Source organism: Streptomyces sp. NPDC005004 (assembly GCF_053600675.1).
This window is the reverse complement of sequence record NZ_JBSGAH010000031.1, coordinates 1-49500: the sequence shown is the minus strand read 5'-3', so window position 1 is coordinate 49500 and position 49500 is coordinate 1. Positions and strand designations below refer to the sequence as shown.

Genomic DNA, 49500 nt, shown 5'->3' with positions numbered 1-49500 from the left:
CGATTTCACCCGCAGACGCCATTTCTCCGTCACCTACAACAACACCCACCACACCGCGCAGAACCCCACGCCCTGAAGATCGGGCCCGCCGGACACATTCACTCGACTGAGCAACGACATTCACTCAAGAGGACCTGAACCGCTCCGTGCCGCCCTCTGTCCGCCCATTTCCGAGCGGGACGCGGACACCGGGCATGAGCGCGAGGTCGGCGCCTCCGGACGTCGGTGGACGCACGCGGAGATGCGCGCCGCCCTGCCCACACTCCACGGCGGCGCCGAGCACAGCGCCCCGTCACCGCAGAGCACTTCGAGGGGTCGTGGAGTGAGCCCACCCCTTCCGCCAGTACTGCCCCGTCGACCGCTCCGGCACGTCGAACCCGCGTCGCGCGAAGTACCCGCCGCGGGTCAGCATGAGGAGTCCTCGGGCTTCCATCCCCAAGCCGTCAGCAGGCCGGCCGACACGGCTGCGCAGTCGTCGGAGCCCAGGTACCGGAGCGCCTCGTCGATGGCGTCGTCGTCGACCTGTCCAGTCGCGGTCGTCGGCTTTCTGCTGCGTTCCCATGTGTCCGCCCAGAAGCGGCTGATGGGGCTGCCGGGCAGCAGCGGCGGGACGTAGATCTCGGCGGCGACGGGCGCCAGGCCCGCCTCGCGCAACAGGCTCGGGTACGACGGCACCCAGGAGACGTCGGTGCCGATGGCGGCCCGCAGACCCTGCCACATCGCCCGCATCACCACGGTGTACGGCGTGAGAGGCGCGCGGTCGCTCGTCAGGTCCACCGCGTCGCCGAGCACCAGCACCCCGCCGGGTGCGACGAGTTCGGCCAGCCTGGCGATCAGCCGTTCATGCTCGGGCAGGTGCATCAGCACGAAGCGCGCATGCACGAGCCGGAAGCGGCCGGGATCGAAATCCGGGGCGGTGACGTCGGCCTCCAGCACTTCGAGGCCCGGCACCAGCCGTTCGCCGAGGAAGCGAACGTCTCGGTCGACGGCGAGCACGCTCGCCACCCCTGCCTCGTCCAGCAGCCGACGGGAGACGGTGCCCGTGCCCGCGCCCACGTCCAGGCAGCGCCACCCGGGTCCGGCTCCCAGCGCCCGCAACCGCGCCATGGTGAACTCGTCGTAGGCGAGGGCTCCGTAGTCGATGCGCTCACCCTCGCCCGCCGCCTCCGGACCGAAGACGGCCTCTCCGTAGCGTCCTCCACCCGGTGCCCCGCCCGGCTCGGCGATCACGCCGCCGCTCCCCGGGAAGTGCCCGTGCGGTCGAGGGCGAACGATGTGACGTCGAGCGGTCTCATGGCCGAACCTCTTCACACAGTCGAACGATGCGAGGCAGTGCGGTGCGGGCGTCGCGCCCCGCTTCACTGATCCTCCACCGGCCTCCGCCCGTACGGCCGAGGCGCGCCGGGGGACCGATCGACCCGGCCCTGTTGCGGGGCTCGTCGGCGCGGCTGGCAGCGGCCGGCCGGTGAACCCCCGCCCGCCGGTCCCGGCAGAATTGGAGAGCGGCATTCTGCTCCCCGCACGTGCGGGGGTGTTCCGGCACCCGTCGGGCCTTGCGTTCGGCCGTGCGGCGAGGTGGCGTGCCCGGGGGCACCTCACGGCCGGAGGCCGGGGGAGTCGGAGGCCCGCGAAGGCCGAAGAGACGACCCCCAGGGTGGGATCAGGCGCTGGTGACCGCATCCGGCTGCGGGTCGGGGCTGTCGGTGGCTCGGCCCGGCGTGCGGGCGGCGTGTCGAGCGGGCGCGAGGGACGCGGCGAGTGCGGCGCCGATGAGAAACAGGGTCAGCACCGAGAAGCCGTGGGTGTAGCCGGAGACGTAGGGCAGGCCGGTGTGCGCGAGGTGGCTGGTGACGAGCAGGCTCATGATGGCGGTTCCGATGGCACCGCCGATGGAGCGGAGGTTGGCGTTCGTGCCGGTCGCGGCGCCGGCCTGCTCGGCGGGCACGCTGCTGACGATGAGGTTGGCCATGGACGCGAAAGCCAGGCCGACGCCGAGGCCGAAGACGCCCGCCGCGACGGCGATCTGCCACGGCTCGTCATGCATCAGGGCGAGGATGGCACAGGCGAGTGCGGCGAGGCCCGAACCGGCGATCAGCAGGTGCTTGGCGCCGAGCCGTGGCTCCAGGCGGCCGCTGAGGACACCGGCGACGAACATGGCGATCAGCATGGGCAGCATGAGCAGCCCGGATGCGGTGACGCTCGCACCGAAGCCGTATCCGGCCGAACTCGGCGTCTGTACGAAGCCCGGCAGGAAGGCCCAGACCGAGGAGAGGCCGGCGCCGAACAGCAGAGCAGCCGTGTTCGTGGTCCACACCGTCCGCGTGCGCAGGACGCGCAGATCGATCAGCGGGCTCGGGCTGCGTGACTCGGTGCGCAGCCACAGGCCGAAGAGGACGACGGCCGCGGCGAACAGCGAGATCACGGAGGCGGAGTTCCAGCCCCACCGGCTGCCCCGGCTGACCGGCAGGAGCAGTGCCACCAGCCAGCCGGACAGCAGCAGCGCGGCGAGCCAGCTGACGTGTCCCTGCGCACGGTGAGGCGATTCGGGGACGCGGCGCGCGGTGACGAGCGCGGTGACGGCGACGATGCCGACGGGGATCCAGAACAGCCAGCGGTAGTCGAGCGCGGCCACGATGGGCCCGGCGGCCACCATGCCGACGCCGCCGCCCGCGGCGATGACGGCGGACAGGTTGCTGATGCCGCCGCTGACCTGGCCGGCCTCGAACTGGTCGCGGATGATGCCGAACGAGAGCGGGAACACCGCTCCGCCGACGCCCTGGACGACGCGGGCGACGATCAGGACGCCGATGGTGGGCGCCAGCGCCGCGAGCAGGCACCCTACGAGCACTGCCACCAGGACGGCGACGAGCGTGCGCGTCTTGCCGAGCAGATCACCGACGCGGCCGAGAATCGGGGTGAACACCGAGGCGGACAGCAGATAGGCGGTCATCACCCACGTGGTGGTGGACTGAGAGGTGTGCAGCGCATGTTGGATCGTCGGCAGCGCCGGCGCGATGAGCGACTGCAGCATCGAGAACACGCCCGCACCACTGGCGAGGACCGCGAAGGTGAGGCGGGGCGACTTGCTGGGCATGGAATGACTCTCCGGGGAACGGAAGGATGGCGAAGGGCGCCGGGAGCAGTCGCACGCCGTGATGCGGACGGCCGCGATGCGTGGGGCCCGGCCGGATTCGTGCGGGCCGGCATCTCATGGGCGGGACCGAAGGTCTGTGGCCGGTGTGCGACGCGGTCGGCCGGACGGGGGCGGGACGAGCCTGGCCGTGCCGCGTGCGGGCCCGTGTCGTCGGTGGGCGGTTTCGCGGGCGGATCCGTCCGGCGCGCGGGGGCGCCGGACGCAGGGGCTGTGGCCGCGCGGTGCTTGTGTCGCAGGGTGTGCGACTACCGGTCGCGGGTGATCGTCTTGTGCTCGACGTAGCCGGTCAGGCCGACCTTGCCGTATTCACGGCCGATGCCGCTCGCCTTGTAGCCGCCGAACGGACCGTCGAAGCTCATCGGGGAGCCGTTCAGGGTGACCGTGCCGGTGCGCAGTCGGCGGGCGACGGCGAGGGCCCGCTCAGGGTCGACGGTCCAGATGCCGCCGGACAGGCCGTAGGCGGAGTCGTTGGCGATGCGGACGGCGTCGTCCTCGTCGTCGTAGGCGATGACGGACAGGACCGGGCCGAAGATCTCCTCCCGCGCGATGCGCATGGAGTTGTCGACGTCGGCGAACACGGTCGGGGTGACGTAGTTGCCCTTCTCCAGGCCGTCGGGGATCTGCGGTCCGCCGGTGACCAGCCGGGCGCCCTCCGCCATGCCGACGTGGATGTAGTCGATGACGCGCTGCTGCTGGTCGGGGCGGATCATCGGGCCGATGAAGGTGTCCGGAGCGGACGGGTCGCCCACCTTCAGCGATTCGACCATGCCCTTGACCGCGGCGACGACCTCCTCGTAGCGGCTGCGCGGGGCCAGGATGCGGGTCTGGAGGATGCAGGCCTCGCCGTTGTTCGCCAAGGAGCCGAACCGCAGCCCCTGAACGGCGGCGTCCAGGTCGGCATCGTCGAGGATGAGGGCGGCGGACTTGCCGCCCAGCTCCAGGCTGACCCGCTTGAGGTGCTCACCCGCGATGGAGGCGATGCGCCGGCCGGCGCGGGTGGAGCCGGTGAAGGCGATCTTGTCGACGTCGGGGTGAGAGACGAGGTACTCGCTGGTCTCGCGGTCGGCGGGAAGGACGCTGAGCACGCCCGCGGGAAGCCCGGCCTCGTGCCACAGGTCCGCCAGCAGCATCATGCTGAGAGAGTTCTCCGGGCAGACCTTCAGAACGACGGTGTTTCCGGCCAGCAGGGCCGGGACCAGCTTGGCGGTGGCTGCCGAGAACGGCGAGTTCCACGGGATGACGGCGGCGACCACGCCGATCGCCTCCCGTCGGACGATGGTGTCGAAGGACACCGACGGGTCGGACGGCTCGACGATCTCCTCCCAGCCGAACTCCTCGGCCGCCTTCAGGTACGCCTTCACCTGGCGGGTCAGAAAGGGCTGGCCGGCCTTGGTGAACCAGCCGGCCGAGCCGTTCTCGACGGAGATGGCCCGAGCGACCTCGTCGGCGTGGGCAGCGCGCAGGGCGTCGTAGCGCCGGACGATCTCCTGTCGCTCCTCGGGGCTGGTGCCTGGCCAGAGCCCGTCGTCGAAGGCCGCGCGGGCCGCGGCGACGGCGGCGTCGACGTCGGCGGGCGCGGCCTGCGCGGCGCTGCCCAGCAGGGACTGGTCGTGCGGGGAAAGGATGTCGATCCGCAGATTCGGGTCGCTGGGGGCGACCCATGCGCCGCCGATGTAGAGCTTGTCGCGAACAGTCATGTCTTCACGGTTCCGTGGGGAGGGGCGGGAGGGTGGTGGGGTTGAGGGAGCGGGGGCGAGTCGGCAAGCCGACGGGCGCGGGCGGTGCCACCTCGTGGGGGATCCGAGCGAGGCCGTTCTGCGGTCACGCCGAAAGGACGGGCAGGCGCTCCGACCGGGTCGGCTGAGCCGGCCTTCGGGGGTCGCGTCGGCGTACGGTCGTCGGTCAGCCGCGCGCTCCGCGTGGTGCCCGAGCGTGCGGGCACATCACCGCAACGAGGTGGTCAGGCGGTGGGGTAGTCCGTGGAGCGGCTGACCTCGGCCCACTCGCGGGCCTCGGCGAGGCGCGCCTCCTCGGCGCCGATGGCGATCTCCAGGGCATCGCTGCCGAGGAGCAGCCGACGCGGGGGCTTCGCCGCCTCCACCGCGTCGACGACCGCGCGAGCCATGCGGTGGGGATCCCCCGGCTCGTTGCCGGCGTACTCGGCGAACCTCGCGAGCCACGCGCCGACCGTCTCCTCGTAGTCGGAGGTCACGGGACCGGACGGCTCCGCCGCGCCGGCGGCCCAGCCGGTGCGGATGCCGCCGGGCTCGACGATGGTGACCTTGACACCGAACGGGGCCACCTCGTTCGCCAGCACCTCGGAGAACCCTTCGACGGCGAATTTCGCGGTCTGATAGGCACTGAGGCCGGGCGTGCCGCCCACGCGTCCGCCGATGGACGATATCTGCACGATGTGCCCGGACCGCCGGCCCCGCATCACGGGCAGCACCGCCCGGGTCAGGTTGACCACGCCGTACAGGTTCGCCTCGACCTGCGCGCGGAACTCGTCCTCCGGAAAGTCCTCGATCGAGCCGCTGGTGGCGTAACCGGCGTTGTTCACGAGCACATCGATCGAACCGAACCGCTCCACCGCCGTCGCCACCACGTCCCGGGCGTCGGACGGGGAAGTGACGTCCAGTGCCACCGCCATCAGTCGCTCAGGGTGCTCGGCCCGCAAGGAGGCCAGCGTCTCCGGCTTCCGAGAAGTCACCACGACCCTGTCACCGGCGCTCAGCGCCGCGAGAGTCAGAGCCTTGCCCAGCCCCTGCGAGCCGCCGGTGATCAGCCAAGTCCGTGACATAGCGCATTCCTCTTCTCGTGCGTCGTTTCGTCGCTCTCCCAGCGCTCCAGCGCGGGCTTGCCACTCGATAGTAGAGGAATTTCCCGTTACTGCAACATGGGAGTTGCAGTTTCTGTCGAGGATGCGACTCATGTGTCGGATGCTGCGCCCAAAGTGACCGTAGGACGTAGAATCTCCAGATCATGAGAGCTGACGCCGCACGCAATCTCACCGCTGTGCTCCAGGCCGGGGCCCATCTGCTGGCCGAGGACCCGGGCACCTCGATGGCGGCCATCGCCGCCGCCGCGGGAGTGGACCGCACCACCGTCCACCGCCGCTTCGCCAGCCGCGAGGCGCTGCTCAGTGCCGTCTTCCAGGCCAAACTCGACTCCGCCGAACAGGTCCTGGACGAGGCACGCCTCACCGAGGCCCCTGTTCCGGTCGCCCTCCACCGCTACCTGGAGGGGATCATCCCCGTCAGCCGTCAATGGCCTGTCGACACGCGCCGCATGATGCAGAAGGACCCCGAGGCCGGCGTTCGCCGCCAGGAGCAGAGCGCCCGACTCGACGCCTTCGTCCGCCGCACCATCGACGAGGGCTACCTGCGTGCCGGCACCGACGCGGCCTGGGCGCGGGCGGTCCTCGACGGACTCGTCGACACGGCCGCCCACAAGTTCCCCGCCATCGATCCCCCGCAAGCCGCCGACCTCGTCGCCAACACTTTCCTCAGCGGCCTCGGCGCCACCTGACGACCGAGCGGCCCGACCGCGATGGCCCGAGGCGACCTCTGACAACTCGCCCATCGACGGTTCGGACTCTCAGCCGTGCGGATCGACCTGCGGACGCGACAACGCGCTTGGGCGCGTACGAACGCCCCGGACCGTGAGCGGTCCGAGGCGCGTCCGCACATCCGGATTCGGGCGCCGGACATTCCGCGGCGGGATCCCTCTGGCCGGGATGTCCCCATGCGACGAGGGCGGCCCGACGGTCAGATCTGGTTGAGCCCGCCGTCGACGAAGAGTTCGCTGCCAGTGATGAAGCTGCTCTGGTCGGAGGCCAGGAAGAGAGCTGCCGCGGCGGCTTCCTCAGGGCGCCCCATACGACCGAGGGGCACCTGGCTCGCGAAGGCTGACTGGAGTTCCGCTGCCTGCTCCGCATCGGGGGCCAGGCCCGTGATGCCAGGCGTGTCGATGGGGCCAGGCACCAGGGTGTTCACCCTGACCTGGCGACCCCTGAGTTCGTTGGCCCAGGTGCGAGCGAACGAACGGATGGCGGCCTTGGACGCGGCGTAGACTCCAAAGGCCTCTGTCCCCGTGGTGGCGGCCGTGGAGCCGGTGAGGATCACCGAGGCGCCGTCGTTGAGCAGCGGAAGTGCTTTTTGTACGGTGAACAGCGTCCCCCTGACGTTGGTCCCGAAGGTCATGTCGATGTGCTGCTCGGTGACTTGTCCGAGCGTGGCGAACTCCCCACCACCGGCATTGGCGAACAACACGTCGATCCCGCCGCCCCGGTCAGCGACGGCGGCGTAGAGACGGTCCAGGTCGGCCGGGGCGGCGACATCGCTGCGGATGCCGACGGCGTTCTCGCCGATCGCCGCCACGGCGTCGTCGAGCACTTCCGGGCGGCGGCCGGTGATGAATACGAACGCGCCCTCGGCAGCGAAACGCCGGGCGGCGGCCAGCCCGATACCGGTGGTTCCGCCGGTGATCACCGCGGTTCTGCCTTCCAGCTGACCCATCGTTGTCTCCTCGTGCTCTTCGGCCATCTCCAGCGCGGACACTCTCCGTCCGTGCTCTGTTTCCTTGAGGGTCCTTTACCGACGGAGCCGGCATCGTGAGGCGCAACCCGGGAGGTCGGACGAGGGTGTTCCGTGATCCTGAACCGGTGCCATGGGCCGGTTCACGGACGTCCCTTCGGCCGCACTGTGAGCGAGGGCGCAAGGGACGCGGAGCCGGCTACGCGCTCATCGCCTCGAAGGGCTACAGCGTCCACCACGCCACGGCGCGCTCACAGGTCCAGAACAACCTCCCCGGCCGGTTTGGAGCAGCAGATCAGGATGTTGCCCTCGCCCGGGGGCTCGACCGGCTCGGGTGCGTAGTCGACGGCCCCGGACATCAGGGCGAGTTCGCAGGTGTGGCACACCCCGGTGCGACAGGACCACTGGACGGGAACGTCGCAGGCCTCGGCGAGTTCGAGCAGGGAGTCCTTGGTGTCGTCCCAGGGGACGTTGAGGCCGCTGCGGGCGAAGGACACCTGCGGGCCGGTGCCTGCCGGACCCGGAGGCTGGTGTGGTGCAGGCGCCGCCGCGGCGCCTTTGATGCCGGGTGTGATGGCAGCGCCGGAGCCGAAGATCTCGGTGTGGACGCGGGCGGCGTCGAGGCCGTGGTCCACCAGCGCGGCGGTGACCGCGTTCATGAAGGCGGCCGGCCCGCACAGATACGCGTCGGCGTCGGTCGGCAGGCCCAGACCGCGGACGAGTTCGGGCGACAGGTGACCGGCAGCGGCGTAGTCGACGCCCAGCCGGTCGGCACTGGTGGGCTTGCTGTAGTAGACGGCCGATCGGGCATCGGGCAGCGACGCGATCAGGTCGCGGCTTTCCTGGGCGAAGGGGTGCTCCGTGCCGTCGCGGGCACCGTGCAGCCACCACACCTGGCGGGCGGAGCGATCGCGGGCGAGGGCGTGCAGCATGGCCAGGACCGGAGTGGCACCGACCCCGGCGGACAGCAGGACCACCGGATTGTCACCGTCGGCCAGGCAGAAGGTGCCGCGGGGCGCCGCGGCCTCCAGCCGGTCGCCGGGGCGGACGTGGGCTCTCAACTCGTTACTGGCGGCACCGTGGGGTTCGGCCTTCACGCTGATCCTGTAGGTGGCCGTCCCCGGCTCCCCGGACAACGAGTAGCTGCGAATAAGGGGCGGAACGTCTCCGTCGGGACGGACCTTGACGGTGATGAACTGGCCCGGCCGTGCGGCCGGGAGCGGGGATCCGTCGGCGGCGGCCAGCCGCAGCGAGAAGACGCTGCGGCTCTCGGGCCGTACGTCCGTGACGGTGAGGGGCCGGAATCCGGGCCAGGCGGGCGGGGGTGCCGTGGCTGCGACGCTGAGCCCCGCGCTGCCGGAGGAATCACCGGCTGCCCGGTGGTCCTCCTGTTCCAGGAGGGTCGTCATGGAGCTCTGCCAGCCGGGGCTGAGGGCGGGTATCCGAAGAGCCCTTTCCACCTGCTCGCGGGTGTGTCCGGACAGGTAGAGCACGCCGTCGAGCTCCGCGACCGTCATGGTCTCCGGGCCAGTGGACTCCTTGACGATGTCCTGCCCGGCCTCCACCTCGCCCTCCTCGATGACACGCAGGTAGAAGCCGGGCCGGTGGCGGGCCACGAGGAGGGCCGCCATCCGGGGTTCCCCCATGCGCAGACCCACCCGGTAGCACGTGACCCGGGGCTGGGTGACCTCGAACAGCGCCGCGCCGATGCGGTAGCGGTCACCGATGCACACCTCGTCGTCGGGCAGTCCCTCGACCGTGAAGTTCTCCCCGAACACGCCGGGAGTGAGGTCATCGCGCCCCAACTCCTCCTGCCAGAAACGATAGGAGTCGAGCTGATAGACCAGCACCGCCCGCTGCTCGCCACCGTGCCCGCCGAGGTCTCCCTGACCGTCCCCGTCGATGTTCAGCCGCCGCACCATCCGCGGTCCGGCCACCGTCTGCTTGTAGACGCCGGTGTGCACCGTCCTGCCGTGCCAGCGGACGTCCGCGGGCATCCCCACGTTCACTGCTCTCAGTGTGGCCACCACGCCACCCTTCCCGGGGTGCGCGCCTCCCGGAATGAACCTCGGCCTCGGGCAGGTCACGGGAGAACGCCCGCGCGCCGTCAAGGTCCGACCGGTGATGACACGAGTGAGTGAGCGGTCACCGCACAGGCTCGCGTGCGTTCCGCGTTTTCAAGGCTAGACCCGACTCCGGGACGCTACAACGCGGCGGCACCGACCCGGATGTCCTTCAGCCGGCCTGCTCCACATTCGGTTCACCGTCCGTTGCCGCTCCGCACGTCGTCCAGGGTGTGCCCCGGGAAAGTGCCCAAGGAAGCGGTCGCCGTGGGATGGCCCGACTCCGGTCCGGGCGTTCAACGCGGCGGTGCTGCATCGGAGTTCAGCGACGACAAAGCTGCGGCAGATCGACCGTCCGCGGGACCGACTCTTCAGTCCTGCCGGTGCCGACGCCGGGGGCGGGGATACAGCAGGGGATCGTCCGGAGGGATGGGTTCGTCGTCGGGCGGCGAGAAGTCGTCGCCGGTGACGTGGGCGGCCGCCTCCTCGGCGCTGGCCGCTCCACCGTCGATGCCCATGTCGTAGGCGACTTCGTCCTTCTCGGTGTCGGGATGCGCGCCCTCGTCCGGGGCCATCAGGCGGCCGGCGCGCGCCTCACCTGCCTCCGGGTCGATGAGTTCGCCGTCACCGCCGGGCAGGTCGCCCACCCCGTCACCCTCCGGCTCCCGTACGTCCGGCTCTTCCTGGACCAACCGCTGGTCGAGGCTCTCGCCCGCTCGCTGCTCGGCCGCGGTGGTGCCGTACTTGGTGACGCCGAGTGGTTTCTCCGGCGGGGAGTACCCCTCGTCGAGAAGCTCGTCATAGCTCGGTTCCTCGACCGCGTCCTCGAGGTCGTCCAACCGCGCGGCGTCCTCTTCGCGCACGTCGTTGTACGTCGGTTGGTAGACGTCGTCGGCCATCGGATCGTTGTCCACGGGTGGCCTCCCTCCATGGAGTGGCTCTCAGGAACGTCGACATCCGCGTTTCCGTGTATGGCCGTCCCAATCAAACTGCCCGGCCGGAAACCGCGTTGCACTCCGGAAAGTGAGCGGATGATTACCCTCCGCTCAAGCTTGCGGGGTCACTCCGCACACCCACACAGGGCGTGACCGGTCTCGATGTCACAGCGAAGAAAGCCGACCACGTCTCACCGCCTTGATGGAAGCTGACGAGTACCTGGCACGCCGCCCACCGAGGTGAGCGGCACCGCCGGCTACCTCACTATGAAAGGGGACGCCTGTGCGTGGACCAGGGTGGAGGTGTGGCTGCGATGTCGAGGGGTGCCCTGCTCATGCGCATTGCGGACGACGGGCGGATCGTCGAGTGGTCCGCCCGGGCCGCGGATCTGCTCGGCCGGTCCAAGGAGCGGGCCGAGGGCCGCACTGTGACCGAGTTGGTGGGCGGGGACGACGGTGTCACGGGACACGGCGCCCTGCTGACGGCTCTCGGCGCGGTGTCAGTGCGGCCAGTGGTGTCCGGCGGCTCGCTGATCTGGGAGGTACGCGACGGGGAGTGGGACGAGACCACCGCCCGCGACCGGGCCGTCTTGCAGACCCTGTTCGTCAGCTCACCGATCGAACTGGTCGTCGTTGACGGCGACCTGCGCGTCGTCCAGCCCCGGAGCGGCAGGCTCGAAGCGGCGCCGAGCGCGGACGGCGTCCCGGCCGGCCAGGACTTTCCTGAAGCCCTGGGCCTTGAGGATCCCGAGAAAGAGCGCGCGGTGGCATGCCGGGTCCTGAGGACCGGGGAGCCGGCGCTACGACGCCATGTACGGGCCACACCGAAGGCGGGCACGCGCCGTCCTGTGGACTATTCCCTGTCGTACATGCGCCTCGAAGGGGCGGACGGCGAGGTGCTGGGCCTCGTCGTCTCGGCGCTCGACGTGACCGAGCAGAAGCGGGCACTGCGGCGGCTGAAGCTCCTGGAGCACGTACGGGCCACCGTGGGCGAGCGGCTCGAAGTGGTGGCTGTGTGCCAAGAGTTGGTGGACGCGGTCGCCCCGCTGTTCACGGGCGTCGTGGTCGTCGAGGTCATTGAGGACGTCATCCGGGGCGAGGAGCCCCCTCTGGCTCCCGTGGACCACGACGTGCCGCTGCGGCGGGCCGCCTTCAAGGGGACCGTGTCGGCTCACACGGTGGGGGACGTGCGTCGGCTGCCGGATGGCACGCCCTTCGCCCGTGTCCTGAACGACCTGCGGCCCAGGCTCGTCACCGTGACGAAGGACAGCCCTTGGCTGTCGGCGGACCCGGCACGGGCCGACGCCATCGACCGGTCGGAGGCGCACTCACTGATTGTCACGCCGCTCACCGTGCGCGGCCAGGCGCTGGGGGTGGTCAGCTTCTACCGGCACCGGGACGAGGAGCCCTTCGACGAGGACGACATCGCGCTGACCTCCGACCTCTGTGCCCACGCGGCCCTGTGTATCGACAACGCCCGCCGTTTCACCCGCGAGCGGACGATCGCCGCGACCGTGAAGCGCAGGCTCCTGCCCCAGCGGACGTCGGAACCGTCCACGATCGCCGTGGCATCCATGCACATCCCGGGGCCGGGCGGCGGAGGCGCGTGGTTCGACGCGATCCACTTGGCCGGCGGCCGCACCGCGCTGGTCCTCGGCGACGTGGTCGGCCGGGGTGTCGCCACCGCGACCACGATGGGACAGCTCAGAACGGTCATTCATGCGCTGGCCGCACTGGACCTGGAGCCCAACGAACTCATGGCACGGCTCAGCGACACCGCGGTGCAGCTGGCTTCCGAGCGGGCGGCGCTGCCCGCCGGCGACCCGCTGCACCGTGAGCCCCTGACCGCCGGCTGCCTGATCGCCGTGTACGACTCGGTCGAGAACACCTGCACCATCGTCCGCGCCGGCCTGTCCGAGCCGTACCTGGTACGCCCCGAAGGCGCTGCGGAGACCATGTGCGTGCCGGGTGGCCCGGTGCTGGCCGGGACCGACCGCGCCCCCTTTCCCGCGACCGAGTTCCCGATGCCGCCCGGCAGCGTCCTCGCCGTCGGCAACGAGGACCTGCTGCTGAATGAACCCGCGTTGTGTGCCGTACTGCGTGAGGGAGGGGAGCTGCCACTGGACGAGTTGAGCGACAGACTCGCCTACACGCTGCGGGACCGCCACGAGACCGAGAAACTGCTGCTCCTGGCGCGCGCGAAAGGGCTGCCCCCCGACCAGGTGCTGACGGTGCCGTTGGCCGAGGATCTGGCAGCAGTCCCGGAGGCCCGGGCGGTGGTGCACCGACAACTCGACGAGTGGGGCATCGGCGCTGACGACGCGTTCACGACGGAACTCGTCGTCAGCGAGCTCGTTGCCAACGCGCTGCGCTACGGCGCCCCGCCCTACCGGTTGCGTCTCGTCCTCGATGAGCGTCTGACCTGCGAAGTCCGCGACGTCGACGACAGCGTCCCCCATCTGAAGCACGCCCGCGCGGTCGACGAGGGCGGCCGCGGCCTCTTCATCGTCGCAAGCCTCGCCGAAGAATGGGGCGTCCGATACCACGGGGAGGGCAAGACGGTGTGGGCGCAGCAGAGCACGGGTACGGCGAGGTAGTCGCGGTCGTCGCGCACGATGTTCGCTGGGTCGAGGCGTCCTCCGCCGGCCGGGGGCGGTCGCGAACCGGACTCGGGGCGCAAACGGTGTCGGCGGCCGCCTTCAGGAACGGCCGGCGGAGCCGTGCCGGCGGGCACCGAGGGGTGCGCAGGCGACGGCAAGCGCGCACAGCATCAGGACGACGGGCGGGAGGGCGGCCCACGCGCGTGCTTCCTTCAGCAGGGCGGCGGAGACGCCGGCCCCCGCGACCAGTCCGGCGAACCGCAGAGGCACCCAGACGCCCTGGCGTCCGCCGTGGACACCCTTCACGATGTAGGTGGCCAACGTGCCGGTCAGATAGGTGGTGGGCGCCGCGGTGTGCCCGGCGGCCACCATGGCGGCGGACTGTGCCCCCATGGCGAGCCCCGCTCCGACCTGCATGACGTACCGGGTGGTCTCACCTGGTCTGCCGCCGGTGAGCCCCCAGACCAGGGCGCCCACGGCCAGGAGGACCGCCTCGGCGGCGAGGACGACCACGACGCACCGGGGCCAGCGCGTGGCCGCGGTGGCGCTTCCGCGTGTGTGCCAGGCGCCGATCAGCACGCCCAGACCGAATCCGGCCAGGGCCAGAACGGCCGCCGTCACACCGACGGACTCGCCCCGGCCGACGGCCATGCCGAGCAGGGCGAGGTTGCTCGTCATCACCCCCGCGAAGACCCGCTCGAGGCCGAGGAAGGAGACGGACTCCAGGGCACCGGAAGCCGCCACCAGCAACATCACGGCGATACGCAGGGACCGTTCCGAGCCGGACTTCGATCCGATGTGCTGCTCCACCGTTCCCCCGGGGGCTCAAGGCGTCACTTGGGGCGACCCATCGTAACCCTGTGTCAGGGACGGGCGCGGCAACGGAAGGAGGTGCCCCTTCGGCGTGCGAGTTGCCGGCCGTCACATGGCGGCGGCGCCCGGCCGGGTCCTTCCGGCCGGGCGCTCGGTGGCCGCGGCCCTGCTGGGGCAGCCGACAAAGGCGATGGGCATCGTCACGGGCGGACCCTGCACGACGCGCACGGCGTCGTCGGCCTGCGCCAGAGGCCGACTCGCTTGCGGGGCCCACAAGTCCCGCGCGCGCTGATCTGCCTGCCGCAGATCAGTCGGCCTTGGCGGCTTCCGTGATGATCGCGGGCGTGGCCCCGAGCCACCAGGTCGGGTTGGCGGTGCCGTCGGTGGTGCCGCCGTCACGGTGCACGTAGAACCGCTCGTCGCGGCCGGGCTCCGACAACTCGCCGTTCAGCACGCGCTCGACCCACTCGGCGCCGAAGCGGAAGACCTCCGCGGCGACGCCGCCCAGCGGGTGGAACTCGTTCTCGTAGACGCGCATCTCCTTGGGAGCCCGAATCCGCTCGTAGGTGGCGAGCGCCTGCTCCAGCTGGGTCAGTTCGTCGAACTCGCCGATACCGAAGAGCACCGGACAGGTGATGTCGCCCACCAGGTCACCCAGCGGCATCTGCGAGGCGAGTTCCCGGTCGAAGCTCTCCTCGTCGCTGTAGTCGGCCATGTACATGTAGTTGCTCTTGAACGTCGGCTGGGCACGCTCGAAGATCGTGTGGAAGTCGCCGGAAACGGCTTCGAACGCCGCGAGGGCCTTCAGGCGGGGGTCGGTCGCGGCGGCGCGGCAACCCCAGTAACCGCTCATGCTGATGCCGAACATGCCGATCTTCTCGGCGTCCACCTCGGGCAGCTCCGCCAGGAAGTCGATGTACCGGGAGAGGGCACGCTCGTAGTTCGTCAGATCGACCGCGAGGCCGTTGGCACGGGTCTCACCCTGGCCCGGACCCTCGATGGACAGGGCCACGATGCCGCGCGAGGTGTAGTAGCGCTCGGCCGCGTAGATGTAGTCCTCCTTGATCATGTCCATCCCCGGCCCCAGGATCACGGCCGGGGCGCCCTCGACCCGGCCGGCCGGGAGGTGCAGCAGCGCGAAGATCTGCTGGCCCTCGAAGTCCAGGACGACCCGGCGCACGCGGTCGTCGCGCAGGGCGCCGAGACGCTCGACGCAGTGGTTGGCGCGCGTGCGGAATGCGGCCTTGCGCGGGTCGGCGGCGTCGAAGACGGAGTACTGGGCGCGACCCCACATCACGGCCGCCCGCAGGTAGAGGTCGGCGGCGGTCTGCCTGAAGCCCTGGCGCTCGTGGTGCGCGGCGCGCTCCTCGGCCTGGCCCGCCACCGTCGCCCACGCCTTCGGCATCATCGCGCCGGAGGAGACGAGGTCGAAGACCTTGTCGAAATCGGTGTGGTCGTGTCCGAGCTGCTCCAGCGTGCCCTTCGCCCCCGGGTGCAACGCGTCGAATCCTCCCTGCGCCAGCGCGATGTCCAGCGCCCAGCTCTGCCCGGTCGAGCGAACAGTCATGATCTTTCTCCTAGCTCTCTTCCCGTTTCACGCCATAGGTGACATTTCAGTACTTAATTGTGGCTGCGAGTGGCTTCGGATACCCGGAGGCTCCGACAGTCGTGGTCCTCGGCGTGAGACGACCCCTGTCGACCCGCCAATAACTAAGTACTTAATCTAGTAACCCGTGAACTACCGTTCTTGTCAAACCGGGCGCGAGACGCTTCGGAGAACTACGCGGAGAAGAAGGTCATGACCAGCACCGATGAGCCGGAGCGCCGCGAGGCGATGAGCGAGCTGTCCCGCGCCGCCTACAGCCTCAGCGCCGCCGACGCCCGGCTGCGCGGCCGGGCCACACGCAGCCCCGGCGCCCTGTCCCTCACCCATGCCCGCGCCCTGCGCGTCCTGGCCGAGCGCGGGCCGCTGTCCATCACCGAACTCGCCGAAGGGGTCGAGACCACGGGGCCGGCGGCCACCCAGCTCGTCAACGGCCTCACCAAGGTCGGATACGTGGAGCGCGAACCCGATCCGGCGAACCGCCGTGCCGTGATAGTGGAACTCACCGCGAAGGGGCGTCGGCGGCACGAGGAGCGCGAGCAGGTCCTGGCCGAAGCCCTGGACCGGTCCCTGTCGCACCTCGATGCCCGGGACCTGGCCACTGTCGCCGACACCCTCAGGCGCCTGGGGAAGATCTACGACGAACTGTAGGCTCGCCGAAGCGTCCTGGCCGCGGTCCGGGCCCCGCGAGGGACCATCCCGGCGACTCGCCGACTGCGACAGGTTCCTCGACGCTCCCGCCGGCAAGAAGGCGCTCCCGCGGGCCCGCTCGGCGTCGCCGTCGTGATGCGGGCCGGCCGGTAATGGCGCGCAGCCGCGCATCGTCTTCGACGCGGGTCCGGGCCGGTTCGAAGGCGCCCTGCGTCGGCGACCGGGGTGGAGCCCGCCGCCCGTCGGCAGGGCGGGACGCGCCTGCCCCATAGGCGGCAATGTCCGGACTGTTGCTCAATAATGCAGACCGCAAGGGTAAGACCGTAGCCAGTGACTACTCTGGGTGAGGGACGATTGCCGTGCTCACTGTCAGTGATGCCTTCTACCGGGTCCTTCGCCGTCACGGCGTGACGGCCGTCTTCGGGAATCCCGGCTCCAACGAGCTGTCGTTCCTGACCGGCCTGCCGGACGACATTCCGTACTACCTCGTCCTCCAGGAGGGCGCCGCGATCGCGATCGCCGACGGCTACGCGCAGGCATCCGGCACGATCGGTTTCCTGAACCTGCACGCCGCCTCGGGCACCGGCAACTCGATGGGATGCATGACCAACACCGCCGACTGCCATACACCGATGGTCATCATGGCCGGGCAGCAGGCGCGCCGCTACGTGCCGGTCGGGGCGATGCTCACCAACGTCGACCCGGTCAAGCTCGGCGACCCGCTGGTGAAGTGGTCGGGCGAGCCGCTGCGGCCGCAGGACGGCCCCGCACTGGTCTCCAAGGGGCTGATGCTCGCGAACTCGGCACCCCGCGGCGTGGTGTACCTGTCCGTCCCCCTGGACGACTGGACCCAGCCGGCCGAGGACGGCGCCCTCGAACTGCTCGCCCAGCGTGAGGTCATAGGGGACCCGGTGTTGTCGCAGAACACGGTGGACACCCTGGTCGAAGCGCTGAACGGCGCCTCGGCGCCGGCTCTCGTACTGGGCCCCGGCGCCGACACGGAGGAGGGGTTTTCCGCCGCGGTCGCGCTGGCCGAGCGCGCCCGGCTTCCCGTCTGGATCGCGCCCAGCCCGCCCCGCTCGCCCTTCCCGACCCGGCACCGCTGCTACCAAGGGCAACTCCCCTCGTCCGCAGGAGCGGTCGCGGACATCCTGGGGCGGTACGACACGGTGGTCTGCTTCGGAGCGCCCGTCTTCCGCTACCACGCACCGAGCGACGACGACTTCCTGCGGCCCGGTGTGAGCGTGCACGCGGTCACCGACGACCCCGACGAGGCGGCACGTGCGCCGTTCGGCCGCATCGCGATCGGTGACCCCTCGGACGCGCTCGTGCGGGTCGCCGCGGCGGTCGCCGAGAGCGGCCGTGCCTGGCCGCCGGCCCGCACCCTGCCCGAAGCCGACACCAGCGGCCCGCACTTCACCGCGGAGGCCATCCTCGACGCGATCGACCGCGGCAAGACCGACGACACCGTCATCGCCCTGGAATGGACCTCCTCCGACCGACTGCGCGACCGCCTCACCATCACCCGCGCCAAGTCGCTGTTCTACTGCGCCGCCGGAGGTCTGGGCTGGGGGCTGCCCGCGGCCATCGGACTGCGCCTCGGCCGCCCCGACCGTCCCGTGGTCGCGCTGATCGGCGACGGTGCCATGCAGTACACCCCCGCGGCGCTGTGGACCGCGGCCCGCCACCAGGTGGCCGTGACCTACGTCGTCTGCACCAACACCAAGTACCGGGCCCTGGAGGAGTTCTCCGAACTGCTGCACGTCCCCAAGGGCGAGTACCTCGACATCTCCGGACTCAACGTGCTGGACATCGCCCGCGGCTACGGCCTGGAGACGCACCGAGCCGAATCCCTGGACGACCTCACCGACTACATCCGGCAAGGGACGACCGCGAAGGGCCCCCGCATGGTGGAGATCCTCCAGCGCTGAACACGGATCCCGGTGCCGACGAGCCGGATCAGTACTGCGCCATTAGTGTTGATCCGGGGCTTAATGCCGCGAACCTGCTGGTCGGAAAGCCTGTCAGAGGTCCTGGCCCGCTTCAGTGGCGCTGCGGCTGAGCCCAATCCCCCCAAGGGGCGCGTTGGAAGCATGCATTGCCAGCGGATCGAGAAGGACACCGGACATGCCATACGCACAGGCGAAGGACGGCACGCAGATCTTCTTCAAGGACTGGGGCAGTGGCCAGCCCATCGTGTTCTCCCACGGGTGGCCCCTGACCGCGGACGCCTGGGACCCGCAGATGAAGTGGATGGCCGACCACGGGTTCCGGGTCGTGGCCCACGACCGTCGTGGCGGAGGGCGCTCGGGGCAGCCCTGGGAAGGAAACGACCTCGACACCTACGCCGACGACCTGGCTGCCGTCCTCGAGGAACTCGACCTGCACGACGTGGTCCTGGTCGGACACTCGACCGGAGGCGGTGAGGTCACCCGGTACATCGGCCGCCACGGTACGGGCAGGGTCGCCAAAGCAGTGCTGGTGGGAGCCATTCCTCCGTTGATGCTGAAGACGGAGGCCAACCCCGAGGGCCTGCCGATCGAGGTCTTCGACGAGATCCGTGAGGGCGTCGCCAAGGACAGGTCGCAGTTCTACAAGGACCTCAGCGGCCCGTTCTACGGTGCGAACCGTGATGACTCCACGGTTTCCCAAGGCACCCGTGACCAGTTCTGGCTGTGGAGCATGACGGTGGGCATCAAGGGCGCCTACGACTGCGTCAAGGCGTTCTCCGAGACCGACACCACCGAGGATCTCAAGAAGATCGACGTCCCCACGCTGATCGTGCACGGCGACGACGACCAGATCGTGCCCATCGTGGCTGCGGGCGACAAGAGCTCCAAACTCGTCAAGGGAGCGGTGTACAAGGTGTACGAAGGGGCCCCGCACGGTCTCGCGATGGTGCCCAGGTTCGCCGAGCGGTTCAACGCCGACCTGCTGGAATTCGTGCGCAGCTGAGGCGGTCGAAGGCAGCCCCGCCGTGAGCATGGCGGGGCTGCCTCATGCCTTGGCCGCGATCGCGACCGGTGGCAGCCGCCCGATGTGGTGTGACTGCTCCAGCTCCGCGCACGGCGGCTCGGGCCCGGCTCTTCACCGAAGCGATCCGTGTTCCCGGTTGCGACGCTCGTAGCGCCGTAGCCATGCTGGTGGGTGAGGCACAAGCTCGCTGTCGGACGGCTGGCAAGGGCGTGATCACTATGGCGGTCGTTTCGCGTGGCTTCCGCGGGCGCAGGTCGGGACGCGCCGATCGCCTGCCGCCCGGACAGTACGAGACCTTCGACTTCCCGGTGCTGTCGACTGGTCCGACCCCGCATGTGTCCCTCGACGACTGGGAGTTGGAGGTCGTCTCGGAGGACGGTCGCCGACGGGTCTGGGACTGGGCGAGCTTCATGGCGCTGCCGTCCGAGGACTTCACCGTGGACATCCACTGCGTCACCAAGTGGTCCAAGTTCGACACCCGTTGGCGCGGAGTCTCGCTCGACGTGCTTCTGGAGGACGTGGTGACGGCCGCCGGCCACACCCGCGTGTACTGCTGGGGCGGCTACACCACCAACCTCCCCCTGGAGGACCTGCTCAACGGCCGGGCATGGATCGCCCACACCTTCGACGGCGAGCCGCTGGAAGCAGAGCACGGAGGTCCGGCCCGGCTGCTGGTTCCCCATCTCTACCTGTGGAAGTCCGCCAAGTGGGTTCGCCGGATCACGCTCACGCCGGAGGACGACCCTGGCTTCTGGGAGAGCGTCGGCTATCACAACTACGGAGACCCATGGAGAGAACAGCGGTACCGAGGAGACTAGGACGCCTGCGCTGGTCCGCCGCCGAGGTGATCGAGCGGCACGCCGAATCCGCGACCGCCGCGTCCCTCACCCTGGACGTCCCCGACTGGCCCGGGCACCAGGCGGGCAGCCACCTGGACCTGCGCCTCACCGCCGAGGACGGCTACAGCGCCCAGCGCAGCTACTCCATCGCCTCCGCCCCGGACGACTCACTGGTGGGCCTGACCGTGCAGCGGGTGGACGACGGAGAGGTCTCGCCCTATCTGGTCGACGAGGTGATGCCGGGGGATCTGGTGGAGGTACGGGGACCGGTGGGCGGATGGTTCGTGTGGCAACCCGAACAGAGCGAACCCGTTCTGCTGGTGGCCGGCGGCTCCGGACTGGTGCCGCTGATCAGCATGATCCGGGCACGCTCCGCCGCTGACAGCCGTGCCCCGTTCCGCCTCGTCTACTCGCTGCGCACACCGGCCGACGAACTGTTCGGCACGGAGTTGCGCCGGCCGCCGCCCGGAGTGGACGTCTGGCGCGTCTTCACCCGCTCCGCCCCGGCGCCGTCGCGTCGACCGGTCGGCCGCCTCACTCCCGAGGACCTCGTCACGCACGGCTGGCCCCCGGACTTCGAACCGACGGTCTACGTCTGCGGTCCCACCAAGTTCACCGAGACGGCCAGTGCGTACCTGGTCGGTCTGGGCCACGTACCCGAGCGGATCCGCACCGAACGCTTCGGCTGACAGGAGGTCGGCATGTCACCGCGAAGGGCAGAACCCGAGTCGCCGGAGCGACACCGTCTGGACGGCAACGCGCTGGCCGGACCGCTGTCGGAACTGTTTGCCGTCGACGTCACCGTCGCCACGTGCCGTTGCGAGCACTGCGGCGCCGAAGGAAGCGTGAGCACGCTCCAGTTGTACAACCGGGCGCCCGGACTCGTCGCCCGCTGCCCCTACTGCGAGGGTGTCGTCCTGCGCTTCGTCCGCACCGACGATGCCGCGTACCTCGATCTGCGGGGGGCCGTCATGCTCCAGGTGCCGCTTCCCGTGACCGACTGACGCCACGCGGTCTGTGGTCACGTGGACGTCGGCGCGACCGCAGGTGGCGGCTCGCGCTCGTGTCGTGCGGTCGTCGGCCGCGGTTCGGCTAGTCGTCGAAGACGATGACCAGGCGGCCGACGACGTCCCCTCGGCCGAGAGCTTCGAGGTTCTCGTTGACGTCCTCGAGCTTGACCTTGGTGACATCGTGTTCGACGAGACCCTTCTCGGCGAGCGAGAGCACCTCGACCAGATTCGCGTGATTGCCCCAGAAGGAACCGAGGTAGGTGCGCTCGGTGCCCACGAAGGGGAACTGGGCGATGCTGACGTGATCGCTCATCAGGCCGACGCTCGCCACCACTCCCTCCGGGCCGAGCAGGTCGAACGCCATCGGGATGGACTGCTCGCTGCCGACGCAGTCCAGGACGGCGTCGAAGGTCGCGCTGCCGGTGAGGTCCTCCAGTTCGCTCTGGATGGCCTCGGTGGACTTGTCCCTGACGTTGATCCCGTAGTCGGCGCCGTTCTTCTTCGCCACGTCGAGCTTGCTGTCGGACCGGGCCAGAGCGACGACGGTCGCGCCGCCGCCGAGCAGCTTCGCGTACTGGACGCCGTAGCTGCCGAGGCCACCGATGCCGGTGACGCCGACCACCCGGCCGGGGCCGATCTTTCCGGTGTCCCGGAGCTTCTTCATCGCCCGGAAGGGGGTGAGGCCCGCGTCGGTCATGGGGGCGAGCAGTTCGGGCCGCTTGGCGGCTTCCTCGGAGACCGGGATGGCGTGGTTGTACTGCACCGGCATGTACTCGGCGAACCCGCCCTGCGGGCCGAAGCCGACCCACCGGCCGTTACCGCTGCACAGCTGTTCGTTGCCCTCCCGGCACTGGCGGCATGTGCCGTCGCCCCAGCTCGGATTGACCACGACCATGTCACCCACCGCGTAGTCGACCGTGTCCGGGACCTCACTGCCGAGCCCGACCACGCGGCCCGCCACCTCATGACCCGGGATGTAGGGAAAGTCCACGGGGAAGGGGCCCTTGAAGTAGCCGTCGAGGAGTTGGTAGTCGCTGCGGCACATACCGACCGCGGCCACCTTGATCAGGATCTCGTCCGGCCCGGGTTCGGGTACGGGGACCTCTTCGATCCGGAGCGGTTCGTTGTACCCGTGCATGCGGGCTGCGCGCATCTTCATGGAGTAGCCGCCTTGTCTCCCGGGGTGAACGAGGTCGCGGAGCGGTCGCCGGCCGCACGCCGATATCACTGCAACCGATTCCATTGAATCCAGAATCCTGCACGGCTCCCTCGCCGCGCAACCGGGGACCTGGCGCATTGAAATCCGATGGAATATGGGCGCCAATCGGTCTCCGATCCCGACGCGGGTAGAGGCAGTTGGCCACGCGGTTGTCGTGCTCGGCCATTTCGCGTCAGGGCAGGTGGCGCCCGGCGGAACTGCGCGGCGCAATTGACGTCGCCACGGGCGGCGATCGTCGTTCAGCGCCACCGCGCGGACGAGTGGGCACCGGGGCAAGAGCTCCCGTCTGCCGGTCGAGGTCCGGATTGCCGACCCGGAACACTGCTCCTAGCGTTGAATCACGGCCGCCGCAGCCGCAGTTGCACCGCCGGTGCGCCCGCGGCGGATTCGGTCGCCTTCACGGCTCGCGCAGCGGTGACGCCGGGCGGTCGCCTCCAGCAGATCACCTTCAGCGGATCATTCGCCGCGTATGCGAGAGGCCGTCATGATCAAGCCCTATGGTCCGTACGACCATGTCCCGCCCATTCCAGCCTTCTCCCTGACCTCGCACTCCGTGGCCCATGGCGCGCCGCTGGCCGTCGAGCAGGTGAGCGGTGTCCTGGGGGCGGGCGGAGCGGACGTCTCCCCACAGCTGAGCTGGTCGGGATTCCCCGAGGAGACCCGCAGTTTCACCGTCGCCATGTTCGACCCTGACGTACCCACCGCCTCGGGCTTCTGGCACTGGGCCGTGGCCAATCTGCCCGCCTCCGTGACCGAGCTCCCCGCCGGTGCGGGAGACGGGAGCGAACTGCCCGGTCACGCGGTGACGCTCGCCAATGACGCCGGCCACCGACGGTACCTCGGTCCGGCGACACCCCCCGGGAACGGCCCTGACCGCTACTTCCTGGTGGTGCACGCCGTCGACGTGGAGGAGCTGGAGGTGTCCGGGACGACGACCCCCGCGCTCATGGACTTCCTCCTGTTCACCCACGCGATCGCGCGAGCCTCCATGTTCGCCACGTACGAGAGATGAGGCACGGGGACGGGCGAGAGAGGCAGGGCGCGGGCCGAGGGCAGCGCGACCGGGAATGCCGAACAGAACAGGAATGCCTTTTATCGGGAATATGAGTGCCACGCCCGGCGCTTTTCCATTGGGGAAAGCGGTTATTTCCGGCGCCGTGATCGTGACGTATTCAAGAACTTGCCGGTCTCGGATGCCGCTCGTACCCTTATCGATATGGCCATCGCATCAACGAATCCGGCTAAGGACGCGCACTGTTCGCGCGCGATGTCCGGTCGGGCATGGCCTTCGGCGACGGCCACACCACCAGCTACCCGGAGATCCCCCTCGGCGGAGTCAACCGCAGTGGCTACGGCCAGGAACTGTCGGACCTCGGTATGCGCGAGGTCATGAACGCCACGAGCGTCTGGGTGGGCGGGTGACGAGAGGGAGACGTGACGGTGGGCGCATCCGCCCCGGCCGGACTCCGGGCGGCGCGCTCACGTGGCTGCGCGGTCGCGATCCGGGACTGGCGGCGCTGCGCCGGGCGCTGCGGGCGGCGATCCTGACACCCTCCGTCCTGGCCGTGACGTACTTCGGTCTGGGCCGGCCGGACATCGCGGTCTTCGCGGCCTTCGGCTCGCTGGTGCTGACGCTGTTCGTGGACTTCGGCGGCCCGATGCGCGAGCGGATCGCCGGACAGGCGGCGCTGATCCTGGCCACCACGGTCATGATCTGCCTGGGCACCCTGGCCGGCCAGACGCTCTGGCTGACGGGAGCGTTGACCTTCGTCCTCGCGTTCTGCGTCCTGTTCTCCGGGATCGTCAGCTCCGCCTTGGCCAGCGCGACCATGTCACTCCTGTTCGCCTACATCCTGCCGGTGACGCTGGGCGGGCCCCTCGACTCGATCCCCGAGCGCACGATCGGGTGGGTGGTGGGCGGGGCGGCCTCGATGATCGCCGTCACCCTCATGTGGCCGGCCCCCGCCAGGGAGCCGCTGCGCGCGGCCGCCGCCCGGGCCTGTGCCCTGCTCGCCGGCAGACTGCGCGCCGAGGTCGACTGTGCCCCCGACCCGACCGCGCACGAACAGGCCCTCGAAACCGCGGTGCGACAGGCGGAGGAGGGCGTGGCCGAGTTGCGGAAGACCTTCTACGGCACCCCGTACCGGCCCTCCGGGCTGTCGCTGGCGTCCCGGGCCGTGGTCCGGCTGGTGGACCAGGTGATCTGGCTCGGCTGCGTACTGCACCAGGACCCGCCGAGGAGCAGGGACCGGCTGAGCGAGCTCATGGTGTGCGAGACCAAGATGGCGACGGTGGAGCTCCTGGACCACAGTGCGACGCTGCTGCAGGCCGATGTCTCGGTGCCGCACGGTCTCGATCCCTACGTCACCCGGCTCGAAGAGGCTCGGGCGAGACTGGAGGAGTCCATGATCGGGCTCCTGCCCCGGCGGTCCGCCGCCCCGGTGACCCGCGCCGACCGGGGGAGCGGGCCGGCCCGCGCTCCCGGGCCGACCGACGCCTTGATCGGTTGGCTCGGGCCAAGTCTCCGGGTTCAGAACATGAGCTTCGTCGTGCGTGCGATCGCGGGCAACGTCCAGCTCGCCGTCACCGCGCGGCAGCGCAGCAGGCGGGACCGGCTGCTCGGCCGTCGTCCTCCGGGGAGCGACTCCGCCCTGTCCTCCGCACAGGAACGCTTCGCGGCACACCTGAGCCGCAACTCCGTCTGGCTCCACAACAGCCTGCGCGGGGCGGCGGCGCTGAGTCTGGCAGTGGTGATCGCCCACCTGACCGGTCTGGACCACGCCTTCTGGGTGGCCTCCGGCACGCTCGCCGTCCTGCGCTCCAACGCCGTCAGCACGGGCCAGACGGTCCAACGGGCCCTGCTCGGCACGGTACTCGGATTCGTCGTGGGCGTACCCCTCATCCTGGTGCTGGGCGCGCATCCCCTCGTTCTGTGGCTGCTGCTGCCCCTGGCGATCATCCTCGTGGGGATGGAGGCCGCCGTCACCGCGTTCACCGCCGGACAGGCCGGGTTCACCGTCGTGCTGCTGGTCCTGTTCAGCATCATCCACCCCGAGGGGTGGCAGCTCGGACTGGTCAGGATCGAGGACGTGGCCCTCGGATGCGCGGTCAGCCTGGTGGTCTGCCTCCTGTTCTGGCCACTGGGTGCCGCGGCCGCACTGGGCCGGGTGCTCTGCGACGCCCTCGGCGACGGCGCGCGGTATCTGCGCAGTGCCGTCGTGACGGGGCTGGCGCTCTGCGACAGGGCAGGAGCCTCGCAACCGGCTTCCTGCGAAGACGACCGGCGGCGGGCGCTGGCCTCAGCCCGCCGGCTCGACGACGCGTTCCGCGAGTACCTGGCCGAACGCGGCACCAAGCACCTCGCCCTGGCCGACGCGACCGCGCTGGTGGACGCGGTCACCATCCTCCGGCTGACCGCCGGCGCCGTCACCGATCTGTGGTCACGCGCGGGACGCGCCCCCGAGAACGGCCGGGCGGCGGCCGGACACGAGATCCTCGACTCGTGCGAGTCCGTCACCTCGTGGTTCGAGTCGGCCGGCCGCGCGCTGGCCGGGGAGGGGGACGCGCCCGGTCGCCCGCCGAGTCGTCCCGTCGTGGCCGCGGCCCTTCACGAGAGCGTGAGCCACGATCTGACGGCGGGCACGGAACAGGGAGCGGCGACGGCCGTGAGGATGGTGTGGACGGCAGACCACCTCGACACGATGCGCCGCCTCCAGGCGGAGATCGACGGTCCCGTCCGTGCCGCCGCGGCGTCCATGCGGCGACAGCGCGCACGAGGGCGCAGGCTCCGCGCGGACGTCACAGGGCTTCGGCCGCCGACCGCCCGTGCCGGGGCTCGTCCCGGTTCCCCTCCGCGGGGTTGACACACCTGGTGAGGCAGCGGGTGCGGGAGAGCGCGAACACCCCGTAGACCACCAGAGCCGCTCCCGCGAGCGCCGGGACGAGCCACCAGCCGCCGCGGGGCGACTCAGCGTAGAGCGTCACCCCGAGGAAGAAGCTGACCGAGGCGTCACCGAGCGTCAGCGCCGGCTGGGAGCCGATGAGGGGGCCTCCCTGCATCGCATAGCCGAGCAGAAGGACGGACAACGACCCGGCGATCGCGAACGCGTAGGTCTGCCAGGCAAGGAAGAAGCCCGCCGCTCCCTCCTGGGACAGGACGTACATCGAGGACTTCACCAAGGCTGCCGTGAGCGCGTTGCCGATCGCCGCAGCGAGCGCCAAGTAGGCGGCCCGCGCGGCTCCTTGCGGGCGCCGCAGTCCGAGGACGACGAACGCCGCGCCGAGTCCGCCGAGGACGAGGAGCGTCGGCACCCACGCCATGCCCGGCACCTGGGGCCGTCCCCCTGAGGGAGCGGCCGCGAACAGAGCGACGGCGAGGCCGGCGAAGATGCAGATCACGCATCCCCATGCCTTCCGCGAGACTCCGGCCCGGAACACCACGCTGCCGAAGACGAGAGCCAGCGGCAGTTCGAGGATGAAGATCGGCTGGACGGTGGCCAGCGACCCCGAGAGGAGGGCGAGGGCCTGGAACAGCGCGGCGAGAACGGTGCCCAGAATCCCCACGAACCAGGCCGGGTTGTGCAGCAGGTCGCCGACGAGGCCCAGTCCCCGCCCCCGGGAATCGGGCACGTGGACCACTGCTCGCCGTTGCAGCACCGTGCCCAGGGCATTGCTGGCAGCGGCCAGGACGGCGAAGACGACCCCGAGGATCATTCCGGTCGCACCGCCTCCGCGTTGGGGACTTCAGGCGCCGCCGGGCAGGGGTGCCAGTGGGCTGACGAGGCCGGCTTCGCGCAGTTCCCGCCAGAACTCGACGGGGACGTCCGCGCCCAGGGCGGAGAGATCCTCGCTGATGCGACCGGGTTTGGTCGCGCCGGGGATGACCGCGTCGCTCACCGGGTGGGCGAGGGAGAACTGGAGCGCCGCGGCCTTGATCGGGACGCCGTGCCGGTCGGCGATCTCCTTGATGCGCTTGACCCGTTCGACGATCTCCGGGGGCGCGTCCTGGTACTCGAAGTTGGTACCGCCGGCGAGGATGCCCGAGCTGTAGGGGCCGCCGACGACCATGCCGACGTCCTGCTGTTCCGCCATCGGCAGGAGCCGTTCCAGGGCGTGCGCGTGGTCCAGCAGGGTGTACCGGCCGGCCAGCAGGAAGCCGTCGGGCTTGGGCTCGTCCAGTTCGAGGGTGATCTCGACGGGTTCGGTGCGGTTGACCCCGAGCCCCCAGGCCCTGATGACGCCCTCGTCCCGCAGACGGGACAGGACCCGGAAGGCACCCGTCCGCGCCTCCTCGAACTTGCCGAGCCATTGGTCGCCGTGGAAGTCCTGGGCGATGTCGTGCACCCAGACGATGTCCAGCCGGTCCACTCCGAGACGTCGCAGGCTGCCTTCGATGGAGCGCTCGGTCGCGTCGGCCGTCCAGTCGTGCACGATCTTGTTGGGCCTCCCATGAGCGAAGAGATCGCCCTTGTCGCCCAGGTCCCTGTTGCCGGACTCGACCTCGTCGAGGATCACCCGGCCCACTTTCGAGGACAGCACGAACTCGTCCCGCGGCTTCTCCGACAGCAGTTCGCCGAGGCGGATCTCGGCGAGTCCGGCACCGTACAGCGGCGCCGAGTCGTAGTAGCGGATGCCCTGGTCCCAGGCCGCGTCGAGCGTCGCCGACACCTCTTCGTCCGAGACCGCGCGGAACATGTTCCCGAGGGGGGCCGTGCCGAAGCCTATGCGCCCCGGGAGTATGTGTTCGAGGGCCATGGCTGGTTCCCTTTCGGGTGCTGGAGGTCGGTGTCCCGTCCGTGGCCGCTCCGGGACCGGCGGCCGGTGAATGCGACGGCGTCACGTCCCGTGCCCGGCGGAATCCTCAGGTGAGAACCTTGAGCATTTCCTCGGCCAGCGGTCCGGACGACGCGGGATTCTGACCCGTGTGGAGAGTGCGGTCCACCACCGTGTACGGCTCCCACACCGGGCCCCGCGAGTACTCCGTGGGCAGCTTCTTCAGCTCGTCCTCGAGCAGCCACTTGGCCCGGTCGGCGAATCCGACACCGGCTTCCTCCTCGTTGCTGAACCCGGCCACACGGTAACCGGCGAAGGGTGTGGTCCCGTTCTCGTCACGGGTGGCGAGGAGCGCGGCCGGAGCGTGGCAGACGATGCCCAGAGGTTTGCCCGACGCCAGGGTCTCGCGCAGCAGCCGGGCGGAGTCCGCGTCGGAGGAGAGATCCTCCATCGGCCCGTGCCCTCCGGGGTAGTACACCGCGTCGAAGTCGTCGATGCCGACCTGGTCGAGGCGCACCGGATGGCGCAGCTCCTCGGCCGCCTCGATGGCGGACTCCAGCTGCAGGGAGTTCTCCTCGCCGCCGGTCATGCTCGGCCGCAGGCTCATCGTGTCCACGACGGGGACGACTCCTCCCGGCGTCGCGACGGTGACCTTGTGTCCGGCCCTCGTGAACGCGGTGTAAGGCGCCACGAACTCCTCGGCCCAATAACCGGTCGGGTGGCGGTGACCGTCCCGGAGTGTCCAGTAGCTCGCACCAGTCATCACGAAAAGAATGTCAGCCACGAATCTTCTCCTCATTTATTTGAAGGTAGGGGTGACGAGTCGTCGGATGGCGGCTTCCGGCAGTCCCACTCAAGCTAACGCGGCAGGAGAACGGCAGCAACTCGCACAATGAGGCCTTCATCAAGGTGCGGCGAACAGGGCGCGAACAAGGTGCTGCCGTCCAATAATCCGGCGTGCTCGTCCAAGTGGAATATGGCGGCGAGATCGCGCGGTATTTACGGAGGGTGCCGATTTCGCGCCCCGGGTGCCATGTCTCCCCGTGCGGGAGCACACTGGTGGCATGGGGAGCCGGGGCACCCGGTACACCGACCTGCTCGGGAGATGGACGACATGACGAGCGATGACGGTTCTGTCCGGGTCAGCATGGACGAGGACACCTTTCCGGTGCTTTCCGAGGACCAGGTGAACCGGGTCCGTGAATACGGAAGCGCCGACACATTGGAGCGGGGGCAGATCCTCTACAGTCGCGGAACGACGGGTTTCGATTTCTTCATGATTCTGGACGGAGTGATCGACATCTACCAGGAGGGAAACCCTGGTGATTCCGTCGAAGACCGGACCGTCGCCGTGCTGGCCGCGGGACAGTTCACCGGTGAGCTGTCCCTGCTGCATCGACAGAAATCGCTCGTACAGGCGGTGGCGCGCGAGGATTGCGCCGTAATTCGCCTGCGCCCGGCCCAACTGCGGACATTGATAGCGAACGAGCCCGACATTGCGCAAATTGTCCTCCAGGCGTTCATGCAACGGCGGCTGCGATACGTTCACATGGGTCTCGGAACCGTTCTTCTCGCGGGTCCTGCCGATTCGGGCGACATGCTGAGGATCCGTAGTTTCCTGGACCGCAGCAACTACCCGGTGCGCCAGATCGACCCCGGTGAGGCCGAGACGGCCGGAGTGCTGCGGGACTACGGCGTGAAGCCCGACGCCCGCTGGCCGGTCGTCATCTGCCGCCCCGGAACGTACATGCAGAATCCGGAGATCTCCGAGGTGGCGGAATGCCTGGGACTCAGAGAGAACATCGGTGATCTGGGAACGGTGGACGTGGCCGTGGTGGGTGCTGGGCCATCGGGCCTCGCCGCCGCGGTGTACGCGGCATCGGAGGGGCTGAGCACGGTCGTCGTCGAGTCCACGGCTCCGGGAGGGCAGGCCGGAACTTCGTCGATGATCGAGAACTACCTCGGGTTCCCGCTCGGGATCAGCGGAAGCGATCTGGCGACACGTGCCCAGGTGCAGGCTATGAAGTTCGGGGCACATATCGCCCTTCCGTACACCGTGGAGAGGCTCGACTGTTCCGGAAACCCGCTGACTCTCCGGATGGGCGACGGGGAGGCGCTGTCCGCCCGTACGGTGATCGTTGCCACTGGCGCCCACTACCGGCGTCTCGATCTGCCGGAACTGCCTCGTTTCGAGGGCAATGGCGTTCACTATGCCGCGACGGCTCTGGAAGGGGCGTGCTGTCAGGGCGAGGAGGTGTTCGTGGTGGGCGGTGCCAACTCGGCGGGTCAGGCCGCGGTGTTCCTGTCCCAGGTCGCGGAGCACGTACGCATGCTGGTTCGCGGGGCGGCGCTCTCGAACTCGATGTCGCAATACCTGTCCAGACGCATAGACGCGGCGGCCAGGATATCCGTGCATACGAGGAGCGAGGTCGTCGAACTGCGGGGAAAGGGGCATCTGCAGCAAGTGCGCTGGAGGGACAACTGCACGGGTGAGTCGCAGGTAACGCCCAGTTCCAACGCTTTCCTGATGCTCGGGGCCGTACCGAACACGTCATGGCTGACGGGCTGCCTGGAGACCGACGAAAAGGGATTCATCCGCGTGGGCCATCAAGTCTCCGACACCTCGGCCTTCCCCGCGGACGGCCGCCCCATGGATTTGGAATCGAGCGTGCCGGGCGTATTCGCTGTCGGTGATGTCCGCTCGGGGTCGGTCAAACGTGTGGCTTCTTCGGTGGGTGAGGGTTCGGTCGTGGTGGCCGCCGTCCATCGTGCGCTGGAACTGCAGAGGTAGGCGAGATCCGCGATACGGAAAGCGCAGGACAGGGCGTCACCATCCGTGACCCCATGAATGGGCGTGCTCGGCGCCTGCCAACTCACCGGCAGGAGAAGGGACTTGGCCAGTCGCCTGTCCGCAGGTGCGGAATGCGCTTCTGAAGTATCTTTGAGGCGGCGCCGAAAAGACGCGCCCAGGTGCCTGAGCCGCTGAATCTCCTTGCATGCCGGAAGGGGTCCCATGAATACTCCCGCCATGCCCGACCAGTCCTTGAACGGCCGGGTCGCGGTCGTCACCGGAGCTTCCAGCGGAATCGGCGAGGCGACTGCCGAACGTCTGGCGGCGATGGGTGCTCAGGTCGCGGTCCTCGCGCGCCGCGCCGAGCGGCTCGACGGTCTCGTCGAGCGCATCGGAGAGAAGGGCGGGCGCGCTCTGGCGATCGCGGTGGACGTGACCGACGCCGCCGCCGTCCAGTCGGCCGCGGACCGCGTGGCCGACGATCTCGGCGACGCCGACCTGCTGGTCAACAACGCGGGCGTCATGCTTCCCGCTCCCATCGAGGAGCGCGCGGCCGACCAGTGGCAGCAGCAGGTCGATCTCAACATCACCGGGCTGCTGAACGTCATCGGCGCCTTCACGCCGCAGCTCGTCAAGGCTGCCCAGGAGCGCGGCGTCGCCGATCTCGTCAACATGTCCTCGATCGCCGCTCAGAACATCTTCCCGAACTTCGCGGTGTACTCGGGCACCAAGGCGTTCGTCACCCACCTGTCCCGGCATCTGCGGGTCGAGCTCGGACCCAAGAACGTACGCGTGGCCGCTCTGGAACCCGGGATCGTCGGCACCGAACTGCAGAACCACGTGACCGACGAGGGCACGCTGCAGTGGCTCGCCGACTCCAAGGAGAGCGGCATGGAGTGGCTCACCCCGCAGGACATCGCCGATGTCGTCGGCTTCCTGGCCGCTCTTCCCTCGCGCGTGAACCTTCAGCAGGTCACCATCATGCCCACCGCGCAGCCGAGCTGAACCGCCGTACCGGAGGCGCTGTCAAGGCGGTCAGGGCAATCGCGCGGGCCCAGTCGCGGGCAGCGGCCGGCGCCATCAGCCGGGGAACCCCGCCACGGCCTTGCGGATCCGCGTCCCGCCATCCGCAGAGACAGCAGCGACGTGGTACACCTCACCGGGCCTTTCGGGTCAGGAATCGATCTCCCAGTGGAGGGCGCCGGCCCGGGCGAGTGGTTCCAATGCCTCGACGAGGGATGCCTCATCCGAGCCGAGCGGGAGGTTCACGGCAAGATAGGTGCCGTTGAGCCACTCATGTGGCAGGCCGGTGTCGACCGCCTTGCCGCGCAGGAACTCGTGTACCTGGTCCCGGTTCGCGTGTTCCACGACGAGTGCGACACGAAGAGTCCGGTGGCCTGACTTGCTGACGACCCTGATCACCAGGTGTTCGCTGTTGATCGTCACCACGTCGCGGTAGCAGATTCCGTAGGTGAAGAAGGGTAGGCAGGCCACCTCGAACGTGTCCTCGCTGAGCTGGCGGGTCCACAATTGCTCGCGCCAGCCGTCCTGCCGGTCCGACAGATCGGCGTGAACCATGTAATTCGTGGGACCCCGGCCGATCGGATCCTCGTGCGTGACGATGGTGGTGAAGGTGATGGGGTGCCTCCTGGAGCCGGGTCCTGACACCCGATCCTGCAACAGCCGCCTCGTCCTCGATGCGGCGGGGTGCGCTCCAGCCGACAGATCACGGTGAGCGGCCCGCGCGGCGCTCAGGCCGTGAGGCCCTCGATCGCCACGGGAAGGTGGCGGGGGCCGCGCAGTACGGCGTTGGCGCGGTACGGCGGCGGGTCCTCGAGCAGCCCGGAGAACGTGACCCGGCGGAACAGTTCGGGCACCGCCAGATGGAGTTCCATGCGGGCGAGGGGGGCGCCGAAGCAGTAGTGGATGCCTGTGTAGAAGCCGAGGTGCTCGTTGTCCTTGCGGTCGGGATCGAACCGGTCGGGGTCCTTGAAGCGTTGGGGGTCGCGGTTGGCCGCGGCCAGCATGAGCCAGACCGGCGAGCCCTGGGGGATCGTGGTGCCGGCGATCTCGATGTCGGCCAGGGCGGTGGTCCACGGGACGAACTGGACCGGGGGCTCGTACCGCAGCACTTCCTCGATGAGCGGGACGGCCAGCTCGGGATCCTTCTGGAACCGCTGGAGGACATCGGGGTGGCGCAACAGGGTGAGGGTCGTATTGGTGATCGCGTTGACGGTGGTCTCGTGGCCGGCGACCAGGAGCAGCACCGCGGTCGCCTCCAGGTCTGCCGGTGTCATGTCGGGGGCGAGCGCACTGAGCATCCCGGGGCCGGGGTGGCGGCGTTTGGTCTCGATCAGACCGGCCAGGTAGGCGCCCATCTCCTGGCGTGCCCGACCTGCCTTTTCCGGGCCACCGTCGTCGCCGGGGTGCGGATCGATCGACGACGCCAGGGCATTGGCCCAGGCGTGGAAGCGCGGTTCGTCCTCCCGCGGCACGCCGAGGACCTTGCAGATGGCGGTGACGGGGAGGGGGTAGGAGAAGTCCTCGACGATGTCGACCCGGTCCTTTCCGTCGAAGGCGTCGAGCAACTCGGTGACAGCCTTGGCGAGGTCCGCGCGCAGACCGTCGAGGAATCTGGGGCTGTGCGGGGGACCGAAGGGCCGGTTGATGGTGTCGCGCAGCCGGTCGTGCGCGGGCGGGTCGGTGAAGATGAAGCTGGGCGGCAGCCCGGCCTCCACCGGTTGTCCCGGGCGGGCGTAGCCGGTCGCACGGTTGCTCGTGTCGTTGCTCAGCCGCGGGTCGTTCGCCAGGCTCCGCACCTCGTAGTAGGTGCTGACCAGATAGGTGCCGTCGTCCTCCCGCCTGACCGGTTGCTCGCGCAGTTCCGCGTAGAGCGGGTACGGATCGGCCCGATGGGCGTAGTCGGTGATCTGCGCGGAGATGGTGCCGGGCATCATGGTCTCTCCTGAGGGCTCCGGGCCGCACAGGGCGGTTGATCAGGCACGTGACGGAACGAACCGGACACGCCGTTCGTTCGGTGCGTGGCCCGTCAGCGTGACTGTGGCCCCATGGGTGGGCAGGTGGGGATCCGGGAAGGCCGGGTCGACCGGCCGCAGGGTCTGGGCGGGGCGGTCGACCGTGCGGTACTCCGGCGGGAACGGCGCGCCGGACGCGATCTGCTGCTCGTAGAACCCCTGCCACTTGGCACCGTCGAAGGACACCGCGGCGATGACACGCCCGCGGTACCCGTACACCGCGACGAACCGCTCGCCGTCGAGCGCCCCCTGGGCGACGACCAGTTCGTCGCCCAGCGAGGGAACTCCCACCGACTTGATGTTGACACCGAACTGGGAGGACCAGAACATCGGCAGCCACAGATGCGGGCGGCGCTCCGGACCCGCACAGATCATGTTGTGGGCGGCGATCTCGGCTTGCTCGACCGCGTTACCCCAGTGCTCCAGCGACAGGAACTGGTAGTCGAACAGCGGGTGGGGACTGCGGGCGACATCACCGGCGGCGTAGATGTCGTCGGTGACGATGCCGTTCACGTCGAACACCCGGCACCCGGCATCGCACGCGATTCCCCGTGGCCCCGCGGCCACCCCCGAGCCGGCGAGCCATTCCGTGTTCCGGACGGCACCGAGCGAGACGACCGCCACGTCCACGTCGATCGCCGTACCGTCCGACAGATGGGCGCGCCTGAGCCGCCCACCGTAGTCGCCTTCGAGGGCGGTGACGCTGATGCCGCAGCGCAGATCGACACCCTTCCTGCGCTGCAACCGGTCCGCGACCGCGCCGATCACCCCGCCGAGCGCGCCCACCAGTGGTGCCGGGCCGCGTTCGGCGACCGTGACCTGAAGGCCCAGTTCCCGGCAGGCGGAAGCGACCTCGGAGCCCGTGAAACCGGCGCCTATCACCAGTACCCGGGGCGCTCCTCCGGTCAGTTTCCGGTGCAGGCGTGCGGAGTCGTCGCGGGTACGAAGCACGAACACCCCGTCCAGCGCGGCCTCTTCCGGGTGGAACCAGGGCCGCGCTCTGGTCCCGGTGGTGATCAGCAGACGGTCGTAGGGGACGGTGTCGCCGTTCGCCAGGCGTACCTGTTTGGCGTCCCTGTCGAGGCTCTCGGCGGCGACGCCCAGCCGCCATTCGGCGTCGATGTCGCGTCGCCGCGGCAGCGCCGTGTCCTCGGGCCGTGCCCGCCCGAGCAGCGCCTGCTTGGACAGCGGCGGCCGGTCGTAGGGCTCGTACGGCTCGTCGCCGATCATGGTCAGGGATCCCGTGAAGCCCTGCTCGCGCAGGGTCTCCGCCGCGCGCAGGCCGGCCAGCGAGGCACCGACGACGACGATGCGGCCGCGTCGCCGCAGGACTTCGACGTCCGTGTCAGCCGACATGGGGCTCCACACCCTTGGTCGGTCCATCGGAGTAGTCGACGAGTATGGCCTGGACCGGGCAGGCGGCCGCGGCCTTTTCCACCCGGTCACGCTGTGCCTCGTCGAAGCGAGGGGAGAACAGCAGCGCCTCGTCGCCATGCAGGGCGAAGACGTCGGGCGCGAGAAAGACGCACTGCGCGAAGCCCTGGCACCGGTTGAGATCGACGACAAGCCTCATCTGGAACCCGCTTCCCGCGCGGGCCGCGGTCCCCCGGGCTCCGCAGCCGTCAGCGCTCGGCCCATACGGTGGTCGGCGTGCCTCCCCCCCTCAGGATGGGCCTCCGCGCGGGGCGCTCGCAAGGCGAGCGCTGCCGGGCAGGCCGATGCGCAGCCGGGACCGGGCGCGTGCCATCGCCCAGATCCGCCGGGCCAGTTCGACGTCCCGCACATCGGCCGCCCGTCCGTCGGATCACCGCCGTGTGGATCAGCGGGCATCGGGGAACGCGATGCGGGGGTGGACCGGGACCGTCCTCGCAGGCGGGAGGAGACGTGTCCCTGGTCGGCGTGCGGTTTGCCGTGCTTGCGCCGGCGTCAGTCCACCGGCCAGGTGTGCACGGGCGCGTTGAGATGCATGTAGTCGATGTACGTCTCGGTCATCCGCCGCAGCGCCTCGTGACGGCCGGCCTCGGAGGTCGCGTCGAAGCGGTGGAACACCTCCTTCTGCCACACCGCCCCGTTGCGCGCCGTGACACAGCGCTGCTCGATGATTCCGAGCAGCGGTTCCCGCCACGCCGCGTCCATCCCGGACAGCTCCAGACCCCGGTGCGCCAGCGGCAGCAGCCGCCGCAGCACCAGCTCGGGCACCGGCACCTCGCCCATGCCCGGCCAGTACAGCAGCGCGTCGATGCCGTTGCGCGCCGCCGTGTGCAGGTTCTCCTCGGCCGCCGCGAACGACATCCGCGACCACACCGGCCGGTCCTCCTCCACCAGGGCGCGGGTCAGACCGTAGTAGAACGCGCCGTTGGCGAGGGTGTCCGCGACCGTCGGGCCGGCGGGCAGCACCCGGTTCTCGATGCGGACGTGCGGCTTGTCGTGCGCGACCGCGTACACCGGGCGGTTCCAGCGGTAGATGGTGCCGTTGTGCAATGTCAGCTCGCCCAGCTCCGGGATGTCGCCGCGGTCCAGGGTCTCGCCGGGGTCCTGCTCGTCGCACAGCGGCAGCAGCGCCGGGAAGTAGCGCAGATTCTCCTCGAACAGGTCGAAGACGCTGTTGATCCACCGCTCCCCGAACCACACCCGGGGCCGCACCCCCTGGACCTTGATCTCCTCGGGGCGGGTGTCGGTGGCCTGCTCGAACAGCGGGATACGGGTCTCGTGCCACAGCTCCCGGCCGAACAGGAACGGCGAGTTGGCGGCCAGCCCCACCTGCACCCCGGCGATGGCCTGCGCCGCGTTCCAGTACGGCGCGAACTCCTCCGGCGAGACCTGGAGATGGAACTGGGTGCTGGTGCACGCCGCCTCCGGGGTGATGGTGTCCGCCCAGGCGCGCAGCCGGTCCACCCCGTCGACCTCCAGGCGCAGATCCTCGCCCCGGGCCGCGAACACCATGTCGTTGAGCAGCCGGTAGCGCGGGTTCTCCGACAGCGCCTTCTCCCCGACGTCCTCCTGGCGCAGCGTGGGCAGGATGCCGATCATCACCAGGCGCGCGCCCACCGAACGGGCGCGGTCCTCCGCGTGGTTGAGCGCGCCGCGGATCTCGGCCTCCCAGGCGTCGGGACCGCCCGAGGTCAGCCCGCGCGGCGGCACGTTGATCTCCAGGTTGAACCGGCCCAGCTCGGTCGACCAGGCAGGGTCGGCGATGGCCTCCAGCACGTCGACGTTGCGCATCGCCGGTTCCGCGCCGGAGTCCACCAGGTTCAGCTCGATCTCCAGGCCGACCCGCGGCCGCTCGGACTCGAAGCGCGACGCGCGGAGCATCTGCGCGAACGCGTCCAGACACTCCTGCATCTTGATCCGGTACCGGCGGCGGTCCTCGCGGGTGAAGACGAGCGCCGGGACGTCGCGTCCCATCGGCCCTCCTGGATTCCCTCCTCGGACACCTGCTCCACCCCAGCGTCGCACCACCCGGCGCGCCCCACCACGCGGACCGGAAGGCACCGCCGACCCGCTCCGGGCGCTACTCCGGTTCCAGCGCGCGGGCCACCAGCAGCGCCACGTCGTCGTGGTCGTCGGGGTGGCGCAGCCCGTACAGCAGCAGGTCGCAGGTCTCCTCCAGCGGTCGGGCGGGGTCGTCGAGGAAGTCCAGCAGCGTCCGCAGCCGGTCGTCGATGGCGTGCTGGCGGGTCTCGACCAGCCCGTCGGTGTACAGCACCAGCAGATCGCCGGGGGCCAGCTCCACGGTGGCCGCCTCGAAGGGCACCCCGCCGACCCCGAGCGGCGCGGCCGTGGGCAGCTCCACGAACCGGGCCGGCTCTCCCGGCCGGGCCAGGGCGGGCGGCAGATGGCCCGCGTTGGCGATGGTGCACCGCCCGGTCGTGGGGTCGTACACCGCGTACACGCAGGTGACGATGTAGTGCTCCAGATCGCAGGTGATCTTGTCCAGGTGGCGCAGGATCGACTCCGGCTGGAGGTCCAGGTCCGCGTAGGCACAGGTCGCGGTGCGCAGCCGGCCCATCGTGGCGGCCGCGTCGATGCCGTTGCCCATCACGTCACCCACCACCAGCGCCGTCTTGCCGTCCTCCAGCGGGATCACGTCGTACCAGTCGCCGCCGACCTCGCTGGTGGACTGCGCGGGCTGGTAGCGGGAAGCCAACTCCAGGCCCGTGTGCCGGGGGGAGTGGTCGGGCAGCAGACTGCGCTGGAGGGTGAGCGCGGTGTTGCGCACGCTCTGGAACCAGCGCGCGTTGTCGATCGCCACCGCGGCCCGCCCGGCGATCTCCGCCGCCAGCACCACGTCGTCGTCGTCGAACGGCAGCGGATTGCGGGTCCGTTTCAGATCCAGCGCACCCAGCACCTCGCCGTGCGCGATCAGCGGAACGGCCAGATACGAGTGCACCCCGGCCTGCGCCAGCAGCTCACCGGCCTGCTCGTCCCGCGCGATGCGCGGCAGGTCCTCGGGGCCGACCCGGGCCACCAGTACCGGACGCCCGGTGTGCACGCACAGCGTCACCAGCCGGTCGCCCTCGTACGCCGCGAGGTCACCGGGCGGATCGGCGGCGCGCAACGCCTCCGCGGAATGGGACGCCTTCAGCGCGAGCGCCCGGAACAGCTCGGTCCCCTCGTCCGGACGGCTCGTACGACGACAGGCCAGCGCGGAGTCCAGCACGTCCACCGCGACCACGTCCGCCAGTTCGGGGGCCGCGACCTCGGCCAGCTCGTCGGCGGTCTGCTGTACCTCCAGCGTGGTGCCGATCCGGGCCGAGGCGTCCGCGATCAGCGCCAGCCGTCTGCGCGCCCGGTCCGCCTCCCCGGCGGCCCGGTGCCGCTCGGTGACGTCCACCACCGAGGCGGCCGCGCCCAGCACCCGCCCGCGCGGGTCCTCCAGACGGTAGAACGACAGCGACCAGGCGTGCTCGTTGTCGGGATCGCCCGGCAGCCGCCCCACGTGGTACTGGTCGAGCAGCGGCAGCCCGCTGGCCAGCACCTGGAGCAGCGCGGACTCCACCGTGGCCACGTCCGGGAACGGCATCGTGTCCCGCAGTCGCCGCCCGATGTGCTCCGCGGCCGGCATCCCGTCGATCCGCTCCAGCGCCGGGTTGACCAGGAGGTAGCACAGATCCGGGTCGAGCAGGGCGAGCCCGATGGGGGACTGGTTCACCAGCCGCTCGCACAGCGCCAGATCGGTCTCCACCCGCTGGAGCAGCGTGTGGTCGGCGGCGATGCCCAGGGCGTAGACCTCGCCCCTGTCGTTCAGCAGCCGCATGGTGCGGAACTCGGTCAGCCTGCTGGAGCCGTCCTTGTGCCGCACCGGGAAGGTGCCCGCCCAGCCCCGGCCCGTCTGGAGCACCTCGGTGAACAGGTTCACGGCGGCCTTGAGCTGGGTGGGGTCGATGAGCAGCCGCGCCGCGAACTGCCCGAGCGCCTCCTCGGCGCTGTAACCGAACAGGTCCTCGGCCTGCGGCGACCAGAAGACGATCCGCCCGGAGGGCTCCAGCGCCACGGCGGCCACGCTCAGCATGTCCAGCAGACCGGTCGGACTCGGCTGGTCGGGGCGGTGTCCGTCGTCCGCCAGGAAGGGGTCCACTGCCATCCCGCCACCTCCACCGCCGGTACGAGCGCCCGGGACGTACCTCCATGCTGCCCCCGCCGCCGGGGCGCGCGCACCGCAGGAGCCCGGGGGCTGGGTGCTCAGCCCGTGTCGCCCTCGGGGTTCTCGTCGTCCCGGCCGCTGCCGGTCCGCTCCTCCTCGTCACCGTCCTCGTCGTGCGAGCGCGGCCAGTGGTGCTCGCAGAACCAGCGCCCGAACAGCGCGCCGCCGTACACCACGAACCCGACCCCGATCAGCCACGACGACACCACCAGGACGGTGCCGACCGCGCCGTAGCTCAGGGCGTTGGTGACGATCAGCGGGGTGAAGACGAGTGTCGAGAAGGCCCGCAGCCCCGCGAGCCCGACCAGGGTGGCGAGCGCGCCGGGCAGCAGGAGATGCCAGCGGACCTGGCCGCCGAGCAGGAACCACGGACCCCACCAGAAGAACAGCAACGTGGTGAGCGTGGTGAGCGCGATCCGGGGGGAGCCGTGCAGCGTCGATTTCGTCTGCACCTCCTGGTACAGGTACGCCATCAGCACCGCGAGCCACGTCGCCTGCCGCCAGACGCGGTGCCAGGGACCGGCCGGGAGCCCCCACACGCGTTCGAAGGCGTTCTGCACGCTGCCGCCGAAGGACACGCCGAACAGCGCCAGCATCAGGATGCTCCACGCGCTGGTGGTGCCGATGACCTCGCGCGGCGGGCTGAACACGTCCGTGAGCACCTGCGCCGACGTGCCGGAGAGCCCCATGCCGTCCGACAGCCACGACGCGAAACCGCCCCGCACCAGTGGATCGGCCGCCGCGACCACGATGAGCAGCGGGGCGAGCGTCACGAGAGAGAGCGTGGCGAAGCCCATCGCGCGGTGCATCAGCTCCAGCTCGCGGCCGCGCCGGAGCAGGGCGGGCAGCTCGACCCACTCCCAGGCGCGGTGGAGGCCGCGCCGCCACTGGCTCACGCTCTCGACTCCCCTGCACACCGCACGCGGACCGACTCCGTCTCCTGCCCCGATCATCCGCCCCGGCGGCACGGCGCGCCCGGCCGCGGGGCCGTGGGCGGGCCAGAGTGGTGAACGGGTGTGCCGTACGGGTCAGGGCGGCGCCACGGACGTCAGGATCAGGGGGACGGTTCCCGCGGATCGTCGGCCGCTTCGTCCGGCGGATACGTGATGCGGCCGTCCTCGACGTGCGCGAGAGGGTCCAGGGTGGCCGGTCTCGTCGATGTGGCCGACATGATGTGGTCGACGTCGGCGCCCGCGACGAGCAGCGCGTCCGTGATCAGCCTGCGGTGGCAGCGCCAGGGCACCGCCTCGCTGCACATGAGGGCGGGCTTGCCGTGCCCGGCCAGCTCCAGCAGTTCGTCCAGGCCCTCGCGGAACTCGTCGGTCGCCATGTGGTCGGCGTAGTCGCGGAACGCCTTGACCCGCCATGCCCCGTTGGGGGTCGGCACGTCCTTGGGCGTGTACCGCCGTCCGCCCAGTGCGGGGATCCAGCGGTACTCGATGTCGTCCGGCAGGGCCGCGGCGACGGCCTCCTGGTTCCACTGCGGGAACTTGCGCGAGGACGGGAAGGAGCGCACGTCCACGAGATGGGTGATGCCGTTCTCGCGAAGCATCGCCACCACGTCGTCGAAGTCACGGGTGGAATGACCCACCGTGCAGACGCGCCTGCGCTCGCTGTCCTCGCGCCGGGTCCCGGGCCGCGGGTTCGCGGGCAATCCGAGCCGTCAGACCTGTACGGGCCGCACGTGGACGCGGCCGCTGACGACCTTGACCTCCCAGTCCGGCTCGTGCACGGACGCCGGACCCCGGACCGCCTCGCCGTCGTCCAGGCGGAACTCGCTGCCGTGCCACGGGCACTGCACACACCCGTCGCTGGTGACCTTGCCCTCGTGCAGGGGGCCGCCCGCGTGGGTGCAGGTGTCCGACAGCGCGTACACCTTGCCGTCGTGCCGTACGACGACGACCGGAACGCCGTCCGCCTCGCACCGCACGAGCTTGTTCTCGCTGAGTTCGGCCAGCGCCACGACCTCGGTCCAGTCCGACGCGGGCTCCTGGAACGCGGTGTGGCTGACGCCGACACCGTCGACGAACGACAGATGACCGCCCAGGTAGGCGGCTCCGCCCGCGATGCCCAGGGCCAGCAGGCTCAGCGCCGCGCCCGCGCGGTGGTGACCCGCGCGGCGCGCCAGCCAGGAGCCGGCCTGCACCACGGTCGCGGCGGAGTTGCCCACCGCGTGCACCAGACCGACCCGCTGTGACGGGCCGTAGGTGTCGGCCCAGTCGGACGCGCCGGTCGCCGCGGCGGGCACCGTCGCGAGCAGCCCGAAGCCGACGAGCCGCTGCGCGGCGGCGGTGCCGGATTCTCCGGTCGTCAGGTCCAGGACGGTGGCCATGCTCCACGCGCCGATGGGCAGGTCGGTGAGCACGGGGTGCAGCGCGTGGCCGAACCAGGTGCCGGACAGCGCGTCCTTGACCGGGGCGCTGCGCGTCGCGCGCCCCACCAGACCGGCGGCCTTGCCCGCCGGACCGTCGAGAACCTGCATGTTCCCGATCTCGTTGATGGCGTCCTCGACCAGCTTTGGCATGACAGTCGCTCCTCGTCGCGGGCGGGCGGACATGTCGAGCGGCCTCCCGGGCGCTTCCGCCTCATGATCCCACCGCACGGTTACCCCGGCCACCGGAGCATGTGCGCGGTGAGGGAAGGGAGTTCACAGAAGGAGCGGGGAGCCGACGGGGGCGCGCGGACATCCGCCCGTGCTCAGTCCCGCGCCCAGGTCTGCGGGCCGCCGCCCCGCCACTCGACCCAGGGGCCGGCCTCGACGTCGGACGCCTCGACGTCCTCCATTCCCGCGCGGCGCAGGAACTCGGCGACGTCCAGCAGCGTGTACGCCATCCCCACGAACTGGTCGCCGACGCGCACCCGGCGTCCCCCGTCCTCGGCGGGCGGGTACACGACTACGGGGGGCGTGGCGGACATGTCCCCAGCGTGGCCCGGGACGCGGGCCGCCGCACGCGCGGCTACTCCACGGCGGGGTCCTCCTGGCTGCACCGCACCGCCGCCTTGACCGCCGCCTCCAGGCGCTCCCGGTCCTCGCCCGTCGCCGTCGCGTAGGAGGAGAGCGCGTCCTGTACGGCGTCGTAGACCGCGCGCCAGCGCTGCCGCTGCGCGTCGTACTCGGCACCGGTGAGACCGGCCAGCCTCGCCCGTTCGATCTCGGCGGAACGCTCCAGCGCGATCAGGCTGTCGGGGATGTCTGCCACGAGGGGATCGTAAGCCGGGGGCGGGCGGTTCGCGCCCCGGGCGGCGCGGGATTCCAGGGGAGTCGAGCCATCTATCCGTAGCCGACGGCCCGGTGGATGGGTCCGGGATCTTTCTTTCACCTGATCGAGTGATTGACCAATCCGCCGGGCCGCCGGGACCGGATTCCCGGTGTGAGGGATGAAGAGAAGGACGAGCGAGGACCGCGGGGTCCGTACCCGAGGGGCGGGCCGGCCGCGGAGTGCGCCGCGCCGACGGGGACCGCACGCGCGGCGACGGGCGTCCGTCGGCCGACGCGTCCGGCCGTCGTGGACGGCGTGGCGCGGGACCGGGCCACGGCTCCGGTCCGGCGGTCCGGCGCTGTCGCCGTGCCGCCCCCGCGGCCCTCGGAGCGGCTCCGGTGCGAGAGCGGCGCGCCGGGGCAGCGCTCGTCCTTCTCTTCCCCTCCGGGCTCTTCCCCTTCGCGCTCCTCGTCCCAGGGCTCTTGGGGCTGAGCCTCCGGCGCCCCCCCTTTCCCGTCGCCCCTCGAAAGGAACCGATCCATGCGTCACACCGCCGTCGTCGGCAGCGGCGTCGCCGGGCTGACCGCCGCCCACGTACTGGCCCGCTCGCACCGCGTGACCCTGTACGAGGCCGACGCCCGCCTCGGTGGTCACGCGCACACCCACGACCTCGCCCGGCCCGGTGGGGGCCCTCCGCTGCGGGTGGACTCCGGGTTCATCGTGCACAACCGGCGCACCTACCCCCGCCTGCTCCGCCTCTTCCGCGAACTCGGCGTCGCCACGCAGGAGTCGGAGATGAGCATGTCGGTGCGGTGCGAGGGCTGCGGTCTGGAGTACGCCGGGGCGCGTGGCCCGCGCGGGCTGTTCGCCCAGCCGTCCAACGCGCTGCGCGGCCCGTATCTGCGGATGCTCGCGGAGATCCCGGCCTTCCACCGGGCGGCCCGCCGCCTCCTCGCCCACGGCGGCGCGGGCGAACCCGCGCTCACCCTCGGGGAGTTCCTCGACCGGTCGGGCTTCTCCCGCTATTTCCGCGCCCACTTCATGACCCCGCTGGTCTCGGCCGTCTGGTCCTGCGACGCGGGGACCGCCCAACGCTACCCGGCCGCCTATCTGTTCAGGTTCCTCGACCACCACGGAATGCTCTCCGTGACCGGCTCCCCGGTGTGGCGGACCGTCACCGGCGGCTCCCGCACCTACGTCGACCGGGTCGCAGCCGGGCTGCACGAGGTCCGCACCGCCACCCCGGTACGCACCGTGCTGCGGCACGCGGACGGTGCCGAGGTGATCGCCGAGGACGGCAGCACGGCCGCGTACGACCACGTGGTCGTCGCCGTCCACCCCGACCAGGCGCTGCGCCTCCTCGGCGACGCCACCCCGCGCGAGAAGGAGCTGCTCGGCGCCTTCCGCTACTCCCGCAACCGCACCCTGCTGCACACGGACACCGCGCTGCTGCCCCGTACGCCGGGCGCCCGCGCCTCCTGGAACTACCTGATGCCCGCCTGCGACGCGGGCGCCGACCGGGTGCGGGTCAGCTACGACATGAACCGCCTCCAGCGTCTGGACACGGCCGAGCCCCACATCGTCACGCTCGGCGGCGAGGACCGGGTGTCCCCTGAGCGGGTACTGGCCCGGATGACGTACGAACACCCCGTGTACACGCCGGAGTCTGTCGCCGCACAGCAGCGTCTGCCCGAACTCGCCACCGGCGTCACGGCGTTCGCGGGCGCCTACCACGGCTGGGGGTTCCACGAGGACGGCTGCCGCAGCGGGGTGGAGGCGGCTGCCGCGCTGGGGGTGCGCTGGTGACCGTGCCCGCCGTGCCCGCGCTGTACCCCTGCACGATCCACCATGTGCGCAGGGCACCCTTCCGGTACGCCCTGCGCCATCGCACGTACCTGTGGCTGGTCGACCCCGACCGGCTGCCGCGACTCCCTTGGCTCACCGGGCCGTTGGCGCGCTTCCGGGCCTGCGACCACTTCACCGGAGACGCCCCGAGCATCCGCGCCGCGCTCGACGGTTTCCTCGCCGGGCACGGCATCGACCTGGAGGGCGGCCGGGTCGTGATGCTCACCCACGCCCGCGTCCTCGGCCATGTCTTCAACCCGCTGACCCTGTACTGGTGCCACGGCGCCGACGGCACCCCGCGCTGTGTGGTGGCGGAGGTCCACAACACCTACGGCGAGCGTCACGCCTACCTGTTGCATCCGGGTCCGGACCAAGTCGCCGCCACGGACAAGGAGTTCTACGTCTCGCCGTTCTTCCCGGTGGACGGCCGCTACGAGATGCGGCTGCCGCTGCCCGGCGAACGTCTCCATCTGTCCCTGCGCCTGGACCGGCCCGGCGCCCCGCCCTTCACCGCCACGGTGCACGGGACCCGACGCGCGGCCACCCCGGCCGCCCTGCTGCGCCTGGCCCTGCGCCACCCCTGGTCCACCCTCGCCGTCTCGGCCGCCATCCGCTTCCACGGCATCCGACTGTTCCTGCGCGGGCTGCCGGTACGGCCCCGCCCCGGCAGCCACCACCACCCGGAGATCCCCACATGACCACAGCCGACCACCGCCCCGACACGCGCGCCCGCGTCCCGCGCGCCCGGGACAACCGCGCCCTGGAGAGCCGTATCCGGGACACGGGGGTCGTGGACCCCGCCCGCTGGCCGGACGTGGCCGCCGTACCGCGTGCCTCCCGGCCGGTGCGGGCCGTCGCCGCCGCCGTCGTACGCCACGCGCTGCGCCGCCTGCCGCTGCGCGTCCGGCTCGCCGGGGGAGAGACCCTCGGCCTGGGCGGCCCGCTCGTCGAGATCCGCGACCCCGACGCCTTCCACGCCCGCGTCGGCACCGGCGGACTCATCGGCTTCGGCGAGTCCTACATGGCGGGGGAGTGGGACGCGCCCGACCTGGTGAGCGCCCTCACCGTGCTCGCCGCCCACGCGGCCGAGCTGGTCCCCGCCCCGCTGCAACGCCTGCGCGGACTGTGGGCTCCCCGGCAGCCGGCCGCCCGCCGCAACACCGCCGACGGCGCCCGCGACAACATCAGCCACCACTACGACCTGTCCAACGACCTCTTCGCCCTCTTCCTCGACGACACCCTCAGCTACTCCGCCGCCGTCTTCCGGGGCTTCCCCGCCGAGTGGTCCCTGCTCGCCGCCGCCCAGCACCGCAAGATCGACCGCCTGCTCGACCTGGCCGCCGTCGGCGAGGGCACCCGGCTGCTGGAAATCGGCACCGGCTGGGGCGAACTCGCCCTGCGCGCCGCCGCCCGGGGCGCGCACGTCACCTCCCTCACCCTCTCCCGCGAACAGCGCGACCTCGCCCTGCGCCGCGTGCGCGAGGCGGGCCTCGCCGACCGCGTCACCGTCGAACTGCGCGACTACCGCGAGGCGCACGGCACCTACGACGCGATCGTCAGCGTGGAGATGATCGAGGCCGTCGGCGCCGAGTTCTGGCCCGTCTACTTCCGCACCCTCGAAGCCCGCCTCGCCCCCGGCGGCCGGGCCGCCCTTCAGGCCATCACCATGCCGCACGACCGGATGCTGGCCAGCCGCGACACCCACACCTGGATCCAGAAGTACATCTTCCCCGGCGGCCTGCTGCCCTCCACGGAAGCCGTCGAGCAGACCGTGCGCGAGCACACCGGGCTGGCCGTCGCCCGCCGCGACGCCTTCGGCGCGCACTACGCCGAGACCCTGCGGCTGTGGCGCGAGCGGTTCACCGACCGCGCCGACGAGGTCGCCGCCCTCGGCTTCGACGCGGTCTTCCGGCGCCTGTGGACCTTCTACCTCGCCTACTCCGAGGCCGGTTTCCGCTCCGGCTACCTCGACGTCCAGCAGTACCTGCTCACCAAGGAGAACCCCGCCCCATGAGCACCACCTCCCCCAGTCGGCGCGGCGCCGCCCACCGGATCGCGGACCTCGCCGAGGAGGCCGCCGGCACCCGGCTGCCGGTCCGGCTGCGCGCCTGGGACGGCAGCGAGACCGGCCCGCCCGGCGCCCCCGTGGTCGTCGTACGCTCCCGTCGTGCCCTGCGCCGACTGCTCTGGCAGCCCGGCGAACTCGGCCTCGCCCAGGCGTACGTCACCGGCGAGATCGACGTCGAGGGCGACCTCGCCGAGGGACTGCGCACCGTATGGGCCGCCGCCCGCGCCCGGGGCACGCACGCCCCGCGCCTCACCCTCGCCGACCGGGCCCGCGCCGCCGCCGGGGCCGTACGGCTCGGCGCCGTCGGACCGCCGCCGCCCGCCCCCGCCTCCCAGGCCCGGCTGCGCGGCGCACTCCACACCAAGTCCCGCGACCGTGCCGCCATCAGCCACCACTACGACCTGTCCAACGACTTCTACCGCCTCCTCCTCGACGACACCATGGCCTACTCCTGCGGCTACTGGACCGGCGAGGCGGCCGAGGACCAGGACACCGACGCGGCGGCGGTCCGCGCCCAGCGCGCCAAGCTGGAGCTGATCTGCCGCAAGCTCGGCCTGCGCCCCGGCGCCCGGCTGCTCGACATCGGCTGCGGCTGGGGCTCCCTCACGCTGTACGCCGCCGAACGCCACAAGGTCCGCGTCACCGCCGTCACCCTCGCCCGCGAACAGGCCGCCCACGTCCGCGACCAGGTCCGCGAGCGGGGACTTCAGGACCTGGTCGAGGTGGTGTGCCAGGACTACCGCGACATCACCGGCGCAGGCTACGACGCGGTCGCCACCGTGGAGATGGGGGAGCACGTCGGCGACGCCGAGTACCCCGCCTTCGCGGCCGCGCTGCACCGGCTGGCCGTGCCGGAGGGCCGGGTGCTGGTCCAGCAGATGTCGCGAGGTCACCGCGCGCCGGGCGGCGGTGCCTTCATCGAGGCGTACATCGCGCCCGACATGCACATGCGGCCGCTCGGTGAGACCGTCGGGCTGCTGGAGGGGGCCGGCCTGGAGGTGCGCTCGGTGGAGTCGCTGCGCGAGCACTACGTGCGCACCGTCGCCGCCTGGCACCGCACCCTGGAACGCCGCTGGGACGACGTCGTACGCCTCGTCGGCGAGGAGGTCGCCCGCGTCTGGCGGCTCTACCTGGTCGGCGGGGCACTCGCCTTCGAGGAACGGCGCATGGGCGTGGACCAGATCCTCTGCGTCCGCCCCTCCGACACGGGCGCGAGCGGGCTGGCCCGTCCCGAGGGCGCCGACTGGTACCGGGGACTGGAGCAGCCGTGACCGGCTTCGCGTGGGGCGCCTTCGCCTCGAACCTCGGCTGGGCCGCGGCGACCGCCTTCGGCGTCATGGCCGTCACCTTCGCGGTCGCGGTCCGCAAGGGCGTGCACCGGGTCGTGGACGTCGCCTGGGGCGCGTCCTTCGCCGCCGTCGCGGTGGTGACCCTCGCCGCGTCGGCCGGGGAGGGCGACACGGCCCGGCGGGTCCTCGTCACCGTCCTCACCGTCGTCTGGGGACTGCGGCTGGCCGTGCACATCGCGCGCCGGAGCCGGGGGCACGGCGAGGACCCGCGCTACGCGGCACTCCTCGACAAGGCCCCCGGCAACCGGAACCTCTACGCCCTGCGGATGGTCTACCTCCTCCAGGGCGCCCTCGTCTGGCTGGTCTCCCTCCCCGTGCAGGCCGCCCAGTACGCGGCGCCCACCGTCTCCGTCCTGGCCTGGCTGGGCACGGCCGTGTGGGCGGTGGGGATGTTCTTCGAGACCGTGGGCGACGCCCAGCTCGCCCGCTTCAAGGCCGACCCCGCCCACCGGGGCCGCATCATGGACCAGGGTCTGTGGAAGCTGACCCGCCACCCCAACTACTTCGGCGACTTCTGCGTCTGGTGGGGCCTCTTCCTCATCGCCTGCGACGGCGGACGGGCCCCGGCGGTGGTGTCGGTGATCGCCCCGGTGGTGATGAGCTTCCTCCTCGTCAACGGCAGCGGGAAGCGGATGCTGGAGCGGCACATGGAGGGACGACCCGGCTGGGACGAGTACGTGGCGCGCACGAACGGCTTCTTCCCGACGCCGCCGAAGAAGCGGTAGACGCGGGGGAGGTGTCGGGACCTTCGCCCGGGCGGGGCGGTCGCCTGCCGGATCCACGGACGGCGCGGCCACCCCGCTCCGGGGCGCGCGGACTCGGTCGCTCTACGTGGGAAGGCTCAGCAGGGCGACGGGCGCACCCGTCGGCCGGGGTGAGCCGCCCGCCGGTTCCACCGTGACGCCGACCCCCGAGGCCCCGCCCACCGGACCCCGCATCAGCACGGTCTGGCTGCGCAGCACCGGGTTCATCAGCCCGGCCGACCGCATCGCCCCGCCGTCGTCGAACCACAACTCGTACACCTTGCCGTCCGGCGGCGCGGGCATCCCCGAGGCCACGAACACCGCCCGGTCCCGCTCCGCCGACACCACCACGGTGCCTGTGCCACCGGCGACGCGCACCGTGGCCGTCCTGGCGTCGGGCGCGGCGAGCACCCCCGCCACCTCACCTGCCCGCCCCTCCGCCACGGCGGCACGCGCCGCGGCGTCCTCAGCGCGCTCGTACTGCCACAACGCCACACCGCCGAACGCGGCCGCCGCGGCGACGGACGCGGCCAGCGCCCAGGCCAGCGGCCCCCGCGCCATGGGGAGGGGCGCTGCTACACCGGACCCGTCCTTCGGTCGGCAAGCAGTGGACGGACTCGGGGGAGACCCACGACGACCGCGGGCTCAAGAATCG

Annotated in this window: 43 protein-coding genes; 18 read left to right on the top strand and 25 right to left on the bottom strand. The window is 70.9% G+C overall.

The features are described 5' to 3' along the window. Nucleotides 1-405: 405 nt before the first annotated feature. From ACWEEU_RS29100 to ACWEEU_RS29085, 4 genes are all read right to left on the bottom strand, one after another. Nucleotides 406-1227: a class I SAM-dependent methyltransferase gene (locus ACWEEU_RS29100; protein ID WP_451736390.1), complete on the bottom strand. Its 822-nt coding sequence runs from the start codon at nt 1225-1227 to the stop codon at nt 406-408. A gap of 433 nt (nt 1228-1660) precedes the next feature. Further along, nucleotides 1661-3094, bottom strand: coding sequence for an MFS transporter (locus ACWEEU_RS29095; protein ID WP_451736386.1), 1434 nt, complete (start codon nt 3092-3094; stop codon nt 1661-1663). Between the two features lie 305 nt (nt 3095-3399). Then, the gene (locus tag ACWEEU_RS29090; RefSeq protein WP_451736384.1) at nt 3400-4851 is read right to left on the bottom strand and encodes an aldehyde dehydrogenase; all 1452 of its coding nucleotides are present in this window, start codon (nt 4849-4851) and stop codon (nt 3400-3402) included. A 263-nt stretch (nt 4852-5114) separates the two neighbouring features. After that, nucleotides 5115-5954: an oxidoreductase gene (locus tag ACWEEU_RS29085; protein WP_451736381.1), complete on the bottom strand. Its 840-nt coding sequence runs from the start codon at nt 5952-5954 to the stop codon at nt 5115-5117. Between the two features lie 182 nt (nt 5955-6136). On the opposite strand from ACWEEU_RS29085, the gene ACWEEU_RS29080 reads away from it, so the two are divergent. Next, complete coding sequence (locus tag ACWEEU_RS29080; protein WP_385751000.1) at nt 6137-6682, top strand: TetR/AcrR family transcriptional regulator; 546 nt, start codon at nt 6137-6139, stop codon at nt 6680-6682. Between the two features lie 239 nt (nt 6683-6921). On the opposite strand, the gene ACWEEU_RS29075 is transcribed toward ACWEEU_RS29080, so the two are convergent. The 3 genes from ACWEEU_RS29075 to ACWEEU_RS29065 all read right to left on the bottom strand — a co-directional run bounded on the left by ACWEEU_RS29075 (nt 6922) and on the right by ACWEEU_RS29065 (nt 10666). Further along, nucleotides 6922-7671, bottom strand: a complete 750-nt coding sequence (locus tag ACWEEU_RS29075; protein WP_451736388.1) for an SDR family oxidoreductase — start codon at nt 7669-7671, stop codon at nt 6922-6924. A gap of 269 nt (nt 7672-7940) precedes the next feature. Next, nucleotides 7941-9698 (bottom strand): MOSC domain-containing protein, encoded by a 1758-nt coding sequence (locus ACWEEU_RS29070; protein ID WP_451736378.1) that lies wholly within the window; start codon nt 9696-9698, stop codon nt 7941-7943. Between the two features lie 425 nt (nt 9699-10123). Beyond that, nucleotides 10124-10666 (bottom strand): DUF5709 domain-containing protein, encoded by a 543-nt coding sequence (locus ACWEEU_RS29065; protein WP_385750506.1) that lies wholly within the window; start codon nt 10664-10666, stop codon nt 10124-10126. A gap of 356 nt (nt 10667-11022) precedes the next feature. Here ACWEEU_RS29065 and ACWEEU_RS29060 point away from each other — a divergent pair, with 356 nt between their 5' ends. Further along, nucleotides 11023-13284: a SpoIIE family protein phosphatase gene (locus tag ACWEEU_RS29060; protein WP_451736375.1), complete on the top strand. Its 2262-nt coding sequence runs from the start codon at nt 11023-11025 to the stop codon at nt 13282-13284. Nucleotides 13285-13386: 102 nt separating this feature from the next. Here ACWEEU_RS29060 and ACWEEU_RS29055 read toward each other — a convergent pair whose 3' ends face one another. Both ACWEEU_RS29055 and ACWEEU_RS29050 read right to left on the bottom strand, forming a co-directional pair. Further along, nucleotides 13387-14097, bottom strand: coding sequence for a DUF1275 family protein (locus ACWEEU_RS29055; RefSeq protein WP_451736373.1), 711 nt, complete (start codon nt 14095-14097; stop codon nt 13387-13389). A gap of 310 nt (nt 14098-14407) precedes the next feature. Beyond that, nucleotides 14408-15667 (bottom strand): alpha/beta hydrolase, encoded by a 1260-nt coding sequence (locus tag ACWEEU_RS29050; RefSeq protein WP_451736370.1) that lies wholly within the window; start codon nt 15665-15667, stop codon nt 14408-14410. A gap of 231 nt (nt 15668-15898) precedes the next feature. On the opposite strand from ACWEEU_RS29050, the gene ACWEEU_RS29045 reads away from it, so the two are divergent. The 6 genes from ACWEEU_RS29045 to ACWEEU_RS29020 all read left to right on the top strand — a co-directional run bounded on the left by ACWEEU_RS29045 (nt 15899) and on the right by ACWEEU_RS29020 (nt 21173). Beyond that, nucleotides 15899-16354, top strand: coding sequence for a MarR family winged helix-turn-helix transcriptional regulator (locus ACWEEU_RS29045; protein WP_451736367.1), 456 nt, complete (start codon nt 15899-15901; stop codon nt 16352-16354). Nucleotides 16355-16713: 359 nt separating this feature from the next. After that, nucleotides 16714-18285, top strand: a complete 1572-nt coding sequence (gene mdlC, locus ACWEEU_RS29040; RefSeq protein WP_451736364.1) for a benzoylformate decarboxylase — start codon at nt 16714-16716, stop codon at nt 18283-18285. A gap of 196 nt (nt 18286-18481) precedes the next feature. Further along, a complete protein-coding gene (locus ACWEEU_RS29035; RefSeq protein ID WP_385750490.1) occupies nt 18482-19309 on the top strand; it encodes an alpha/beta fold hydrolase in 828 nt (275 codons plus the stop codon). A 239-nt stretch (nt 19310-19548) separates the two neighbouring features. Then, complete coding sequence (locus tag ACWEEU_RS29030) at nt 19549-20148, top strand: sulfite oxidase-like oxidoreductase (RefSeq protein ID WP_451736361.1); 600 nt, start codon at nt 19549-19551, stop codon at nt 20146-20148. Then, the gene (locus ACWEEU_RS29025) at nt 20118-20858 is read left to right on the top strand and encodes a ferredoxin reductase (protein WP_451736359.1); all 741 of its coding nucleotides are present in this window, start codon (nt 20118-20120) and stop codon (nt 20856-20858) included. The genes ACWEEU_RS29030 and ACWEEU_RS29025 overlap by 31 nt, the downstream gene beginning before the upstream one ends. A 12-nt stretch (nt 20859-20870) precedes the next feature. After that, the gene (locus ACWEEU_RS29020; protein ID WP_385750481.1) at nt 20871-21173 is read left to right on the top strand and encodes a DUF6510 family protein; all 303 of its coding nucleotides are present in this window, start codon (nt 20871-20873) and stop codon (nt 21171-21173) included. An 88-nt stretch (nt 21174-21261) separates the two neighbouring features. Here the strand turns inward: ACWEEU_RS29020 and ACWEEU_RS29015 are convergent, their stop codons facing one another. Then, nucleotides 21262-22338, bottom strand: coding sequence for an NAD(P)-dependent alcohol dehydrogenase (locus ACWEEU_RS29015; protein WP_451736356.1), 1077 nt, complete (start codon nt 22336-22338; stop codon nt 21262-21264). A 529-nt stretch (nt 22339-22867) separates the two neighbouring features. Here ACWEEU_RS29015 and ACWEEU_RS29010 point away from each other — a divergent pair. The 3 genes from ACWEEU_RS29010 (at nt 22868) to ACWEEU_RS29000 (ending at nt 26261) form a co-directional block, all read left to right on the top strand. Next, the gene (locus ACWEEU_RS29010) at nt 22868-23410 is read left to right on the top strand and encodes a YbhB/YbcL family Raf kinase inhibitor-like protein (protein ID WP_451736353.1); all 543 of its coding nucleotides are present in this window, start codon (nt 22868-22870) and stop codon (nt 23408-23410) included. A 269-nt stretch (nt 23411-23679) separates the two neighbouring features. Further along, nucleotides 23680-23820, top strand: a complete 141-nt coding sequence (locus ACWEEU_RS29005) for a hypothetical protein (protein WP_451736350.1) — start codon at nt 23680-23682, stop codon at nt 23818-23820. Beyond that, on the top strand, nt 23817-26261 hold the full coding sequence (locus ACWEEU_RS29000) for an FUSC family protein (protein WP_451736347.1): 2445 nt from the start codon (nt 23817-23819) through the stop codon (nt 26259-26261). Before ACWEEU_RS29005 ends, ACWEEU_RS29000 begins: the two co-directional genes overlap by 4 nt. Here ACWEEU_RS29000 and ACWEEU_RS28995 read toward each other — a convergent pair. The 3 genes from ACWEEU_RS28995 to ACWEEU_RS28985 all read right to left on the bottom strand — a co-directional run bounded on the left by ACWEEU_RS28995 (nt 26197) and on the right by ACWEEU_RS28985 (nt 28954). Beyond that, nucleotides 26197-27111: a DMT family transporter gene (locus ACWEEU_RS28995; RefSeq protein ID WP_451736344.1), complete on the bottom strand. Its 915-nt coding sequence runs from the start codon at nt 27109-27111 to the stop codon at nt 26197-26199. The genes ACWEEU_RS29000 and ACWEEU_RS28995 overlap by 65 nt on opposite strands. A 30-nt stretch (nt 27112-27141) precedes the next feature. Beyond that, nucleotides 27142-28152, bottom strand: coding sequence for an aldo/keto reductase (locus ACWEEU_RS28990; protein ID WP_451736341.1), 1011 nt, complete (start codon nt 28150-28152; stop codon nt 27142-27144). Between the two features lie 106 nt (nt 28153-28258). Continuing rightward, entirely contained in the window at nt 28259-28954 is a 696-nt protein-coding gene (locus ACWEEU_RS28985) for a type 1 glutamine amidotransferase domain-containing protein (protein ID WP_385744705.1), read from the bottom strand. 321 nt (nt 28955-29275) lie between these two features. Here ACWEEU_RS28985 and ACWEEU_RS28980 point away from each other — a divergent pair, with 321 nt between their 5' ends. Together ACWEEU_RS28980 and ACWEEU_RS28975 are read left to right on the top strand one after the other, a co-directional pair. Then, complete coding sequence (locus tag ACWEEU_RS28980; RefSeq protein ID WP_451736338.1) at nt 29276-30961, top strand: FAD-dependent oxidoreductase; 1686 nt, start codon at nt 29276-29278, stop codon at nt 30959-30961. A 237-nt stretch (nt 30962-31198) separates the two neighbouring features. After that, nucleotides 31199-31966 (top strand): SDR family oxidoreductase, encoded by a 768-nt coding sequence (locus ACWEEU_RS28975; protein ID WP_451736336.1) that lies wholly within the window; start codon nt 31199-31201, stop codon nt 31964-31966. A gap of 168 nt (nt 31967-32134) precedes the next feature. Here the strand turns inward: ACWEEU_RS28975 and ACWEEU_RS28970 are convergent, their stop codons facing one another. The 11 genes from ACWEEU_RS28970 to ACWEEU_RS28920 form a co-directional block, all read right to left on the bottom strand. Beyond that, nucleotides 32135-32641 carry a DUF4265 domain-containing protein gene (locus tag ACWEEU_RS28970; RefSeq protein ID WP_451736333.1) on the bottom strand — a complete coding sequence of 169 codons (507 nt, stop codon included), beginning with the start codon at nt 32639-32641 and terminating at the stop codon, nt 32135-32137. 71 nt (nt 32642-32712) lie between these two features. Next, nucleotides 32713-33918: a cytochrome P450 gene (locus ACWEEU_RS28965; protein WP_451736330.1), complete on the bottom strand. Its 1206-nt coding sequence runs from the start codon at nt 33916-33918 to the stop codon at nt 32713-32715. A 39-nt stretch (nt 33919-33957) separates the two neighbouring features. Continuing rightward, on the bottom strand, nt 33958-35352 hold the full coding sequence (locus ACWEEU_RS28960; protein ID WP_451736329.1) for an NAD(P)/FAD-dependent oxidoreductase: 1395 nt from the start codon (nt 35350-35352) through the stop codon (nt 33958-33960). Beyond that, nucleotides 35342-35569: a ferredoxin gene (locus tag ACWEEU_RS28955; RefSeq protein WP_451736327.1), complete on the bottom strand. Its 228-nt coding sequence runs from the start codon at nt 35567-35569 to the stop codon at nt 35342-35344. Before ACWEEU_RS28955 ends, ACWEEU_RS28960 begins: the two co-directional genes overlap by 11 nt. A gap of 353 nt (nt 35570-35922) precedes the next feature. Continuing rightward, the gene (locus tag ACWEEU_RS28950; RefSeq protein ID WP_385750465.1) at nt 35923-37401 is read right to left on the bottom strand and encodes a glutamate--cysteine ligase; all 1479 of its coding nucleotides are present in this window, start codon (nt 37399-37401) and stop codon (nt 35923-35925) included. A 106-nt stretch (nt 37402-37507) separates the two neighbouring features. Further along, a complete protein-coding gene (locus ACWEEU_RS28945) occupies nt 37508-39580 on the bottom strand; it encodes a SpoIIE family protein phosphatase (RefSeq protein ID WP_451736324.1) in 2073 nt (690 codons plus the stop codon). Between the two features lie 98 nt (nt 39581-39678). Next, nucleotides 39679-40536 (bottom strand): ribonuclease BN, encoded by an 858-nt coding sequence (locus ACWEEU_RS28940; RefSeq protein ID WP_385750460.1) that lies wholly within the window; start codon nt 40534-40536, stop codon nt 39679-39681. Nucleotides 40537-40694: 158 nt separating this feature from the next. Then, on the bottom strand, nt 40695-41231 hold the full coding sequence (locus ACWEEU_RS28935) for a DUF488 domain-containing protein (RefSeq protein ID WP_385750457.1): 537 nt from the start codon (nt 41229-41231) through the stop codon (nt 40695-40697). 72 nt (nt 41232-41303) lie between these two features. After that, on the bottom strand, nt 41304-42164 hold the full coding sequence (locus ACWEEU_RS28930; protein ID WP_385750454.1) for a Rieske 2Fe-2S domain-containing protein: 861 nt from the start codon (nt 42162-42164) through the stop codon (nt 41304-41306). 173 nt (nt 42165-42337) lie between these two features. After that, on the bottom strand, nt 42338-42556 hold the full coding sequence (locus ACWEEU_RS28925) for a hypothetical protein (protein ID WP_451736321.1): 219 nt from the start codon (nt 42554-42556) through the stop codon (nt 42338-42340). A gap of 41 nt (nt 42557-42597) precedes the next feature. Further along, nucleotides 42598-42840: a hypothetical protein gene (locus ACWEEU_RS28920; protein WP_385750448.1), complete on the bottom strand. Its 243-nt coding sequence runs from the start codon at nt 42838-42840 to the stop codon at nt 42598-42600. 540 nt (nt 42841-43380) lie between these two features. Between ACWEEU_RS28920 and ACWEEU_RS28915 the strand changes: the two genes are divergently transcribed. The 5 genes from ACWEEU_RS28915 to ACWEEU_RS28895 are packed head-to-tail and all read left to right on the top strand — an operon-like array spanning nt 43381 to nt 48827. After that, the gene (locus tag ACWEEU_RS28915; RefSeq protein ID WP_451736319.1) at nt 43381-44646 is read left to right on the top strand and encodes an NAD(P)/FAD-dependent oxidoreductase; all 1266 of its coding nucleotides are present in this window, start codon (nt 43381-43383) and stop codon (nt 44644-44646) included. Next, entirely contained in the window at nt 44643-45383 is a 741-nt protein-coding gene (locus tag ACWEEU_RS28910; protein ID WP_451736317.1) for a DUF1365 domain-containing protein, read from the top strand. The genes ACWEEU_RS28915 and ACWEEU_RS28910 overlap by 4 nt, the downstream gene beginning before the upstream one ends. Continuing rightward, on the top strand, nt 45380-46699 hold the full coding sequence (locus ACWEEU_RS28905) for a class I SAM-dependent methyltransferase (protein WP_451736314.1): 1320 nt from the start codon (nt 45380-45382) through the stop codon (nt 46697-46699). Before ACWEEU_RS28910 ends, ACWEEU_RS28905 begins: the two co-directional genes overlap by 4 nt. Further along, nucleotides 46696-48024: a class I SAM-dependent methyltransferase gene (locus ACWEEU_RS28900; RefSeq protein WP_451736312.1), complete on the top strand. Its 1329-nt coding sequence runs from the start codon at nt 46696-46698 to the stop codon at nt 48022-48024. Before ACWEEU_RS28905 ends, ACWEEU_RS28900 begins: the two co-directional genes overlap by 4 nt. Beyond that, the gene (locus tag ACWEEU_RS28895; protein ID WP_451736309.1) at nt 48021-48827 is read left to right on the top strand and encodes a DUF1295 domain-containing protein; all 807 of its coding nucleotides are present in this window, start codon (nt 48021-48023) and stop codon (nt 48825-48827) included. The genes ACWEEU_RS28900 and ACWEEU_RS28895 overlap by 4 nt, the downstream gene beginning before the upstream one ends. Before the next feature lie 102 nt (nt 48828-48929). Here the strand turns inward: ACWEEU_RS28895 and ACWEEU_RS28890 are convergent, their stop codons facing one another. Further along, on the bottom strand, nt 48930-49406 hold the full coding sequence (locus ACWEEU_RS28890) for an anti-sigma factor (protein WP_451736306.1): 477 nt from the start codon (nt 49404-49406) through the stop codon (nt 48930-48932). Nucleotides 49407-49500: the final 94 nt, after the last annotated feature.

What these genes read in the sequence shown, in the direction of transcription:
- ACWEEU_RS28930 (WP_385750454.1), bottom strand. Translation starts at nt 42,164, where the DNA reads ATGCCAAAGCTGGTCGAGGACGCCATCAACGAGATCGGGAACATGCAG.
- ACWEEU_RS28900 (WP_451736312.1), top strand. Translation starts at nt 46,696, where the DNA reads ATGAGCACCACCTCCCCCAGTCGGCGCGGCGCCGCCCACCGGATCGCG.
- ACWEEU_RS29020 (WP_385750481.1), top strand. Translation starts at nt 20,871, where the DNA reads ATGTCACCGCGAAGGGCAGAACCCGAGTCGCCGGAGCGACACCGTCTG.
- ACWEEU_RS29075 (WP_451736388.1), bottom strand. Translation starts at nt 7,671, where the DNA reads ATGGGTCAGCTGGAAGGCAGAACCGCGGTGATCACCGGCGGAACCACC.
- ACWEEU_RS28945 (WP_451736324.1), bottom strand. Translation starts at nt 39,580, where the DNA reads ATGGCAGTGGACCCCTTCCTGGCGGACGACGGACACCGCCCCGACCAG.
- ACWEEU_RS29025 (WP_451736359.1), top strand. Translation starts at nt 20,118, where the DNA reads ATGGAGAGAACAGCGGTACCGAGGAGACTAGGACGCCTGCGCTGGTCC.
- ACWEEU_RS28905 (WP_451736314.1), top strand. Translation starts at nt 45,380, where the DNA reads ATGACCACAGCCGACCACCGCCCCGACACGCGCGCCCGCGTCCCGCGC.
- ACWEEU_RS29045 (WP_451736367.1), top strand. Translation starts at nt 15,899, where the DNA reads ATGACCAGCACCGATGAGCCGGAGCGCCGCGAGGCGATGAGCGAGCTG.
- ACWEEU_RS28955 (WP_451736327.1), bottom strand. Translation starts at nt 35,569, where the DNA reads ATGAGGCTTGTCGTCGATCTCAACCGGTGCCAGGGCTTCGCGCAGTGC.
- ACWEEU_RS28980 (WP_451736338.1), top strand. Translation starts at nt 29,276, where the DNA reads ATGGACGACATGACGAGCGATGACGGTTCTGTCCGGGTCAGCATGGAC.
- ACWEEU_RS28915 (WP_451736319.1), top strand. Translation starts at nt 43,381, where the DNA reads ATGCGTCACACCGCCGTCGTCGGCAGCGGCGTCGCCGGGCTGACCGCC.
- ACWEEU_RS29030 (WP_451736361.1), top strand. Translation starts at nt 19,549, where the DNA reads ATGGCGGTCGTTTCGCGTGGCTTCCGCGGGCGCAGGTCGGGACGCGCC.
- ACWEEU_RS28975 (WP_451736336.1), top strand. Translation starts at nt 31,199, where the DNA reads ATGCCCGACCAGTCCTTGAACGGCCGGGTCGCGGTCGTCACCGGAGCT.
- ACWEEU_RS28950 (WP_385750465.1), bottom strand. Translation starts at nt 37,401, where the DNA reads ATGGGACGCGACGTCCCGGCGCTCGTCTTCACCCGCGAGGACCGCCGC.
- ACWEEU_RS29015 (WP_451736356.1), bottom strand. Translation starts at nt 22,338, where the DNA reads ATGAAGATGCGCGCAGCCCGCATGCACGGGTACAACGAACCGCTCCGG.
- ACWEEU_RS28990 (WP_451736341.1), bottom strand. Translation starts at nt 28,152, where the DNA reads ATGGCCCTCGAACACATACTCCCGGGGCGCATAGGCTTCGGCACGGCC.
- ACWEEU_RS29085 (WP_451736381.1), bottom strand. Translation starts at nt 5,954, where the DNA reads ATGTCACGGACTTGGCTGATCACCGGCGGCTCGCAGGGGCTGGGCAAG.
- ACWEEU_RS29090 (WP_451736384.1), bottom strand. Translation starts at nt 4,851, where the DNA reads ATGACTGTTCGCGACAAGCTCTACATCGGCGGCGCATGGGTCGCCCCC.
- ACWEEU_RS28890 (WP_451736306.1), bottom strand. Translation starts at nt 49,406, where the DNA reads ATGGCGCGGGGGCCGCTGGCCTGGGCGCTGGCCGCGTCCGTCGCCGCG.
- ACWEEU_RS29010 (WP_451736353.1), top strand. Translation starts at nt 22,868, where the DNA reads ATGCGAGAGGCCGTCATGATCAAGCCCTATGGTCCGTACGACCATGTC.
- ACWEEU_RS28965 (WP_451736330.1), bottom strand. Translation starts at nt 33,918, where the DNA reads ATGATGCCCGGCACCATCTCCGCGCAGATCACCGACTACGCCCATCGG.
- ACWEEU_RS29095 (WP_451736386.1), bottom strand. Translation starts at nt 3,094, where the DNA reads ATGCCCAGCAAGTCGCCCCGCCTCACCTTCGCGGTCCTCGCCAGTGGT.
- ACWEEU_RS28925 (WP_451736321.1), bottom strand. Translation starts at nt 42,556, where the DNA reads ATGTCCGCCACGCCCCCCGTAGTCGTGTACCCGCCCGCCGAGGACGGG.
- ACWEEU_RS29060 (WP_451736375.1), top strand. Translation starts at nt 11,023, where the DNA reads ATGCGCATTGCGGACGACGGGCGGATCGTCGAGTGGTCCGCCCGGGCC.
- ACWEEU_RS29050 (WP_451736370.1), bottom strand. Translation starts at nt 15,667, where the DNA reads ATGACTGTTCGCTCGACCGGGCAGAGCTGGGCGCTGGACATCGCGCTG.
- ACWEEU_RS29005 (WP_451736350.1), top strand. Translation starts at nt 23,680, where the DNA reads ATGGCCTTCGGCGACGGCCACACCACCAGCTACCCGGAGATCCCCCTC.
- ACWEEU_RS28960 (WP_451736329.1), bottom strand. Translation starts at nt 35,352, where the DNA reads ATGTCGGCTGACACGGACGTCGAAGTCCTGCGGCGACGCGGCCGCATC.
- ACWEEU_RS29035 (WP_385750490.1), top strand. Translation starts at nt 18,482, where the DNA reads ATGCCATACGCACAGGCGAAGGACGGCACGCAGATCTTCTTCAAGGAC.
- ACWEEU_RS29080 (WP_385751000.1), top strand. Translation starts at nt 6,137, where the DNA reads ATGAGAGCTGACGCCGCACGCAATCTCACCGCTGTGCTCCAGGCCGGG.
- ACWEEU_RS28995 (WP_451736344.1), bottom strand. Translation starts at nt 27,111, where the DNA reads ATGATCCTCGGGGTCGTCTTCGCCGTCCTGGCCGCTGCCAGCAATGCC.